Annotated in this window: 55 protein-coding genes (1 of these 55 cut by a window edge); 21 read left to right on the top strand and 34 right to left on the bottom strand. The window is 64.9% G+C overall.

Features of this window, described 5'->3' with window-relative positions; all coding sequences use genetic code 11:
• From BA190_RS14415 to BA190_RS14375, 9 genes are all read right to left on the bottom strand, one after another.
• Positions 1-19 carry the start of an ABC transporter permease gene (locus BA190_RS14415; protein ID WP_068288262.1) on the bottom strand. The gene continues 647 nt to the left of window position 1, outside the view, so 19 of the gene's 666 nt are visible here — the first part of the coding sequence; it begins with the start codon at positions 17-19; the stop codon falls past the left edge of the window.
• Positions 20-132: 113 nt separating this feature from the next.
• Entirely contained in the window at positions 133-921 is a 789-nt protein-coding gene (locus BA190_RS14410) for a transporter substrate-binding domain-containing protein (RefSeq protein WP_068288259.1), read from the bottom strand.
• Positions 922-991: 70 nt separating this feature from the next.
• Positions 992-1,954, bottom strand: a complete 963-nt coding sequence (locus BA190_RS14405; protein ID WP_068288255.1) for an ornithine cyclodeaminase family protein — start codon at positions 1,952-1,954, stop codon at positions 992-994.
• Positions 1,951-2,553, bottom strand: a complete 603-nt coding sequence (locus BA190_RS14400; RefSeq protein WP_068288252.1) for a transcriptional regulator — start codon at positions 2,551-2,553, stop codon at positions 1,951-1,953. The genes BA190_RS14405 and BA190_RS14400 overlap by 4 nt, the downstream gene beginning before the upstream one ends.
• Before the next feature lie 134 nt (positions 2,554-2,687).
• Positions 2,688-3,845 carry a M20 family metallopeptidase gene (locus BA190_RS14395; RefSeq protein ID WP_068288249.1) on the bottom strand — a complete coding sequence of 386 codons (1,158 nt, stop codon included), beginning with the start codon at positions 3,843-3,845 and terminating at the stop codon, positions 2,688-2,690.
• 205 nt (positions 3,846-4,050) lie between these two features.
• The gene (locus tag BA190_RS14390) at positions 4,051-5,052 is read right to left on the bottom strand and encodes an ABC transporter ATP-binding protein (RefSeq protein WP_068288246.1); all 1,002 of its coding nucleotides are present in this window, start codon (positions 5,050-5,052) and stop codon (positions 4,051-4,053) included.
• A 128-nt stretch (positions 5,053-5,180) separates the two neighbouring features.
• Positions 5,181-6,020, bottom strand: coding sequence for a carbohydrate ABC transporter permease (locus tag BA190_RS14385; RefSeq protein ID WP_068288243.1), 840 nt, complete (start codon positions 6,018-6,020; stop codon positions 5,181-5,183).
• A 10-nt stretch (positions 6,021-6,030) separates the two neighbouring features.
• Positions 6,031-6,963: a carbohydrate ABC transporter permease gene (locus BA190_RS14380; protein ID WP_068288240.1), complete on the bottom strand. Its 933-nt coding sequence runs from the start codon at positions 6,961-6,963 to the stop codon at positions 6,031-6,033.
• A 92-nt stretch (positions 6,964-7,055) separates the two neighbouring features.
• On the bottom strand, positions 7,056-8,312 hold the full coding sequence (locus BA190_RS14375) for an ABC transporter substrate-binding protein (RefSeq protein WP_068288231.1): 1,257 nt from the start codon (positions 8,310-8,312) through the stop codon (positions 7,056-7,058).
• A gap of 372 nt (positions 8,313-8,684) precedes the next feature.
• On the opposite strand from BA190_RS14375, the gene BA190_RS14370 reads away from it, so the two are divergent.
• The 5 genes from BA190_RS14370 to BA190_RS14350 all read left to right on the top strand — a co-directional run bounded on the left by BA190_RS14370 (position 8,685) and on the right by BA190_RS14350 (position 13,133).
• Positions 8,685-9,587: an N-acetylglucosamine kinase gene (locus BA190_RS14370; protein ID WP_068288228.1), complete on the top strand. Its 903-nt coding sequence runs from the start codon at positions 8,685-8,687 to the stop codon at positions 9,585-9,587.
• 80 nt (positions 9,588-9,667) lie between these two features.
• A complete protein-coding gene (locus BA190_RS14365) occupies positions 9,668-10,450 on the top strand; it encodes a GntR family transcriptional regulator (RefSeq protein ID WP_068288356.1) in 783 nt (260 codons plus the stop codon).
• A 14-nt stretch (positions 10,451-10,464) separates the two neighbouring features.
• Positions 10,465-11,475, top strand: coding sequence for an SIS domain-containing protein (locus tag BA190_RS14360; protein WP_068288225.1), 1,011 nt, complete (start codon positions 10,465-10,467; stop codon positions 11,473-11,475).
• Complete coding sequence (gene nagA, locus BA190_RS14355; protein ID WP_068288222.1) at positions 11,472-12,644, top strand: N-acetylglucosamine-6-phosphate deacetylase; 1,173 nt, start codon at positions 11,472-11,474, stop codon at positions 12,642-12,644. Before BA190_RS14360 ends, nagA begins: the two co-directional genes overlap by 4 nt.
• A 252-nt stretch (positions 12,645-12,896) precedes the next feature.
• Positions 12,897-13,133, top strand: a complete 237-nt coding sequence (locus BA190_RS14350) for a hypothetical protein (protein WP_068288219.1) — start codon at positions 12,897-12,899, stop codon at positions 13,131-13,133.
• Positions 13,134-13,225: 92 nt separating this feature from the next.
• Here the strand turns inward: BA190_RS14350 and BA190_RS14345 are convergent, their stop codons facing one another.
• Positions 13,226-13,417 carry a hypothetical protein gene (locus BA190_RS14345; protein WP_068288216.1) on the bottom strand — a complete coding sequence of 64 codons (192 nt, stop codon included), beginning with the start codon at positions 13,415-13,417 and terminating at the stop codon, positions 13,226-13,228.
• Positions 13,418-13,512: 95 nt separating this feature from the next.
• Positions 13,513-14,526: a histone deacetylase family protein gene (locus BA190_RS14340; protein WP_068288214.1), complete on the bottom strand. Its 1,014-nt coding sequence runs from the start codon at positions 14,524-14,526 to the stop codon at positions 13,513-13,515.
• Positions 14,527-14,655: 129 nt separating this feature from the next.
• Here BA190_RS14340 and BA190_RS14335 point away from each other — a divergent pair, with 129 nt between their 5' ends.
• The gene (locus tag BA190_RS14335; RefSeq protein WP_068288211.1) at positions 14,656-14,904 is read left to right on the top strand and encodes a hypothetical protein; all 249 of its coding nucleotides are present in this window, start codon (positions 14,656-14,658) and stop codon (positions 14,902-14,904) included.
• Between the two features lie 4 nt (positions 14,905-14,908).
• Here BA190_RS14335 and BA190_RS14330 read toward each other — a convergent pair whose 3' ends face one another.
• Positions 14,909-15,658: an SDR family NAD(P)-dependent oxidoreductase gene (locus tag BA190_RS14330; protein WP_068288209.1), complete on the bottom strand. Its 750-nt coding sequence runs from the start codon at positions 15,656-15,658 to the stop codon at positions 14,909-14,911.
• A 185-nt stretch (positions 15,659-15,843) separates the two neighbouring features.
• Between BA190_RS14330 and rhmD the strand changes: the two genes are divergently transcribed.
• The gene (rhmD, locus tag BA190_RS14325; protein WP_068288207.1) at positions 15,844-17,022 is read left to right on the top strand and encodes an L-rhamnonate dehydratase; all 1,179 of its coding nucleotides are present in this window, start codon (positions 15,844-15,846) and stop codon (positions 17,020-17,022) included.
• 63 nt (positions 17,023-17,085) lie between these two features.
• Positions 17,086-17,772: a GntR family transcriptional regulator gene (locus BA190_RS14320; protein ID WP_068288205.1), complete on the top strand. Its 687-nt coding sequence runs from the start codon at positions 17,086-17,088 to the stop codon at positions 17,770-17,772.
• Here BA190_RS14320 and BA190_RS14315 read toward each other — a convergent pair.
• The 18 genes from BA190_RS14315 to BA190_RS14230 all read right to left on the bottom strand — a co-directional run bounded on the left by BA190_RS14315 (position 17,769) and on the right by BA190_RS14230 (position 38,872).
• A complete protein-coding gene (locus BA190_RS14315; protein WP_068288203.1) occupies positions 17,769-18,536 on the bottom strand; it encodes an SDR family NAD(P)-dependent oxidoreductase in 768 nt (255 codons plus the stop codon). The two genes, BA190_RS14320 and BA190_RS14315, sit on opposite strands and share 4 nt — an antisense overlap.
• Position 18,537: 1 nt before the next feature.
• Positions 18,538-19,578, bottom strand: coding sequence for a histone deacetylase family protein (locus tag BA190_RS14310; RefSeq protein WP_068288201.1), 1,041 nt, complete (start codon positions 19,576-19,578; stop codon positions 18,538-18,540).
• Positions 19,579-19,593: 15 nt separating this feature from the next.
• Positions 19,594-20,361: an SDR family NAD(P)-dependent oxidoreductase gene (locus tag BA190_RS14305; protein WP_068288198.1), complete on the bottom strand. Its 768-nt coding sequence runs from the start codon at positions 20,359-20,361 to the stop codon at positions 19,594-19,596.
• A gap of 1 nt (position 20,362) precedes the next feature.
• Positions 20,363-21,754 carry a glutamine synthetase family protein gene (locus BA190_RS14300; RefSeq protein WP_068288195.1) on the bottom strand — a complete coding sequence of 464 codons (1,392 nt, stop codon included), beginning with the start codon at positions 21,752-21,754 and terminating at the stop codon, positions 20,363-20,365.
• Positions 21,754-23,142, bottom strand: a complete 1,389-nt coding sequence (locus BA190_RS14295) for an aspartate aminotransferase family protein (protein ID WP_068288192.1) — start codon at positions 23,140-23,142, stop codon at positions 21,754-21,756. The genes BA190_RS14300 and BA190_RS14295 overlap by 1 nt, the downstream gene beginning before the upstream one ends.
• A 341-nt stretch (positions 23,143-23,483) precedes the next feature.
• On the bottom strand, positions 23,484-24,806 hold the full coding sequence (locus BA190_RS14290) for an FAD-binding oxidoreductase (protein WP_068288189.1): 1,323 nt from the start codon (positions 24,804-24,806) through the stop codon (positions 23,484-23,486).
• A gap of 12 nt (positions 24,807-24,818) precedes the next feature.
• Positions 24,819-25,709, bottom strand: a complete 891-nt coding sequence (locus BA190_RS14285; protein WP_068288186.1) for an ABC transporter permease — start codon at positions 25,707-25,709, stop codon at positions 24,819-24,821.
• 110 nt (positions 25,710-25,819) lie between these two features.
• A complete protein-coding gene (locus tag BA190_RS14280; RefSeq protein ID WP_068288182.1) occupies positions 25,820-26,770 on the bottom strand; it encodes an ABC transporter permease in 951 nt (316 codons plus the stop codon).
• 222 nt (positions 26,771-26,992) lie between these two features.
• Complete coding sequence (locus BA190_RS14275) at positions 26,993-28,666, bottom strand: peptide ABC transporter substrate-binding protein (RefSeq protein WP_068288179.1); 1,674 nt, start codon at positions 28,664-28,666, stop codon at positions 26,993-26,995.
• 81 nt (positions 28,667-28,747) lie between these two features.
• On the bottom strand, positions 28,748-30,079 hold the full coding sequence (locus tag BA190_RS14270; RefSeq protein ID WP_068288176.1) for an FAD-binding oxidoreductase: 1,332 nt from the start codon (positions 30,077-30,079) through the stop codon (positions 28,748-28,750).
• 1 nt (position 30,080) lies between these two features.
• Positions 30,081-30,779: an SDR family NAD(P)-dependent oxidoreductase gene (locus BA190_RS14265; protein ID WP_068288173.1), complete on the bottom strand. Its 699-nt coding sequence runs from the start codon at positions 30,777-30,779 to the stop codon at positions 30,081-30,083.
• Positions 30,776-31,297: a MarR family winged helix-turn-helix transcriptional regulator gene (locus BA190_RS14260; RefSeq protein ID WP_068288170.1), complete on the bottom strand. Its 522-nt coding sequence runs from the start codon at positions 31,295-31,297 to the stop codon at positions 30,776-30,778. Before BA190_RS14260 ends, BA190_RS14265 begins: the two co-directional genes overlap by 4 nt.
• On the bottom strand, positions 31,294-32,937 hold the full coding sequence (locus BA190_RS14255; RefSeq protein ID WP_068288350.1) for an ABC transporter ATP-binding protein: 1,644 nt from the start codon (positions 32,935-32,937) through the stop codon (positions 31,294-31,296). The genes BA190_RS14260 and BA190_RS14255 overlap by 4 nt, the downstream gene beginning before the upstream one ends.
• A gap of 145 nt (positions 32,938-33,082) precedes the next feature.
• Entirely contained in the window at positions 33,083-34,441 is a 1,359-nt protein-coding gene (locus BA190_RS14250; protein WP_068288167.1) for an MATE family efflux transporter, read from the bottom strand.
• A 96-nt stretch (positions 34,442-34,537) separates the two neighbouring features.
• A complete protein-coding gene (locus BA190_RS14245) occupies positions 34,538-35,851 on the bottom strand; it encodes an MFS transporter (protein WP_068288164.1) in 1,314 nt (437 codons plus the stop codon).
• A 194-nt stretch (positions 35,852-36,045) separates the two neighbouring features.
• A complete protein-coding gene (locus BA190_RS14240) occupies positions 36,046-36,993 on the bottom strand; it encodes a DUF6282 family protein (protein ID WP_068288161.1) in 948 nt (315 codons plus the stop codon).
• A gap of 45 nt (positions 36,994-37,038) precedes the next feature.
• Positions 37,039-37,959, bottom strand: a complete 921-nt coding sequence (locus BA190_RS14235) for a hypothetical protein (RefSeq protein ID WP_068288158.1) — start codon at positions 37,957-37,959, stop codon at positions 37,039-37,041.
• A 130-nt stretch (positions 37,960-38,089) separates the two neighbouring features.
• Entirely contained in the window at positions 38,090-38,872 is a 783-nt protein-coding gene (locus tag BA190_RS14230; protein ID WP_068288154.1) for an IclR family transcriptional regulator, read from the bottom strand.
• Between the two features lie 114 nt (positions 38,873-38,986).
• Here BA190_RS14230 and BA190_RS14225 point away from each other — a divergent pair, with 114 nt between their 5' ends.
• On the top strand, positions 38,987-39,772 hold the full coding sequence (locus tag BA190_RS14225) for an HpcH/HpaI aldolase/citrate lyase family protein (protein WP_068288151.1): 786 nt from the start codon (positions 38,987-38,989) through the stop codon (positions 39,770-39,772).
• Between the two features lie 30 nt (positions 39,773-39,802).
• On the opposite strand, the gene BA190_RS14220 is transcribed toward BA190_RS14225, so the two are convergent.
• Genes BA190_RS14220 through BA190_RS14210 form a run of 3 tightly spaced genes read right to left on the bottom strand, consistent with a single transcriptional unit; the run spans position 39,803 to position 42,764 of the window.
• Complete coding sequence (locus BA190_RS14220) at positions 39,803-40,081, bottom strand: DUF6460 domain-containing protein (RefSeq protein WP_068288148.1); 279 nt, start codon at positions 40,079-40,081, stop codon at positions 39,803-39,805.
• A gap of 2 nt (positions 40,082-40,083) precedes the next feature.
• Positions 40,084-41,754 (bottom strand): cisplatin damage response ATP-dependent DNA ligase, encoded by a 1,671-nt coding sequence (locus tag BA190_RS14215; RefSeq protein ID WP_068288145.1) that lies wholly within the window; start codon positions 41,752-41,754, stop codon positions 40,084-40,086.
• The gene (locus BA190_RS14210; RefSeq protein ID WP_068288348.1) at positions 41,751-42,764 is read right to left on the bottom strand and encodes a ligase-associated DNA damage response exonuclease; all 1,014 of its coding nucleotides are present in this window, start codon (positions 42,762-42,764) and stop codon (positions 41,751-41,753) included. The genes BA190_RS14215 and BA190_RS14210 overlap by 4 nt, the downstream gene beginning before the upstream one ends.
• Before the next feature lie 157 nt (positions 42,765-42,921).
• On the opposite strand from BA190_RS14210, the gene BA190_RS14205 reads away from it, so the two are divergent.
• The 10 genes from BA190_RS14205 (at position 42,922) to pdeM (ending at position 52,040) form a co-directional block, all read left to right on the top strand.
• Positions 42,922-43,992, top strand: a complete 1,071-nt coding sequence (locus BA190_RS14205; protein WP_068288142.1) for a purine nucleoside permease — start codon at positions 42,922-42,924, stop codon at positions 43,990-43,992.
• A gap of 346 nt (positions 43,993-44,338) precedes the next feature.
• On the top strand, positions 44,339-44,614 hold the full coding sequence (locus BA190_RS14200) for a DUF4242 domain-containing protein (protein ID WP_068288139.1): 276 nt from the start codon (positions 44,339-44,341) through the stop codon (positions 44,612-44,614).
• A gap of 53 nt (positions 44,615-44,667) precedes the next feature.
• On the top strand, positions 44,668-45,111 hold the full coding sequence (locus BA190_RS14195; protein ID WP_068288136.1) for a VOC family protein: 444 nt from the start codon (positions 44,668-44,670) through the stop codon (positions 45,109-45,111).
• Positions 45,095-46,168 carry a GlxA family transcriptional regulator gene (locus BA190_RS14190; RefSeq protein ID WP_082979733.1) on the top strand — a complete coding sequence of 358 codons (1,074 nt, stop codon included), beginning with the start codon at positions 45,095-45,097 and terminating at the stop codon, positions 46,166-46,168. The genes BA190_RS14195 and BA190_RS14190 overlap by 17 nt, the downstream gene beginning before the upstream one ends.
• A 128-nt stretch (positions 46,169-46,296) precedes the next feature.
• Positions 46,297-46,638, top strand: coding sequence for a DUF1127 domain-containing protein (locus tag BA190_RS14185; RefSeq protein WP_068288133.1), 342 nt, complete (start codon positions 46,297-46,299; stop codon positions 46,636-46,638).
• A 13-nt stretch (positions 46,639-46,651) separates the two neighbouring features.
• On the top strand, positions 46,652-47,608 hold the full coding sequence (locus tag BA190_RS14180; protein ID WP_156771515.1) for a class I SAM-dependent methyltransferase: 957 nt from the start codon (positions 46,652-46,654) through the stop codon (positions 47,606-47,608).
• A gap of 141 nt (positions 47,609-47,749) precedes the next feature.
• Entirely contained in the window at positions 47,750-48,103 is a 354-nt protein-coding gene (locus BA190_RS14175) for a hypothetical protein (protein ID WP_068288130.1), read from the top strand.
• Positions 48,104-48,174: 71 nt separating this feature from the next.
• Positions 48,175-48,528, top strand: a complete 354-nt coding sequence (locus BA190_RS14170) for a hypothetical protein (protein ID WP_068288126.1) — start codon at positions 48,175-48,177, stop codon at positions 48,526-48,528.
• 172 nt (positions 48,529-48,700) lie between these two features.
• The gene (locus BA190_RS14165) at positions 48,701-51,349 is read left to right on the top strand and encodes a ligase-associated DNA damage response DEXH box helicase (protein WP_082979731.1); all 2,649 of its coding nucleotides are present in this window, start codon (positions 48,701-48,703) and stop codon (positions 51,347-51,349) included.
• Position 51,350: 1 nt separating this feature from the next.
• Positions 51,351-52,040 (top strand): ligase-associated DNA damage response endonuclease PdeM, encoded by a 690-nt coding sequence (gene pdeM / locus BA190_RS14160; RefSeq protein WP_068288123.1) that lies wholly within the window; start codon positions 51,351-51,353, stop codon positions 52,038-52,040.
• A gap of 31 nt (positions 52,041-52,071) precedes the next feature.
• Here the strand turns inward: pdeM and BA190_RS14155 are convergent, their stop codons facing one another.
• Positions 52,072-54,375 (bottom strand): tetratricopeptide repeat protein, encoded by a 2,304-nt coding sequence (locus BA190_RS14155; RefSeq protein ID WP_068288119.1) that lies wholly within the window; start codon positions 54,373-54,375, stop codon positions 52,072-52,074.
• 668 nt (positions 54,376-55,043) lie between these two features.
• Between BA190_RS14155 and BA190_RS14150 the strand changes: the two genes are divergently transcribed.
• Together BA190_RS14150 and BA190_RS14145 are read left to right on the top strand one after the other, a co-directional pair.
• Complete coding sequence (locus tag BA190_RS14150; RefSeq protein WP_245314721.1) at positions 55,044-55,349, top strand: MerR family DNA-binding protein; 306 nt, start codon at positions 55,044-55,046, stop codon at positions 55,347-55,349.
• Positions 55,350-55,940 carry an SCO family protein gene (locus tag BA190_RS14145; RefSeq protein ID WP_068288116.1) on the top strand — a complete coding sequence of 197 codons (591 nt, stop codon included), beginning with the start codon at positions 55,350-55,352 and terminating at the stop codon, positions 55,938-55,940. It abuts the gene before it with no gap.
• The last annotated feature ends 62 nt before the right edge of the window (positions 55,941-56,002 follow it).

Raw genomic sequence — 56,002 nt, 5'->3', positions numbered from 1 at the left:
AGGCTGAAATCACGGACATCGAAGGAATCTCGCACAGGAGCGCGCTGGAGTGCTGGTCCTGCCCCCCCGAAAGGGAGGGCAGCGAGCATCACATCGGCTCGAGGCGGCGCCCAGCGGCGCCGGCGCCGACGCTCATTTCTTCTTGAAGGAGACGTCGTATTTGAACCACTTCTCCGAAAGCTTGGCGACGGTGCCATCGGCGAGCATGGCGTTCACAGCCTCGTCGATCCGCTTCTTCAGATCATCCTTGCCCTTCTTCAGGGCAATGGCCTGGCCTCGGCCGAACTCGGCATAGTCGGCGCTGGTGATCAGCGGACCGGCAATGGTGATGCCGCTGTCCTTGCGGGACGCCATCATGCCTTCCCAGGCCGAGCGCTCCATCAGGCCGGCATCGAGCCGGCCGGCGACGATATCGTCGGCAACCTGCTCGGCCCGGTCATAGAGACGCACGTCGGCATCCTTGAAATGGGCCCGGATCACGGCCTCGTGGGTCGAGCCCGTCTGGGCGCCGATCACCTTGCCGGCCAAGCCCTCTTCCAGAGCCTTGGTGTCCTTGGCCTGGGCGACGGGGCTGCCGGCGGCGACGACAATGTTGTTCGGCGCATCGGCATAGGGGGCCGAGAAATCGACCTGCTTCTCGCGCTCGTCATTGATCGACAGGCCCGAGATGATCAGATCGTATTTGCCGACCTGCAGGCCCGGCAGCAGGCCGTCGAAAGCCTGGTTGGCCCAGCTGCAGTCGGCACCGATGCGCTTGCAGACCTCGTTGCCGATGTCACGATCGAAGCCGACGATCTCATTGGCGGCATCGACGGACTCCCAGGGCGGAAAATCCGCGCTGGAGGCGATGCGCAGGCTCTCCGCCTTCGCAGCCGAAACGCTCAGCAACGCAGCGAGCGAAACCAACAGTACTCTCTTCACGGCAGTCCCCTCTAGAAAAACGAATGGTTGCGGGCATGGCAACAGGCCGCCCAGTCGATGAAAAATCCCCTCACATCACCAGATCGGGCACCCGCTGCAGGGCTGTCCTGGTGATGGCGATGTCCTGGGTGGCAAGACCGGTGAGGTCGACGATGGTGATCGCATCGCTCGAGCTGCGACCCGGCTTCGACCCGTTGAGGATGGCGCCGAGTTCAAGGCAGTCCTCCCGCCGGAACAGGCCGGCCTGGAAGGCTGTGGCAAATTCACCATGGTCGAGGCTCTGGCTCGCCAGGTCGGCCACCAGCAGGTCGGCCCTTGCGATCAAGGCCGGATCCAACTCCTGCTTGCCGGGCGCATCCGCACCCACGGCAGTGACGTGGGTGCCGGGTGTAATCCACTCGCTCGCAACATAGGGCGCGGTCGAGGGCGTGGTGGCGATGATCACGTCGGCCGAGCGGCAGGCCTCCTCCAGATCCGTCGCCAGCGACACCTGGATGGAGGAGCCGGTGAATTCGGCGACGAGTTCCCGGGCCTTCTGGACCGACCGTCCCCAAACCAGAAACTGGACGGGACGCTTGGCCAGCGCAGCGGCGGCGCGGATCTGGAAGCGCGCCTGTGTGCCGGTACCGAGCACGGCAAAGACCTCGCTGTCCTGGCGGCAGAGAGCGAAGGTAGCGACGGCGCCGCCGATGCCGGTGCGCAGATTGGTGAGCCAACCCTCGTCGTTGAGGATAGCGACGGTGGCGCCGGTGACAGCCGATATCGCGATCATCATGCCGCTGCTGGATGGCAGGCCGCGCTTGGGATTGTCGTAGAAACCGGAAGCGATCTTGACCACGAAGATCGGATCGCCGGCGATATAGCCATATTTGATGTGGCAATCGGCATTCTGTGCGGGCAGCCCGAGATAGCCGACCGGCGGCACATTGGCCCGGCCGTCCGCCGTGGCGACATAGGCATCGGTGATGGCTGATATGGCGGCGGCGTCGATCGAAACCAGCTCCTGGAGCTGGGCCAGCGAAAGGCTAATCATTTCTCGTTTCTCAAATATTTGTAGACGGTCGCGCGCCCCATGCCGAGCACGCGCGAAATATAGGCGGCAGCGTTCTTGCCGCTGAACGCGCCGCTGTCGGCAAGCGCGACGACCAGATCCTTGCGGTCAGCATGGGTCATCGAGGAAATCGTGACGTTGCGCCCCTGCGTCCATTGCCGGATGAACTCGTTGATCCGTTCGTGCCAGTCCTCCTTGAACAGGGCATCCGGCCGGTAATGCGGCTCCGGCACGCGCACCAGCGCCGACAGCGTCTGCATCACGGCATGAAAATCGGAGACATTGACGTTGATGCACATCACGCCCAGCGGGGCACCTGCCTCGTCGCGCAGCACGACGGTGATCGACTTGAGAGCCCGGCCATCCCAGTTGACCTTCTCATAGGGGCCGATCACCGGATTCTGGCTGTCGAAATCGACCTCGTGCAGCAGCGAGGGCTCGCCCAGCACGCGCTTGGAGAAATTGCCGGCGATGTAGACGGCCTTGTCGGTGGCAAGCTCGTGCAGGACCACCTCGACATAGGGCTGGAACAGCGCCGCGATGGCGTCGCAGATCGGACGATAGCGGTGAAGGCTGTCCATGGGCATCCGATCCAAGCGTCCATCCCCTATCCGCGACGGTTGGCGGGCTTCTCGATGAAGCCCACCGTGCCATCGCCACCTTGGTTGCACCCTTTATGGCACAAGAACAAAAAAGTCTACAGGAGATTTTATGTCTACAATAATGCCTGTTCCGCCGTAGCCGAAAGCAGGCGGACGCCGGTGCCGATGATGGCGTCGTTGAAATCGTAATCGGGCTGGTGAAGCCGGCCATTCCGCTCCGACGGACCATTGCCGATCCAGGCATAGGCGCCGGGCAAGTGCTCGAGGAAGGCGCCGAAATCGTCGCCCGCCATGGTCGGCACGCCGACATGCAAGGCGGGGCCGCCGGGCAGCGAGCGCGCAGCCCGCCGCATGATCTCGGCTTCGGCCGGCGTGTTGACCACGGGCGGGCTCGGCAGGTCGTCGAAACCGATCTCGACCTCGGTCGCAGCGATCCTGGCCGCAGACTGAGCAACCTCCTCGACCCGCCCCCTCAACAGGGCCAGGATCTCCGGGCGCAGGCCGCGGAAGGTGCCGGCCAAAGTGGCCTCGCGCGAAATCACGTTCTGGGCGAAGCCGCCCTGGAACGAACCGACGGTAACGACGGCCGCCTCGAGCGGGTTGACGGCGCGGCCCACCGCCTGCTGGATACCGGTGACGAAATGGCTGCCGGCCAGGACGGGATCGCCGGTCATGTGCGGCATGGCGGCGTGGCCGCCGGCCGCCTTGAACTTCAGGGTGAATTCCCCCGCCCCGGCCATTACCGGCCCGTCATGGACGATGACCTCGCCGGCGGGCACATCCGGCCAGTTGTGCAGGCCGAAAATATTGCGCGCGGGGAAACGCTCGAGCAGGCCGGCATCCAACATCAGCTGGGCGCCGCCATAGCGCTCCTCTGCCGGCTGGAACACCAGGTAGACCGTTCCCCGGAAATGGCGGGTGAGCGAGAGATAGGACGCCGCCCCCAGAAGCATGGTCATGTGGCCGTCATGGCCGCAGGCATGCATGGCGCCGGGGATCTGCGAGCAATGGTCGAAGGTGTTGTGCTCATCCATGGCGAGGGCATCCATGTCGGCTCGCAGGGCCACGCCGGGCCCTTCCCCGCTCCCCTGGACGACGCCGACCACGCCATAGCCGCCGACGCCGGTATGGACGGGAATTCCCATTTCGGTCAGGCGTTCGGCAACGAAGGCCGAGGTCCAGGCCTCTTCGCGGGAGATCTCCGGATGGCGATGCAGGTCATGCCGCATTGCGACCAGGCGAGGCAGGGCATCTTCGACGATGTCGGTCATTGCAGGATTCATCCGTCAAATGGCAAGCATAGACGAACTAGTCCACAATGAATGTTTTGTCTACATGTGCGGGAGATGACGGCGGGTCCGTATGCCGGTCTTCTCGGCTCCATCGGTGTGTCGATGGAGCGGGACCGGCATCTTTGCCGATGAGCGTCGCGTTTCCAGGAATGCCGGTCTGAAGACCGGCACACCGAACCGCGCCTCAGCCGCGCAGGCGCTTGCCGTTCTCGTCGAAGCGCAAGATCCTCGTCGCATCGGGCGTGGCGTAGATGGTGGCGCCGGGTTCGACCTGATACTCGCCGGAGAGCCGCACGGTGATCGAGCCCGCCTTCTCGGTATCGAGATAGAGATAGGTGTCGGCACCCAGATGCTCGGCATAGACGACAGTGCCCTTCCAGTCGCCGGTCTCCCGGCTGACGGTGACATGCTCGGGCCGCACGCCGATCGTCTTGACGCTCTCGCCAAGGCGCCCGCCATCGACGAAGTTCATCTTGGGCGAGCCGATGAAGCCGGCGACAAAAGTGTTGTCGGGGTCGTTGTAGAGATGCATGGGAGCGCCGACCTGCTCGATATGGCCGGCATTCAGCACCACGATCTTGTCGGCCAGCGTCATGGCCTCGACCTGGTCATGCGTCACATAGATCATCGTCGATTTGAGGCGCTGGTGGAGCTGGGCGATCTCGATGCGGGTGTTGACGCGCAGAGCCGCGTCGAGGTTGGACAGGGGCTCGTCGAACAGGAAGAGCTTGGGCTCGCGCACCACGGCGCGACCGATGGCGACGCGCTGGCGCTGGCCACCGGAGAGTTCGGACGGCCGGCGGTCCAGATAGGGTTCGAGCGCGAGCATGGCCGAGGAAGCCTTGATGCGCTTGTCGATCTCGGCCGCCGCCTCGCCGGCCTGCTTGAGGCCCAGGCCCATATTGTTGCGCACGGTGAGGTGAGGATAGAGCGCATAGCTCTGGAACACCATGGCGATGCCGCGCTTGGCCGGCGGTACGTCGTTGACGCGCTGGCCGTCGATCCTGACGGCGCCGGAGGTGGTGTCCTCGAGCCCGGCGATGATGCGCAGCAGCGTGGACTTGCCGCAGCCCGACGGCCCCACGAAGACGACGAACTCACCGTCCGCAACTTCGAGGTTGATCCCCTTGAGGATATCGACCGAACCGAACGATTTCTTCACATTCTCGATATTCAGCGAACCCATGATACTTCCCCTAGAATTGGCCTGTGGGGCGCATGCGCGCGTCTTCATCCGCTCCGGGCGGACTGTGATGAGATTGCATTGCCGTTTGAGGAGAGCCGGCTGTCTTGAGCCGGCTCAGCACCGGGCCGCTACTTGACGGCGCCCGAAGTGATGCCGCGGATGAGTTGCCGCGAGAAGATCACATAGAGCACCAGCACCGGCAGGATGGCGAGCGAGAGGGCCGCCAGCACGGCATTCCAGTTGGTGACGAACTGCCCGATGAAGACCTGGGTGCCGAGCGTGATGGTCTTGGTCTTTTCGCCCGGTGCCAGGATCAGCGGGAACCACAGATCGTTCCAGATCGGGATCATGGTGAAGACCGCGACGGTGGCCATGGCCGGCCGCACTAGCGGCAGGACGAGGCGGAAGAAGATACGGTACTCCGACAATCCGTCGATGCGGCCGGCATTCTTGAGATCGTCCGAGACCTGCTTCATGAACTCGGACAGGATAAACACCGCCAGCGGCAGGCCCTGCGCCGTATAGACCAGGATGAGGGCCGTCAGCGTGTTGACCAGGCCCGTGGCGACCATGAGCTGCAGGATGGCGACGGTGCCGAGCCTGATCGGGATCATGATGCCCAAAGCCAGATAGAGCCCCATCAGCGTGTTGCCCCTGAAGCGGTACTCGGCCAGTGCGAAGGCCGCCATGCCGCCGAGCAGCAGCACGAAGAACAGGGAGACCACCGTGACGATCATGCTGTTCTGGAAGTAGAGGAAGAAGTCGCCCTGGGCGAGCACGGTCTTGTAGCCGATGGCATCGAAGGTCGCCGGCCCCGGCGGCGTCAGGGGCGAACGGAAGATCGCATCCCTCGACTTGAAGGAGTTGATCAGGATCAGGATCACCGGGAACAGGGCGATCACGGTGTAGGCGATCAGCACCGCGTGGGCGGCGATCGACCGGGCCGGCGAGTGCGTAGCTTTGCTCATGTCGATCTCCTCAGAACTGATACCGCCGCAGCCGCGTCTGGATGGCGAAGAGGTAGACGCACACGCCGGCCAGGATGATGAAGAACATCATGGAGGCGATGGTAGCGCCCATGTTCGGATCGCCGAGCTGCAGCTGGAAGCCGAAGAAGGTGCGGTAGAGGAAGGTACCGAGGATGTCGGTGGCATAGTTCGGCCCGGCCAGCGCGCCCTGCGCCGAATAGATCAGGTCGAAGGCATTGAAGTTGCCGACGAAGGTCAGGATCGAGATGATACCGATCGAAGGCAGGATCAGCGGCAGCTTGATCTTCCAGAACTGGGCGATGCCGGTGATACCGTCCATCTCGGCCGCCTCGATCACCTCGTCGGGGATCGACAGCAGAGCGGCATAGATCAGCATCATCGGAATGCCCACGAACTGCCAGACCGAAACGAGGCCGAGCGTGGTCAGCGCATAGGCTTCCTTGCCGAGCAGCGGCGTGAACCAGCTCTTGAGGCCGATCAGGTCGAGCATCGAGGGCGCCACGCCCCAGAGCGGGGAAAGGATCAGCTTCCACACGAAGCCGACGATCACGAAGGACAGCACGGTCGGAATGAAGATCGCCGTGCGGTAGAAGGCGGCGAAGCGCAGCTTGGGATGGGAGAGCAGTGCCGCCAGCACGACGCCGATCGGGTTCTGCACCACCATATGGATGAGGAAGAACCAGCAATTGTTGCGCAGGGCGTTCCAGAAGCTGGAGGCCCAGCGCGGATCGCCGAACAGCGTGCGGAAATTGTCGAGCCCCGCGAAATGCGACACACCATCGACGGTCCGGAACAGCGAAAGCTGCAGGGTACCGATCAGCGGCAGGATCATCACGAGCGTGTAGATGATGACGGCCGGCGCCAGGAAAACCGGAATGTGCCAGCGGAACACTTTTCTATTTGGTGAATCTTCGAGAGACATTGCAGCAATCCTCGCATGTGCGTTGCTGTTGTCGGAGATGGCGATGAGGGGGAGGATGGCCGCGCCGTCAGCGAGGCGCGGCCGAGCCGATCTTACTTAGCCGGCTTATACCAACTGTCGAGCCCCTTCTGGAGCTTCTCGGCAGCAGCTTGCGGCGTGTCGACGCCGTTGATCACATTGGCGGATTCCACCCAGGTCTCGTTCTCGAGATTGGGCGTGCCGCGCGACAGGATCTTGTAGGTCGAGCGGATGGTCGACTTGCACTTGTTGCGCCAGGACACGAATTCCTGCGCCAGCGGATTTTCGAGCTTCACCTCGCTCTTGGCGAGGCTGAAGAAGCCCGGCAAAGCATTGGCGTAGAGCGTGGCGAATTCAGGCGAAGCGATCCAAGCCAGCAGCTTCTTGGCTGCTTCCGGGTTCTTGCTCTTGGCGTTCAGGCCGAAGCCGATGTCGTTGTGGTCGGATATGTAGCAGGTATCGCCGGCCTTGCGCACCGGCGGCGGGAAAGCGCCCATCTTGAACTGCGCCTGCGCACCGAAGGGGGAGATTTCCCAGGAACCGGCCGGATAGATGGCGGCACGGCCGAGGGTGAACAGGTTCTGGCTGTCGGGATAGGTCTGCGCTTCGAAGCCGTCGCCCAGATAGGACTTCCACTTGGCCAGCGTGACGAAGGGCTCGACCCAATCGGCATCGGTCAGCTTCTGGGCGCCCTTGATCAGCGCCAGACGGCCGTCCTCGCCCTTCCAGTAGTTGGGCCCGATGTTCTGGTAGCCCATGGTGGCGGCTTCCCACAGATCCTTGGTGCCCATCGCCATCGGAACATAGGTGCCGTCCGCCTTGATCTTGTCGAGGGCGGCGAAGAACTCGTCCTCGGTCTGCGGCGGCTTGAGGCCTAGCTTGTCGAAGGCTTCCTTGTTGTAGATGAAGCCGTGGATCACCGAGGCGACCGGCACGCAGAAAGTGGTCTTGCCGTCGTCGGTCTGCCAGGCAGACTTGGACGTGTCGGTGAAATTGTCCATGCCCGGCAGGGTCGACAGATCCGTCAGCTGGCCCTTCTTGTAGAGCTCCAGCGAGGCATCGAAGGGACGGCAGGCAATCACGTCGCCGGCGGTGCCGGCATCGAGCTTGGCGTTGAGCGCGGCATTGTATTCCGGCGGCGCCGACGGGGTGAAGTTCACCTTGATGCCGGGATTGGCCTTCTCGAAGGCAGGGATCAGCTTTTCCTGCCAGATGGCAAGATCGTCATTGCGCCAGCTTTCGATGGTGAGGGTAGCGTCCTCGGCCCAGGCGGCCGTCGCGCTGAGAAAAGTAGTGCCCAGGAATAGGGCCGTCAAAAGTCGCTTCTTCATCCGTCTTCCTCCCTGTACCGGCCACTACCCGGGCCGGCTCTGGTCAACCTTGCGGTATCCAGCTCCACCGGGATGCGCCGCTCATGCAGCCTTTCCCGGCCGGCAACTGGTCTGCTGCCCGGAGACCCGAAGAACCTGCACGCCCGCAGGCCTCCGCTCGGCAGCGCCGGCCTAGGTCCGACCCCGCCTCCCCGATGCGCCGGACAATACCAAATAAATACCACTTGTCTAGTGGTCTCACATAACTTTTCTCTCCAGGTTGTCATATTTCATGTAAATATCTGATTTTGTTTAGTTTAAATTTTTTGCCTAGAATGCCCCTTGACGAGTGGTAGCTTATTGGTATTGTTTTCGTATAGGGAGAAGACTGCAATGATGATCCTTGGCGTCGATGGCGGAGGCACAAGCTGCAGGGCGGCGCTCGCGACAGCCCAAAGCCAGATCATCGGCCGCGCCAAGGCCGGGTCGGCCAATATCCGCACGGATTTGAACGGAGCATGCGAGAGCATCATGGCAGCCGTCGGCCAGGCCTTCGCCACCGCCGGCCAGGATCCGGCCCATATTCCCGACACCCCCGTCGTGCTCGGCCTGGCGGGCGCCAATATCGGAACCTATGCCGCCGAGCTGCGCACTCGCCTGCCCTTTCGCCGCTGCCTGATCGAGTCCGACGTACTCATCGCCCTGGAAGGCGCGATCGGCGCGGGAGACGGCGCCATCGGCATCCTGGGCACGGGCAGCCACTATCTGGCGCGCCAGTCGGGCGAAATCCGCCGCCTCGGCGGCTGGGGCTTCCTGCTCGGCGACCAGGGCAGCGGCGCACGGATCGGGCGCGATCTGCTCGAGGAGACGCTGCTCGCCCATGACGGCACGGCTCCTCTCACGCCTCTGCTGGCCGCCGTGCTGGCGGCACATCACAACGATCCACAGGCGATCGTCGAGTTCACCAAATCCGCCCAGCCGCGTGATTTCGGCACCTTCGCACCGATGATCTTCGACTATCTCGATCGCGGCGACCCGGCGGCGGAGAGGATCGTAGGTCGGGCCGTTTCAGCGGTGGAGGCATCCCTGGACGCGCTTGCGCTTGCCAATGCGACACCCCGTTGCTTATTGGGCGGCCTGGCAACGCTGATCGGACCTCGCCTGCCCCCAAAACACCGGGAGCGGCTCGTGCCTCCTCTGCAGGACGCGCTGGGAGGCGCAGTATCCATGGCTGCCCGACTATTCGGCCTCGAGCGGTCATTGTCGGATGGCAAACCGGGACTGATGCAGCCATGATCGCCAGGCAGTTGAGTTACGCCGAACTCTTGCCCTCCTATAAGGAACAGGCCCGGGAATTCGGCTTGGAAAGGCAAGCCATGAGTGACGCCGTCGACCTCATCTTCCGTTCCCTCGCCGATGCCAAGGGCAGCAATGCGCCGCTCTATCTGCAATTGCGCAAATCGATCGAGGAAGCGGTGCGGGACGGTGTCCTGGCCGCCGGCGATGCGCTCCCTTCCGAACGTGACATCGCCATGAAGGCCGATATTTCGCGCGTCACCGTGCGCAAGGCGCTGCAGAACTTGGTCGAACAGGGGGTGCTGATCCAGCGCCACGGCTCAGGTACCTTCGTGGCGCCGCGGGTTGAACGCGTCGAGCAGTCGCTGTCGCGCCTGACATCCTTCACCGAAGACATGGCACGGCGCGGCAAGCTGGTGCACTCGGTCTGGCTCGAGCGCGGCCTCTATGTACCCTCGCCGCAAGAGACGATGATCCTCGGCCTGACCGCCAACGAGATGGTGGCACGGGTAAATCGCCTGCGCTTTGCCAATGAAGCCGCTGTCGCGATCGAACGCGCCTCGATCGGGGCCTCCCTGCTGCCGAACCCGGAAGCGGTCGGCTCCTCGCTCTACGCCGCCCTTGCCGAGCACGGCAACAAGCCGGTGCGCGCCGTCCAGCGCATCTCGGCCGCCAATCTCGGGCCGGAGGATGCCCAGTTGCTGCGCGTGCCTCCCGGAGCCGCCAGCCTCAACATCGAGCGCGTCTCCTATCTGCCGAGCGGCAAGGTGGTTGAATTCACCCGGTCGATCTACCGGGGCGATACCTATGATTTCGTAGCGGAATTGCGACTGGCCGAGCCCAGCGAAGGAGAAGCACTGTGACAACAGAGACCCATATGCGCCGCGAGGTGCTGGAAATTCCCCAGGCCGTCGCACGCCTGTTCGAACAATCCGCCGCCGAGATGGAACGGGCGGGCACTGCGTTGAAGGCCGTCGATCCGCGCGTCCTCGTCACCGTGGCCCGCGGCTCCTCCGACCATGCCGCCTCCTTTGTCAAATATGCGGTCGAGTTGACCACCGGTGTGCCGGTCGCCTCGCTGGGTCCTTCGATCGCCTCGATCTACCAGGCGCCGCTCAAGCTCGCCGGCGCCGCCAGCCTGTCCATCTCGCAATCGGGCAAGAGCCCCGACATCGTCGCCATGGCGGAAGCGGTGCGCCATAGCGGCGCCGTCGCCATCGCCCTCACCAACACGGCGGGCTCGCCGCTGGCGCTCGCGGCCGATCACGCCATCGATATCGCCGCCGGCACGGAGAAGAGCGTTGCTGCCACCAAGACCTTCGTGAATTCCGCCGTGGCCGGCCTCGGCGTCCTCGCTTATTGGGCCGGCGACAAGGCACTGCTCGCCGCTCTCCAGGATCTGCCCCGCCACCTGGAACAGGCGGTCGCCTGCGACTGGACTGCCCTGGCCGACGCCCTCGACGGCACCTCCTCCGTTTTCGTGCTCGGCCGCGGCCCCGCCCTGGCGATCGCCAACGAGGTGGCGCTAAAGTTCAAGGAAACCTGCTCGGTGCACGCGGAAGCCTATAGCGGCGCCGAAGTCATGCATGGGCCGATGGCGCTGGTCGGGCCCGGCTTCCCCGTGCTGGCCCTCGCCGCACGCGACAAGGCCCAAAGCTCCATCATTGGAACCGCCGACGCACTGGCGGCCAAGGGAGCGGCCGCCTTCATCACCGCCGATGGCGCAAAGCAAGCCGCACGCCTGCCCTTCGCAGCCACCGGCCACCCCTTGACCGACCCGCTGGTGCTGATCGCTTCCTTCTACGCCTTCGTCGAGGCCTTCGCCCGTCGTCGCGGCCTCAATCCCGACGAGCCCCGCAATCTGCGCAAGGTCACGGAGACGGTATGAGCACGCAATCGGCCCTGCTGGCCCCGCGCATCTTCGATGGCGAGGCCTGGCACCAGGATGCCGCCGTGATCGTCGACGGCGTGCGCATCGAGGCGATCGTGCCCCGCAGCGCCATGCCGGCGGGAATCGCGGTCGAGACGATCGAGGCGGGCTTCATCGCCCCCGGCTTCATCGACCTCCAGGTCAATGGCGGCGGCGGCGTGATGCTGAACGACCGCCGAGACGCCGAGACCATCGCCACCATCTGCGCGGCTCACGCGCAGTTCGGCACCACGGCGCTGCTGGCGACCCTGATCACCGACACGCCCGATATCACCACCGAGGCCCTCGAGGCCGGCGCGGAGGCCCAGCGACGGAAGGTGCCGGGTTTCCTCGGCCTGCATATCGAGGGGCCGCATCTGGCCGTCTCGCGCAAGGGCGCGCATGATCCGCAATTGATCCGCCCGATGGAGGAGACCGATCTCGCCAGGCTGGTCGCCGCCAGAAGCCAGGTTCCCGTCCTGCTCACGACGGTCGCGACGGAATCGGTGACGCCGGCCCAGATCCGCCGCCTCGCGGAGGCAGGGCTGATCGTCAGCATCGGCCATAGCGATGCCGAATATGGGGACGTGGTCGCGGCGGCGGAGGCCGGCGCCTCCATGGCCACGCATCTGTTCAACGCCATGAGCCAGATCAAGAATCGCGAACCGGGGCTTGCCGGCACGGCGATCGCTCTTGGTGGTCTCTCCGCCGGGCTGGTGGCCGACGGCATCCATGTCGACCCCATCACGATCGACATCGCATTGCGGGCCAAGCGGCACCCCGGCCGGATCTTCCTGGTCACCGACGCCATGGCCACGATCGGCACGGATATGCGGCAGTTCACGCTCAATGGCCGCGTGATCAAACGCGAAAACGGCCGCCTGACCCTCGATGACGGCACTCTCGCAGGCGCCGACCTCGACATGATTTCGGCCGTGCGTTTCATGCATGAGCGGATCGGCCTCGATCTCGGCGAAGCCCTGCGCATGGCCTCGCTTTACCCGGCCATGGCCGTGGGCATGGACCTGCGGTATGGCCGCCTGGCCCGAGGGAGCCGATCCGACATGGTTGTGCTGACGGATGATCTGGCGATAACCTCGGTCTGGATCGGCGGATCTGCAGCTTTCCGATCAAGAATTCCACGTTGATACAATAGAGAATAGACTCATACTCACACGCTTCCTGGCAAAAATTGCCCAGGAGGCGTTTCCATTTCTATATTACAGTCGGACTCTATCACGGCAACCGGGTCACATATTTTTTATGCCTTTGCGTCAGCATGATGTCTCTGCTTGTCATTGGCCCAAAAAAATTCTCAGATGATATATTTCGTATCACGCCCATGTCACAGCCTTTCGTCATAGGGAAGGCAATTATTGGACTTGGCATTGGATGGTTGAATGAGCGATCCTTCGGACCCGCTCGGAAGTGGAGACGGCTCGGTCGTCACGCCGCTTCTTACGAAATTTCGCGGCCTGACTGCACCGGAACATCGGCAATTTGCCGTAGCCGAATTCGAATTTGCGGATGGGGCCATTATCCGCATCCCGATTGCCAGCGATGCCGTGGCCTCCTTCAACGATGCCTTGGTGGTATGGATGTCGAAGGGCAATGCGGCCGGTGCCATCGTGCATTGAGCTGTCATGCCGAAAAGCCGGCAGACTTTCGCTTGAGAGAAAGCATCGAGGCGAGAAGTTCAAGCAGACCGTTTATAGCGGCGAAGGCGACTTCAGCCATGCAGATGCCGCCTGCCCCATTTACGCTCGGACAGCTCGGCATTGCAGCGTTCCTGTTTCCTGTGCCAGAGATAGCCTGACAGGATGACCGCGCCGATGGCAATATCGGCGGCGAGAACCTTGAACAGGGCCGGCATCCAGAGGGCTGCCAGCAAGGCACTGGCATCGACAGCGAGACTGGTCATCGGAACAACTCCCTCAATCGTCCCAAACCAGTCTCGAACCTACGCCCCGACCCCGGCATTTTGATGTCGTAACCCATGCATGCTGGAAAAATGCCTTACAGCCCGCCGAGGAAGCTGGCGAGATTGTCGCCGAGGGCGTCGCAGACATAGCCGCCCTCCTGCACGATCGCCATCGGCAGCCCGAGGCTGGCGATACGGGCGGCGATACGGGCGAAACCCTTGGTGGTCACCGTCAATTCCTGGAAGGGGTCGCCCTCGAAAGCGTCGAGGCCGAGCGCCACCACCAGCGCGCCCGGTGCGAAAGCGGCGATACGGTCCAGGGCCACGTCGAGGGCAGCGAGGAAGCCCTCGTCCCCCGTCTTGCGCGGCAGGGGCAGATTGAGGTTGTAGCCCAGCCCCTCGCCTTCGCCCCGCTCGTCCGCATGCCCCCAGAAGAAGGGGTAGAAGCGAATGGGGTCGGCATGGACGGAAACCGTGAAGATGTCGGGGCGGCCATAGAACATGCCCTGGGTGCCGTTGCCGTGGTGCAGGTCGACATCGAGAATGGCGACGCGGTCATGGCGGCTGCGCAAGGCCTGGGCGGCGATGCCGCTGTTGTTGAAGAAGCAGAATCCGCCGGCAAGGTCGGCGAAGGCGTGATGGCCCGGCGGACGGCAAAGCGCATAGGCGGCGCGTTCGCCGCCGAGCACCAAGCCGGCGGCATGATAGGCGGTGTGGGCGCTGGCCAGGGCCGCCTCATAGGTTCCGGCCGAGATCGGACAGGCCGTGTCGGCCATGTGATAGCCCGCCTGTCCGACGGCGGAGGCGGGATAGGCGCCATTGCGGCGATCGGGATGGATGTTGGGGATCACCTCGGCCGAAGCGCCATCGATCTCCCGCCAGCGCGCATGGATATGGCGCAGGAAATGGATGTAGTCGGGCTTGTGCACGGCCGCGACAGGCGCCAACCCGGCATCATCGGGAGCGACCTGCGTCAGCCCTGCTCCAAGGGCCGCCTGCAGCAGGATGTCACAGCGGCGCGGCACTTCCGGATTGGGCCGCTGCGTACCACTCGACAGGAAGAAGGTCGGGTCGTGGCGCCTCTGGGTTTCGCTGAATACGACCTTCATGTCCGCTGTTCCTCCGTCGGCTGCGACTCGATCCGCTCCCTGTTTAGCCGATCTGGCTGTGACCGGCGAAACTGCCACACGGATCAACCGGTGCGAAAAATAGACGCTCTTTTCCCAAGGACTTCCATCATGCGTCCGAGTACCGGTTTCCTAGCACTGTTGGCTCTCGGCTGCGCCACGCTGGTCTTTCTCGAGACGCAGGGACATTATCTGGCGCGTCTGATCGACAGCCGGTTTCCCTGCCAACAGAATCCCGCCAATTCCGCACCCTGCTATGTGACGACGAGCCTCACCGTCATCCTAGCGGCCTCCGCCATCGGACTGGCGGCGCTCGCCGTGGTGCTGGTGCGGGCGCTGATGGCCCGCCGTTCCTCTTGAACGATCAATAGGTGGCGCGGCCGCCCGAAATGTCGAACACGGCGCCGGTGGTGAAGGAGCATTCCTCGCTGGCGAGCCAGGTAATGATGGCGGCCAGTTCCTCCACGGTGCCGAAGCGGCCCATCGGGATCTTCGACAGCATGTAGTCGATATGGGCCTGGCTGACCTGCTGCAAGATCGGCGTGTCGACCGTCGCCGGCGTGATGGCGTTGACGGTGATGCCCTCCTTCGAGAGTTCCTTGCCCAGCGACTTGGTCAGGCCGATTACCGCTGCCTTCGACGAGGAATAGGCCGAAGCCGTGGGATTGCCTTCCTTGCCAGCGATGGAGGCGACATTCACGATGCGGCCATAGCCATACTTCTGCATCAGCGGCGCAACGAAGCGGTTGCAATAGAACAGGCCGTTGACGTTGATGTCGTAGACCCGCTTCCACTCCTCGATCGGATAGTTGACCAGCAATTCGTTCTTGCCGGCCACGCCGGCGGAGCAGACCAGCACGTCGATGCGGCCGAGCTGGCTTTCGGCCTGCAGCGCCGCCTTTTCCACGGCAGCAGCGTCGGTGATGTCGATGGCAATGCCATGGGCCCGTGGCCCCAAGGCCTGGCGAACCGTCTCGATGCGGGCAGCATCCACGTCCCAGATCGAGACCGAGCCGCCTTCGGCCACGATGCGCTCAGCCGTCTTGAGGCCGATGCCGGAGGCTCCGCCGGTGATGATGGCGCCGCGGCCCTCGAAGCGAATGATCGTGGTCATGCCGGTCCTTCCCTGCCTTCCAAATGCCGGCCGTCCCGCCGGCGCCTCCGCGTTTTCCGGGGCATCCGGGTGATATCGGATTATTTGTCTGACAACAAGAGAGTGCGTTTTCAAGAATTTGTAAACTTGACTGACAAGTTTCTTGCGTCACTATTCGACGCAACCCAACGCAGGAAGGACGAGGCATGGCATCTCCCCGCATCAAGCAGGTCAGGACCTATCTGGTCCGCAGCGAGGGTGGTGGCGACTATTTCAGCCAGAAGCAGGGGCATTGGCTCATCGACACGCTGATTGCCAATCCGATGTCGGGCTATGCCGACTACAAGGCCTCGCGCACCAGCTGGGGCGTCAACGTCATGGGCTCGATCGTGGTGGAGATCGAGACGGAAAGCGGCCATGTCGGGCTCGCCACGGGCTTTGGCGGCGAGCCCGCCTGCTGGCTGATCCAGCACCATTTCCGCCGCTTCCTCGATGGTGCCGACCCGCGCGACCTCAATCGCCTCTGGGACCAGATGTTCCGGGCTTCGATGTATTACGGCCGCAAGGGCCTGCCGCTCGCCACCATCTCCGTGGTGGATCTCGCGCTGTGGGATCTCATCGGCAAGATGCGCGAGGAGCCGGTCTACAAGCTGATCGGCGGACGCACCAAGGAGGAGATCCGCTTCTATTGCACCGGTCCGCGGCCGGAAGCGGCCCGCCGGCTCGGCTTCTGGGGCGGCAAGGTGCCCCTGCCCCACGGCCCGGCCGACGGCATCGACGGCCTGCGCGCCAATGTCGCCTTCCTCGCCGCGCATCGCGAAACCGTCGGTCCCGACTATCCGCTGATGGTGGATTGCTACATGGCGCTCGACGTGCCCTACGCGATCGAGCTCGCCACCGCCTGCAAGGATCTCGACATCTATTGGTGGGAAGAAGTGCTGCATCCCGACGATGTCGACGGCTATGCGTTGCTCAAGAGAGCTTTGCCGGCAACCAAATGGACGACGGGCGAGCATGAATATTCGCGCTACGGCTTTCGCAAGCTGATCGAAGGCCGCCACATCGACATCTTGCAGCCCGATGTGATGTGGGTCGGTGGCCTCACCGAATTGCTGCGGATCTCCGCCCATGCGAGCGCCTACGACATTCCGGTGGTGCCGCATGGCAGTGGCCCGTTCAGCTACCATTTCGTGATGTCGCAGCCCCATTCGCCCTATTGCGAATATGTCGCCAACAGTGCCGACGGCCAGGACGTATTGCCGGTTTTCGGGCCCCTCTTCAGCAACGAGCCGGTGCCGAAGAACGGACGCCTCGACGTTCCCGATACCCCGGGCTTCGGCCTCACCCGCAATCCCGCGGCGGTGCTGGTCGAGGCCGGGATATAGCAGGGCACGCCCTGCCCTGCTTCGGCGCTTGCTCTCGGCACGCCAATGTGATCACAGTCGGGGATGAGCACCGATAGTCTCGCTGCCGTCGAACCGGCCGACACCGCGACCAATCCACTGCACCAGCAGGTCTACAGGACGCTGCGCGAGCAGTTGATCATCGGTAATTTTCCTCCCGGCAAGAGCATGAGCCTGCGCGGCATCAGCGACATGCTGGGCGTGGGCGTGATGCCCTGCCGCGAGGCGATCCGCCGCCTGGCGGCGGAGAACGCCCTGGAAGTCCAGCAGAACAGGCGGGTCTGCGTGCCCCATCTGACCGTGGCCCGCTTTGAGGAGCTGATGAGCGCGCGTCTCGCCCTCGAGCCGCTCTGCGCCCGGCGTGCCCTGCCTTTTGTCGATGGCAACAGGCTGGAACGCATGATCGCCCATGACGAGACGATGAACCGGAACTACAAGACCGGTAGCGCCGACATCTACATGCTGGCCAATTACAACTTCCACTTCGAGCTCTATCGCGCCGGCAATTCGGACGTACTGGTCCCCCTGCTCGAAAGCGTCTGGGTGCAGTTCGGCCCCTTCATGCGCACCATCTATGACGTGGTCGAAGGCGCCGAGATCATCGACAAGCACAAGATGGCGATCGAGGCGATCCGCCGGAACGATGCGGATTCGCTGCGCACCGCCATCGAGGCCGACATTCTCGACGGCATGTACCTGCTGCGGCACACCCTCGGCCTGGGCGCGAACTAGGCCTTGCGCTCCTGCAGGATGTTGCCACCATCCACCACCAGCACGGAACCGTTGACGTAGCTGGCGCCGTCAGAGGCCAGGAAGGCCACTGCGGCGGCGACCTCGTCGGGGGTTCCGGCACGCCCCGGTGGCGTGGCGCGGGCGGCGACACGCTCCTCCTCGGTGGAGGAACCCGTCTCGATCCAGCCCGGCGCCACCGCGTTGACGGTAACACCATCCCCGGCCACTTCCAGGGCAAGGGCGTGGGTCAGCCCCACCATGCCGGCCTTTGCCGCCGAATAGGCCGCCTCGCCCGGATTGGAGACATAGGGGCCGGTGACCGAGGCGACATTGACGATGCGCCCATGCCGCCCGGCGATCATGGCCGGCAGGAAGGCCCGCGTCACCAGGAAGGCGGTCTTCAGGCTGACATCGATGCCGCGGCTCCATTCGGCCTCGTCGAGATCGACGAAGCGCTTCTGCAGCGCGGGCTGCAGCACGCTGCCCATGCCGGCATTGTTGACGAGGATGTCGACGTCACCCGCCGCCGACCGCAATCGGCGCACCGCGTCGGGCTGCGTCAGATCGGCAACCGCTGCCCAGGCTTCGATGCCTTCGGCCTCCAGCTCCGCCGCACGACGATAGATGCGATCGGTCGAGGCCGTGATCGCCACCGACAGGCCGGCCCGCCCGAAGGCCCTGGCAATGGCGAATCCGATCCCGTCGGGAGAGCCGGCCCCCGTTACCAGGACCGAGCGCGAGCGGACGAAAGGTCCCGATGCCATCTCAGCCTCCAGCCTGTTCGAAGCCGGTAAGGACGTTGACGGCGTTGACCCCGAGCGCCCCGACGGCATAGCCGCCTTCCATCACGAACAGGGTCGGCAGGCTCAGCGCCGCGATCCGCGCGCCGATCTCGCTGAAATGCGGGCTGTCGAGCTTGAATTGCGAGATCGGGTCGTCCTTGTAGGTGTCGACCCCGAGCGAAACCACGAGAGCCTGCGCATCGAAGGCCACGATCCTGCGGCAGGCATGCTCGAAGGCGGCGGACCATTCCGGCCACTGCGTGCCTGAAGGCAGGGGATAGTTGAGGTTGAAGCCTTCGCCCGCGCCTTCGCCGCGCTCGCGGGCATAACCGAGATGGAAGGGAAATTCGAAATCGGGATCGCCATGCATGGAAGCGACCAACACGTCAGCCCTGTCGTAGAAGATCTCCTGCGTGCCGTTGCCGTGGTGATAGTCGACGTCGAGCACCGCCACGCGGGAACGGCCGGCATCGCGGAAACGCTGCACGGCGATGGCGGCATTGTTGAGGTAGCAATAGCCGCCGAAGAAATCGCGGCCCGCATGATGGCCGGGCGGGCGGCATAGCGAGAAGGCCGTGCGCTCGCCGCCGAGCACGGCATCAGCGCCGGCCAGCGCCGTGTCGGCGGCACGCTTGGCCGCCCGCCAGGTGGTGGCGGTGATCGAGCCGGCCATGTCGAAGGAATAATAGGAAAGACGGGCATCAAGGCCACTCGGCGCCTTGTCGATCGGCGGCATGGAACGGTGGCGCCAGCTATAGGGCCAGACCTCGCCGTCGCGGCCAGCCGCCCGCCATTCCTCATACACGCCCTTGAGGAAATCGACATAATCAGGCGTATGGATGCGCGTGATCGGCGCGATCTCGTAATCCTGCGGGGTCAGCACCGGGCCGAGCCCCACTTCCTTGACCCGTGCCAGGATGATCTCAGCCCGTTCCGGCTTTTCGAAGGTCTCGACGATCTTGCCGAAGGAAAGCTCCATGCCGCTGTGATGGAGATGGTGATCGGCGGTGTAGAAGGTCTTCATGCCAAAAGCTCGGGTTCAATAGCCTGCGGTGATACCGAAATCGATGGAAAGGGCCGCGCCGGTGATCGGTGCGGCGCCGGGCTGGCAGAGATAATGGATGAGGCCGGCAATCTCTTCGGCTTTGATGAAACGGGCGTTCTCGCCCTGCGGGTAGTTGCCGAGCAGCCGGCGCTTATAGGCGTCGGGATCGCCGTCGCCATAGGTCGCGGCCTGGTATTCGATCATCGGCGTGGCGACGTCGCCGGGGCAGATCGCATTGACGCGGACGCCCTGCGGCGCGAGTTCGAGCGCCAGCGCCTTGCTGAGCAGCACCAGCCCGCCCTTGGAGGCGCAATAGACGGCCGCCCCGTTGTTGCCGACAAGCCCGGCATCGGAAGCGATGTTGACGATCACCCCGCGAGAGGCAGCGAGATGGGGAATGGCCGCCGAGATCAGGAAGAAGGCGCCCTTGAGGTTGACGTCGAGCACCCGGTCCCAATCCTCCTCGCCGACCTCCGTGGCGGGGCCTTCCAGCCAGACACCGGCGGCGTTGACGAGCACATCGAGACCATCGGCCTCGCTCGCCTTCGCCACCACCTCGCGGCAGGCCTGGGCCGAGCGGATGTCGAGCGGCAAAGCGAGCACCTCGGCACCGGCCTCCTCTACCCTTGCCCGGGCCTCTTCGAGACGCGCGCCCGGAAGATCCGCCAGGACCACGCGCGCGCCGTCCTGGGCAAAGCGTAGCGCGGTCGCCAGACCCATGCCGCCGGCACCACCGGCAATCAGAACGGTCCGCCTGGCCATCTCAGACGACCTCCCCGTAAAGCTGCAGCTCCAATGCGGTGATATCGGCGGCAAAACGCCGGTATTCCGCCCGCTTGAGCGCCAGCAGCACGTGGTGAAGGCGCTTGCCCAGGGCCTCCTTCAGGAAGGTCGAGCCGGCCGCCGCCTCGATGGCGCTGCGCCAATCGGCCGGCAGGGCATCATCGGCCGCGCTGGCATAGGCGGTAGCCGGCGGGCCCGGATCGCGCTGAGCGGCAAGGCCCCGGCGGATGCCCGCCAGCACGACGGCCCCGACCAGATAGGGATTGGCGTCGACGCCGGCAGCGCGCTGCTCCAGATGCCGCCCCTCCGGCGAACCGGCGGGAACGCGCACGGCGACGGCCCGGTTGTTGACGCCCCAGCTCGGCGCCGTCGGCGCATAGCTCTGCGCCGCGAAGCGCCGCCAGGAATTGAGGTGGGGCGCGAAGACCAGCATGCTCTCCGTCATGGTCTCCAGCAGGCCGGCAATGGCATGGCGCAGGGCCGGCGCGAGTTCGCCGTCGCGGTCGGCGAAGAGATTGGCGCCATCGCGGCCTGACAGGCTGGCATGGGCGTGCATGCCCGAGCCGGCGCGGCCGGCAAAGGGCTTGGCCATGAAACAGGCCTTCATGCCGTGGCGCACGGCAAGGGCGCGCAGCAGGCGCTTCAGCATGATGAGGTCGTCGCCAGCGCGCAGCGCGTCCTCGCGATGGCGCAGGGTCAACTCGAACTGGCCCGGCGCATATTCGGAGATCAGCGTCTGCACCGGCAGGGCCTGCGCCTCGGCGGCGCGGTAGACCGCATCGACGAAGGGCTCGAGGCGATCAAGCTCATCGACGGAATAGACATGGATGCCGCTCAGACGCTCGCCGGTCAGAGGCATGCGGATCGGCTGCGGGCGACCGGCGGCATCCGCCTCGCGGTCGAGCAAATAGAATTCGAGTTCGAAGGCGGCGACCGGCTGCCTGCCGTCGGCCTGCAGAAGGGTCTGCTGGGCGGCCAGGGCATGGCGAGGATCGGCGGCCATCGGCGAGCCGTCGAGCTCGAACAGCGACAGTCTGACCTCCCCGCGCGGCGGCGAGGTCCAGGGCAGCGTCACCAGCGAGCCCGCGATCGGCCAGGCACGGCGGTCTGCATCGCCATCCGACCAGACCAGGCCGGTTTCCTCGACATCCTCGCCGGTGACGTCGAGGCCGAGAATGGAGCCGGGCAGATGCCGTCCGCCGCGGAACAGGGGCAGGAGTTCCTCGCGCCTGATGATCTTGCCGCGGGCAATGCCGTTGATGTCGATCAGGACCAGATCGAAGGCGCCGATCTCGGGATGATCGGCCAGGAACGCTTCGGCTTCGGCGATATCGGCCGCCTGGGCCGGCCGTGTCGATGGGGTACCGGCCATCACGCGGCCTCCGCGGCCTGGGTGAAGCGGGCGAGGATCTCGCCATAGGTGGCGACCAGTGCCCGGGCCTCCGTCTCCGCCAGGGCCGGACTGACCAGGATCATGTTGTGGAAGGGCGTGAGCAGGAAGCCGCGATTGAGCAGGGAAAGGTGCAGGCCTTCCTCGATGGTGCCGGAAGCGGCTTCCCGGGCTTCCGCCGCATTGCGCACCGGCTCGCGGCTGAACACCACTTCCAGCCGGGCGCCGACGCGGGTGACGTGCCAGGGCAGCCCCTGCGCCGCTATCGCCTTGATAAGGCCTGTCTCGATGATGTCGGTGCGCGCAGCCATGGTGGCATAGGTCTCTGATGTCATCACCCTTTCCAGGCTGGCCCTAAGGCAGGCGAGCTGCAGGGCGCTGCCGGACAGGGTGGTGCCGATGCCGGAATGGCCGTGGCTGTCGCGCGCACGCCGCGCCCGGTCGAGCCCCTCGGCCACCGCGGCGCTCATGCCCCATACGCTCACCGGCACGCCGCCGCCGATGGGCTTGCCCATCACCATCAGGTCCGGCTCCAGGCCGTGCAGCATGGTGTAGCCGCCGAGGCCGGTGGAAATCGTATGGGTTTCGTCGATCAGCAGCAGCGTGCCATATTCGCGCGTCAGCCGCCGTAGCGTGTCGTGGAAGCCAGGCGCCGGCAGGATCATGCCGCAATTGGTCATCACCGGCTCGGCCAGCACGCAGGCGACTTCCCCGGATGCCAAGGCGCTGCGTAGCGCCTCCTCGTCATTGAAGGGAATGGCGATGGTGGTCTCGCCGAGATCGACCACCTGGCCGAGCAGGCTCGCCCGCGAGAAGGTGCGGCCGTTGACGAGATCGACCAGCGTGTCGTCGACGGCGCCATGGTAGCAGCCGTCGAACACCAGGATCTTGCGCCGGCCGGTCACGGCCCGCGCCACGCGGATGGCGAAGCGGTTGGCATCGCTCGCCGTGGCGCCGATCTGCCAATGCGGCAGGCCGAAGCGGGCGGCCAGTAGCTCGCCGACGATCTCGGCGTCGGCGGATGGCAGCATCGTCGTCAGGCCGCGGTGACCAACGGCGCGGAGCACCTCCAGGATCGGCTCGGGTCCATGGCCGAACATGGCGCCGGTATCGCCGAGGCAGAGGTCGACCACCGCATTGCCGTCGATGTCGGTGAGATGCACGCCGCTCGCCTGCTCGATCACCATTGGGAAGGGCATGGGCCAGTCGAGCATCCAGTGCATCGGCACATTGTCGAAGAGGCCCTTGCCCTTGCGCTCCGCCATCGCCCGCGCCTTGGGACGGCGCTCGGCATAGAGCTGCCGTTCCGCCGGCAGCAGGGTCTTCACCCGCGCCTCGATGGCTGCATTGTCGATCGGCGTGCTGGACACGAGGAACCTCCGCTGCGTGAATTGTGGCACCGCTCGTCGCCAAGCGACGTCGCGCGCCATTGTGATCACAATCAGCAGAATGGAGGTTATATTGTCAACTGATATCCGGACAGATTCATAAATTGTGATCACGTTGTGATTGCGTGATCGATGCCCTTCTTTTGCCGAGGGACGACAAAGCCCGGCCAGCAGGCCAAGCGGTCATCGGCAAATTACGACGGATGGTATCAACAGCGGTGGGTTTTGACTGCCCTCCATGCCACCTCCGTCATCCCCGGCGCCACCGCAGGTGGCGCCGGGGATGACGGATCAGGCCAGCGGCGGGAGCGCTTTTTCTCCGCTCAGGCGTGCGGCGGCAGGGGAACGCCGTCCATGCGGGTCTTCAGCCAGTCGCGCGCCCGATAGTAGCGCAGCGTGAGCTGGGGCCCGAAGCTCATATAGAACGGCGCCTTGTGCAGGGGCTCGACCTTGAGCGAAAGCTCCTGCTCCGGCACGTCGAGCGCCCATTCCGACAGGATACCGCCGAGCATGCTGCCGGTGGGTACGCCGCGCCCCGACAGGCCGGTGAGAGCGACGATGCCGGGCGCCAGGCCATAGAGCCGGGGAATGGTCCTGGCCTGCATGTCGAGTTCGCCGAACCAGAAATACTCCCAGCGGATCTCCTGCCGGATCTGCGGATGCAGCCATTTCAGGCGGTCGCTCATCACCTGGTGGGTATAGGCGAGGTCGCGCCCGCGCCGCCCCATCGGGAACATGGAGGCGACGATGCGGCCCTCGGCATTGTATTTGTAGACATAGATGTCGCCGCGGCCGTCATGCATGGTGGTGTTCTCGGGCAGGACGGAGCGGCGCTCCTCCTCGCTGAGCGGCTGCGTCGCCGCCACGAAGACGCGCATGATCTTGAAGCTCTGGTCGAGCTTGGGCCAGCCCTCGACCGTATAGGCGCCGGTGGTGAAGATCACCTTGTCGGCCACCACACTGCCCTCAGCGGTATGAGCCACCCAGCGCGAGCCCTCGCGGGTGACGCCGGTCACCTTCGATCCCGTATGCAGCACGCCGCCTTCCTGCTGCACCGCGCGCGCCAAACCACGCGCATAGCCGAGCGGGTTGAGATGGCCCGCCTCGCCATGGAACCAACCGCCATGGAAGCGCGGGCTGCCGGTGATCGCCTCCACTTCCGCCTTGTCGACGAAACGGGTGCGGGCGCCGACGGCGTTGTATTGCTCGACCTTATGCTTGATGGCGTCGATGGCACCCGGGCGGGCGGCCGCCTGGACATAGCCATTCTGCTGCCATTCGCACTGGATCTGGTAGCGCTCGATCATGGCGCTGACGCGGGCATTGGCCTGGGTCTGCCGGGCGATCAGCCTTTCGGCCCAGGGCTCGCCGAGCAGCCTGCGCAACTCGGGCAGGCTGAAATGGGTGAAGGTTGGCGTGCAGTGCCCGGCATTGCGGCCGGATCCACCGAAACCGGCCTCCTCGGCTTCCAGCAGCACCACGCTGACGCCCTTGCGCACCAGTTCGAGCGCGGTCGTCAGGCCGGTATAGCCAGCGCCGACGATGCAGACATCGGCCTGCACGCGCCCGGCCAGGGGAACGGTCTGCGGCGCGGGAGCAGCCGTCGCATACCAGAGCGTCGCGTCGAAGGGAGAGAATTTCGACATGACCAGGCCCCCTCAGTTCAGGTCGCTTCGGGCATCGAGCGCGTCGCGCAGCCCGTCGCCGATGAAGTTGAAGCTGGTGACGGCGAGCGTGATCGCCACGCCCGGCACGATGGCAAGCCAGGGAGCATTGGCGAGATATTGCTGGGCGCCGTTCAGCATGTTGCCCCAGCTCGGCAGCGGCGGCTGGATGCCATAGCCCAGGAAGCTCACATAGGCCTCGAGCAGGATGGCGCGGGCTACCGTCAGCGTCGCCGCCACGATGATCGGCCCGATGACGTTGGGCAGCAATTCGCGGAACATGATCCAGCTGTTCGACAGCCCCACCATGCGCGCCGCCAGCACGAAATCACGCTCGCGCAGCGAGCGCACTTCCGCCTCCACGATGCGCGCCACCTCCATCCAGCTGGTGACGGCGATGATCACCGTGATCATCAGCGGGCTCGGCTTGATGAAGGCCGCCAGCGTGAGCAAGAGGAAGATGCTCGGGAAGGACAGGAAGGCATCGACGAAGCGCATGAGGGCCGAGCCGGCCAAGCCGCCATAATAGCCGGCAGTGACGCCGATCACCGTGCCGAGCGCCGTGCTCAGCAGCATGGCGAAGAAACCGACCAGCAGCGAGATGCGCCCGGCCATGAACAGGCGGGCGGCAAGGTCGCGGCCGAGCGGATCGGTGCCGAAAATGTGGTAGCCGGTGAAGGGCGGCGCGAAGCGGGCCCTCAGATCGATGAAGAGCTCGTCATAGGGCAGCAGGCGCGGGCCGAGGATACAGGCCAGCGTCAGGAGGATGATCATCGCCAGGCCGACCATGGCGAGCCGGTGCCGACAGAAGCGCCGCACCGTGCGGTTGCGCCACCAGCGCGGCTTGGGCGAGGGCGATGCGGGGGAAAGGGTCGCTGAAGCCATCTTTTTCTCCCAGGAGCAAAGCGCGTTTCGCGACAACGCTTCTTTGCTCTAACTCTTTGTTTCGACGCGTCTTTGCGATTCTTGGCGATGCCGCCAAATCGCAAAGCGCTCTAGCCAAGCCGAATGCGGGGATCGACGAAGGCGACGAGCAGATCGGCGATCAGATTGCCGATGAGCACCAGGATCGCCGAGAACATCAAAAGCCCCATGATCACCGGATAGTCGCTGTAGCCCAGGCTATCGAGGAACAGCCGGCCCATGCCCGGCCAGGTGAAGACGGTCTCCGTCACCAGCGCCCCGCTCAGGATGGTGGGTATCTGCAGGCCAGCCAGGGTGATCATCGGCAGCAAGGCATTGCCGATCACATGCTTGACCAGCACGCGGCGCGGCTTCAGCCCCTTAGCCTTGGCCGTGCGCACGAAATCCTGGTTGATCACGTCGAGCGTGGCCGTGCGCATGTAGCGGCTCCACACTGCCACATTCACCAGGGCCAGCACGATGCTGGGCATGATGAGATGGATGGCATAGTCGGCGAAGCTGCCGTCACCCACCGTGAACATATTGCCCGCCGGCAGCCATTTCAGCTTCAGCGAAAAGAGATAGATCGCCACCAGGCCGAACCAGAAGGTGGGAATGGAAAGCGCCACCATCGCCCCCACCGTCGCCAGCGTGTCGAACAGTGAATAGCGGCGCGTGGCGCCCATCACGCCGATCCAGGTACCGAGGATGATGGAGATCAGGGTTGAAAAGCCCATCAGCAGCAGCGTGGCGAAGAGATGCCCGCCGATGATGGCGAGCACAGGCTGGCCGTCGCGATAGGACCGGCCCCAATCGCCCTGCACCAGGCGCCAGAACCAGTCGAGATACTGGATCGGCAACGGGCGGTTCAGACCCATCTGCTCAGCGATGCGATCGAGCGCCTCCTTGGTCATGCCCGGCGTGAGCGTATATTGCGAAAGCGGTCCGCCGGGCGCCAGATTGAGCACCGCGAAGCCGATGACCGAGACCAGCAGCAGCAGGATGAGGCTCTGCCACAGCCGGCCAGCGAGATAGCGCAGCATGGGATCGTCTCCACAAGAGCAAAGCGCGTTCAGGATCGAACGCTTTTTGCTCTATCTCTTTGGTTCCAAGCCAATCGAACGGATTGGCTGGAGCGTCTTTGCGATTCCAGGCCAGCCCCGCTCATCGCAAAACGCTCCGGGCCGGCCTTGTCGGCCGGCTGTCGGCGGGGTGGCGGGCCTGCGTGCCGCTCAGATCGGCAGACAGGCCCGTTTCCGAGGGGCCTATTTGGCCCAATGCCAGGTGTTGACGTTCCAGCTGTCGATACGGTTATTGATGTTGGGCAAGAAGCCTTCCACGCCCTTCTTGCGCCCGCGCACGGTGGCGTATTGATACATCGGCAGGAAAGGCAGATCGGTGCGCATGATCTCCTGGATCTTGAAATAGAGCTTGCGGCGCTCCTCCGGCACGAAGAGGTTGCCGGCCTCCTTCAGAAGCCTGTCCACTTCGGGATTGGCATATTGCCAGGTGTTCTGGCCGTTGCCGCCCTTGGCCCCGATCGAGGTGGACATGAAATAGTCGGAGGTGTCGGGGTCGGGGCCGGTCAGGAAGTTCAGCCCGACGACGACGCTGTCGAATTTCGACATCATCCAATAGTCGCCCCACATCACAGCCGGCGGCAGGTTGGAGATCGTCATCTCCACGCCGATATCCTTGAAGGATTGCTGCATGAATTGCTGCACCTGCTCGCGCAGATGGTTGCCGGCCGTGGTCGAGTTGCTGAAGGACAGGCGCACGCCGTCCTTGGCGCGGATGCCGTCGGCGCCGGGCGCCCAGCCCGCCTCGTCGAGCACCTTCTTGGCCTTTTCGGGATCGTATTCCTGCTTGGGCAGGTCCGGATTGTAATAAAAGGACTGCTGCGGCATGTAGGATTCGGTCGGCGTCGGCAGGCCGTAATAGAGCGCTTCGATGATCGTCTTCTTGTCCAGCGCATGATAGAGCGCCTTGCGGACGGCCGGGTCCTTGAACTGCGGGCGCTCCATGTTGAAGGCGACCGACTCGATGGTCGCCGTCGGCACCACGGTGACGATCTTGCCCTCGAGCGTCTTGGCCTCCTCATAGTGGTCGGCCGTGATCCATTGCAGGCCGACGAGGTCGACGTCCCCGGTCTTGAACTGGGTGTACATCACCGTCATGTCGGGGATGTATTTGTAGACGACGCGCTCCAGATAAGGGCCTTCGCCGAAATAATCCTCGTTGGCGGCAAGCTCGATATAGTCGCCGGCGACGCGCTTGCTCCACTTGAAGGGCCCGGTGCCGACGGGCGCATTGTTGAAGGGCGCGGTGTTCTTGTCGGCCACTTCGCCCAGGATGTGCTTGGGCACGATGAAGGTGGAGGCCAGGATCGAGGGATAGGGCGCAAAGGGTTTTTCCAGGCGCCAGGTGATCTCGGTCGGCGACACCACCTTGATGTCGCGCACATGTTCATGGCCGGTGCGCCGCCAGCTGCGGAAATTCGGATCGACCATCAATTCCAGCGTGAACTTGACGTCCTCGGCCGTGAAGGGCTTGCCGTCATGCCACTTGACGCCGTCGCGCAGCTTGACCTTCCAATTGAGGCCGTCGGCGGAAATGCCGCCATTCTCCACGCTCGGTACCTCGACGGCGAGGGATGGCGTGAACTTGCCGTCCGGATCGACGTCGAACAGCGGATTGAACACGCTGTAATGGATGCCCTCGTCCACCTCGATGTGGAGCAGGTGCGGATTGAAGACGGTCGGCTCCTGCGAGAAGCTGATGACCATCTGGCCCGACGGTTTGTCCTTGCCGGCCGCCAGGGCCTCCTCCCGCCCGAGCAGGGCCGGCATCAGCAGCGCCGAGGCGCCGGTCGCGGCCATCAGGCCTAGGGCCTGGCGGCGATTGGGATGGGGGAACTGGTTCCGCTCTTGTTTCGACATGATGAGTTCCTCTGGAGAGTGACGATATTTTTATTGTTGTTGCAGTCGATTGCCGGTCCGAGATCTCCCGGGCCGGCAGGCTCAGAACCCGCTGATCAGCTCGATCTTCGATCCGTCCGAGAAGCGGGAGAAACGGAAATTGGCCGGGTCGACCAGGGGCTGCCGACCCGTGACGAGGTCCGCCATCAGCTTGCCGGCGGCCGGGCCGATGCCGAAGCCATGGCCGGAGAAGCCGGTGGCGATATGGAAGCCGGGAATGGTTTCGACGGGCGAGATCACCGGCACGGCATCCGGCGTAACGTCGATATAGCCGGCCCAGCGCTGGGCGATCTCCGCCTTAGCGAAGACGGGAAAGGCCTTGGTGAGATTGGCCAGGGCGACATCGGTCAATTCCTTCGCCGGCTCGGGATCGAGCACGCGGCAGCGTTCGAAGGGGCTGACCTCGTCCATCGCCCATTGCTTGGGCACCCGGGCTTCCTCGAAGAAGCGGCCGCCCATTCTCAGATTGAGCGAACGCCATTCCTTGCGCAGCGCCGGCAGGAAATCGAAGAAGAAGCGGAAGCTGTTGGGCACGATGTCGACGACGTTCTCGTGCCCGGAGGCGATGGTGTAGCCGCCATCGGCGCGCTTGCGCACGGCAAAGCCGTTGGACCAGATCGCCGGCCCCGGCCCGCCTTCGAGCGGCTTGGTGCGCAGGACGGAATTCTTTACCTTCAACTGTGGCAGGCGAATGCCGAAACGGCCGGAGAACAGGCTCGACCAGGCACCTCCGGCCAGGACGACGGCACTGCAGGCGATCGGTCCGCGTTCGGTGACGACGCCGCTGATCGCCCCGCCCGACGTCTCAATGCCGCGCACGGCACATTCGGTCAGGATGGAAGCCCCCTTGCGCCGGGCCGCCTCCGCGATCAGCGGCGCGGCGCGCTGGGGCTCGGCCCGCCCGTCCTCGGCAGTAAACAGCGCCCCCTTGATGTCCATGGTCGTGCCCGGAAACATCCGCTTGTACTCGGTGCCCGAGATCATGCGCGAGTCGAGCTGGTAGCCGTCGAGATTGCGGTTCCAGCGCTCGTGGTCGGCATATTCCTTGTCGTTCTCACAAGTGAACATGATGCCAGCGCGGGTATAGCCGGTGTCGCCCTCGACCCGCTGGTCGAGCGTCTTCCAGATCCTCAGCGCCTCGGCCATCAGCGGCACTTCGCGTGGGTCGCGGCGCGAAATGCGCACCCAACCCCAGTTGCGGCTCGACTGTTCCTGGCCGATGCCGCCCTTCTCGCAGAGCGCGACCTTGAGGCCCCGTTCGGCCAGTTCGAGCGCCGTCGAGGTGCCGATGATGCCGCCGCCGATGACGACGACATCGACCTTGGCGGGCAGCGTCGCATCGCCTTGAACGGGAATGACAGTGGGGCCGGGCATGTCAGTAGGACTCTTCGAGCTGGCAGTTGATGGTGAATTCGGCGACGCTGGCCTCGTTGGGCAGGTCGATCAGCATGGCGATGATGCTGGCGAGGTCGTGCGGCGAGGTCATCTTCTCGGCGGCACGGTCGGTCAGGCCGAGGGCCATGTCGGTGGCGACGAAGCCGGGGCAGATCGCGGTGGCGCGGATGCCGCGCTCGAAGCCCTCGTGGCGGATGCCGTGGGCCAGCGCAACGGCCGCATATTTCGAGATGGAATAGAGCCCGGCCCGCGAGGACTTGACCCGCTTGCCCGACAGCGAGGCGATGACGATCACCCGCCCGCTGCCGCTTTCGGAGAGCGCCTGCCAGGCAGCCTTGGCCAGGCGCCGCGGCGCCTTGACGTTCACGGCCAGCATCGCGTCGAGATCCTCGTCCTCGGCCTCGATGACGTTCTTGGGGATCATGATGCCGGCATTGGCGACGATTGCATCGATGCGCCCGAAGCGCTTCAGGGCCTCCGCGCTCCAGGCCGCCTCCGCCTGGGGATCGGCGGCGTCATAGGCCTGCAGATGCACGCGGTCCGGATCTGCCCAGGCGGGTTGCTCCGGTCGCCGCATGCCCAATGAAAGCCGCCATCCCCGGCTGGCGAGTTCGGCCGCCACCGCCTGGCCGATGCCCCGATTGGCGCCCGAGATCAGGGCCACCCTCTGCTCGCTCATGCCACCTGTCCTTCCTTATCGGCACTGTTGTGAGGCGGCATGCCCACGAAACGGCAATAGGCCCGCTTCAGGATGTCCATGACCAGTCTCTGCTCATGATCGGGAATGAAGTCGAAGAAGCGCTTCGACTGCTCCGTCGCCAATACGCGCACCTTGGCGGCCAGCTCCGCGCCATCAGGCGTGATGTAGAGTTCGTGTGCCCGGCTGTCGTCGGATGAGATCCGGCGGGTGAGCAGCCCCTGCTCGATCATGTGGTCGACCAGCCGCCCCATCGCGGAGCGGTCCTTCATCACCAGATGGGCGATCACCGAGGGGCGGATGCCGGGATGGCTGTCGACCAGCAGCAGCGTGGTGACCTTGCCGGTGCCCTTGGCCACTTCGAGGCCGTCGAGCCATTCGTCGAGATCGCGCGATACGGCCAGGCTGATCACCCGGATATAGAAGCTGAGCGTATCCTCGAGCACATCGAGATCGATATGCGCGGGCAGCGTCGGCGGCTTGGCCCGTTTTGCCTTCATGCGGCAGGCTCCCATTCGCTGCCTGGAATGGCCGCCACCAGGCGCTTGGTGTAGTCATTCTGCGGTTTCCTGAAGACCCGCGCCGGTGGCCCGGACTCGACGATCCGGCCCTTGAACATCACCGCGACCTCGTCGCAGATCTGGCTGGCGACGCGCAGGTCATGGGTGATGAAGATCATCGCCAGATGCATCTCCTTCTGGATGCGGGCCAGCAATTGCAGGATCTGGGCCTGGATCGAGACGTCGAGCGCGGAGACCGCCTCGTCGGCAATCAGCAGGACGGGGTCGAACATCAGCGCCCGGGCAATGCCGATGCGCTGGCGCTGGCCGCCGGAGAATTCGTGGGGAAAGCGGTCATAGGCGCCGGCATCGAGGCCGACGCGGCCGAGCAGGCCAACCGCCTTCTCCTTGGCCTTGCCGGCGGCCATGCCCTGCGCGATGGGCCCGACGGTGAGAATGCGCCCGATGGTATGGCGGGGATTGAGCGAGGCGTAAGGATCCTGGAAGATCATCTGGATGCGCGGGCGCAGCGGCCGGAACTCGTCCTCGCGCAAGGGCGCGATATCCCGCCCCTCGAACAGGATGCGGCCGCCGTCGCTGCCCATCAGCTTCATCAGCACCCGCCCCAGCGAGGACTTGCCGGAGCCTGATTCCCCGACCAGCCCCAGCGTGCAGCCCTGCCGGATGGAGAAACTCACATCGTCGACGGCAAGTACCGGCGTGCCCTTGGCGAAGAAGCGCCCTTGCCCCTGATAGATCTTGCTGATCCCCTCGGCCTCCAGGATGACGGGAGGCAGTGCGGAGGGGATGGCATCATCGGCCGCCATGCGCGGCACGGCCGCGATCAGCGTCCTGGTATAGGGGTGCTGCGGGTCGCGCAGGACCCGGGCCGCCGTGCCCTGCTCCACCAGCCGGCCCTTTTCCATCACCACGACGCGGTCGGCGATCTCGGCCACCACGCCGAAATCATGGGTGATGAACATCACGCTCATGCCCTTGCGGCGCTGGATCTTGCGGATGAGCTCGAGGATCTGGGCCTGGGTGGTGACGTCGAGCGCCGTAGTCGGCTCGTCGGCGATCAGCACGTCCGGGTCGAGGGCCAAAGCAATAGCGATCATCACGCGCTGGCGCTGGCCGCCCGAGAGGCGGAAGGGATATTGGTGGCGGATGGTGGCGGGGTTGGGCAAGCCGACTTCGCCGAGCAGCTCGACGACCTTTTGCTGCCGCGTGGCCGGCGTGCCCACGCCATGGGCCTCCATCGCCTCGGCGATCTGGTCGCCGATGGTCATCAGCGGATTGAGGGCGGAGAGCGGATCCTGGAAGATGATCGAGACGGCCCGTCCGCGCAGGTCGCGCAACTGTTCCTCCCGGGTCCCCAGCAGGTCCATGCCCTTGAACAGGATGCGCCCGCCCGTCACCGTCAGCGATGACGACAGCAGCCCCATGATCGTGTTGGCGGTGACGGATTTGCCCGAGCCGGACTCCCCGATGATGCAAAGGATCTCGCCGGCCTTGAGCTCGAAGGAAATGTCCTCGACGGCATAGGGCCGTTCCATGTTGCGCGGCAGGCTGACGGTGAGTTTCTCGACCGACAGGATGGTGGCGCCCGGGGCTTTCGGCTCGGCGTCGGAGACCAGCATCGTGACCATCCTTCCCAATCATCCGGCGGAGCACCCGCGCCCTGCCCTCGATATAGTGGACGATTACAACTAATTTTGCCGGCGAGGCCAAGCGAAAATTTCAGGCAGCGAAGGTATCGCGTTGCCGCAATCCGGTGCAGCCCGCTCAGGCGGCCTTGGTTTGGATGCCGGAAAAGGAACCGGGCAGCAGACGGAAATAGGCCACCCCCTGCCCGGCGCCCCGCGCCACCAGGAAGCCGATCAAGGCGAGCCACAGCCCGTGATTGCCGAGGGGCTGCAGCAGCCACCACAGCCCGAAATAGCAGGCGAGCGCCACCGCCATCAGGTTACGCATGGCTGCGTTCCAGGTGGCGCCGACATAGACGCCGTCGAAGGTGAAGGCGAGCGCACCGGCTATGGGCGTGACCGCGGCATAGGGCAGGAACTGCCGGGCCAATTCGCGAACCGAGGCGCTGGTGGTCATGAAATCGATGAAGGCCCCGCCCGCCGCAAACAGGACGGCCGACATGCCGACCGCCAGCCCCAGGCTCCAGATCACCGAATAGCGCACGGCCTTTTCGAAGGACGGCCGGTTGTTGGCGCCGATCGAGCGCCCGCTGAGCTGTTCGGCCGCGGTGGCAATGCCGTCGAGGAAATAGCCGCCGACCAGGAAGAAATTGTTGAGGATGGCGTTGGCGGCCAGCGTCACGTCGCCAGCGAGCGCACCCTGGCGCCCGAAGAAGACGAAGGCAGCCAGCAAGGCGAAAGTGCGCAGCATGATGTCGCGGTTGATGGCGATCATGCGCACGAATTTGGCCTTGTCGAAGACGAGGGATCGCGGCACGCCCAGATTCCCGCCGAAATGGGCTGTAACCACGGCCAGTCCGGCGACCACGCCGGCCGTCTCCGCCAGGGTGGTGGCCCAGGCCGTGCCGGCGACGCCCCAGCCCATTCCCAGCGTGAACAGGATGCAGAGCAGGATGTTGACGATGTTGATGCCGATCTGCAGGAACAGGCCGGTGGTGGTGCGTCCCAGGCCGATCAGCCAGCCGAGCACGGCATAATTGGCAAAGGCAAAGGGTGCCGACCAGATGCGAATGCCGAAATAGACTTCGGCCGCGTGGGTCACCTCGGGCGAGGCGCCAAGCAGCGGGAAGGCAACCGCCGCAATCGCGCGCTGCAATGCCACCATGGCGAGGCCCAGCACGGCTGCCATCACCAGAGCCCGCAGGAACACCGCCCGCTGTTCCAGCCTGTCGTCGGCGCCGACGGCCTGCGCCGTCAAGCCGGCGGTTCCCATGCGCAGGAAGCCGAAGCCCCAGAACAGGAAATCGAACAGGAGGGCGTTGAGCGCCACCGCCCCGAGCAGGGCCTCGCTGCCGATCTGGCCGATCACGGCGGTGTCGACCAGCCCGAGCAGCGGCGTGGACAGATGCGCCAGCGTCATCGGCGCGGCAATGCCGATGACGATGCGGTGGCTGACGGGAACGGGACGGATGGGGGTATCGATCGAAGCGGCGGGCATGGGCGGTAATTTTCCTCACGCCTTGGTAGCCCCAATCAAGAGTCATTCCAAGGTGCCCGCCCCAATGTCCACCCCAGCCGGTTTTACTCGTTCCGATCAGGCGCCTCTTCCGGGAGCAGGCTGTGCGAGGTGAAGCGTCCCCTGCCCCGTATTGTCCTTCTCCGCCTCCTCAGTGAGTTCGCGGCCCCGCGTTTCCGGCAGCAGGGCGATGGCGAGGAGCACGAAGAAATAGGCGCTGACCGCCGTGACGGCCATGGCGTCGCGCAGCAGCAGGTGGCCGCTTGCGGTCATCAGGCCGATCACCGTCGGGAAGAACGCGCCGGCGGCCCGGCCGAAATTATAGGCAAAGCCCTGCCCATTGCCCCGGATAGCGTTGGGGAATAATTCGGTGAAATAGGGCCCGAGCGCGCTGTAGATGCCCAAAGCCGCAAAGCCGAGCACGAAATCGAGCGCGAACATCACCGCGCCGGCTCCCGGCAGATAGAGGAACGCCGGAATGAAGATCCAGTTCAGCAAGGCAAAGAGCAGGAAATTGCGGCGGCGGCCAATGGCATCGCACAGATAGGCGGCGACGATATAGCCGACGAAGGAGCCCACGGTGAGGACGAACATGTGATAGCCCACGCCCACGGTGGAGATTTCCCGCACCGTCTTCAGGAAGGTCGGCAGCCAGATCACCATGGAAAAGCCGCCGGCCTGCACGCCGAAGGCCAGGAGCGAGGTCAGGCAGGTGGTGCGCAGATAGCGCCGATGGAAGATCATCAAGGGGCTGACGGGCGCCTCCCCGGCCTTCACCCTCTTCTCCCGGGCCGCCAGGAAGACCGCCGGCTCGGGCACGCCGCGCAAGGCGAGCAGGACCAGGATGGCCGGCGCCGCGCCGAGCCAGAACATCCAGCGCCAGGCCTGCGTATCCGGCAGGGTCGCGAACAGGATGGAGGAGAGGATCGCGGCAATGGCATAGCCGATCGCATAGGCGCTCTGCACGGTGCCGACCGCCTTGCCGCGATATTCGGAACGGATGATCTCGCCCATCAGCACCGAGCCGGCAGCCCATTCGCCACCGAAGCCGATGCCGGACAGGATGCGGGCGGCGAGCAGTTGCTCGAAGGAATTGCAGAAGCCGCTCAGTACGGTGAACAGCGAAAACCAGAGGATGGCGAGCTTCATGACGCGCACGCGCCCGATGCGGTCGCTCAGGATGCCGGCCGCCCAGCCGCCGATGGCGGAGGAGATCAGGGCCGAGGTTCCGAGAAAGCCGGCCTGCGCATTCGTCATGCCCCACACAGCAATCAGGGTGGGAATGAGAAAGCTGTAGAGCTGGGTGTCGAGCGCATCGACGGCCCAGCCGCCAAAACAGGCATAGAGCGTCTTGCGTTCGGTACGATCGAGACTGGTGAACCAGGCGAACATGTATTCCTCCCTGCTTCCGGCCTTATATTGGAGGCTGCGCGTCCAACCGTCCTGGCAGAAGCGAGCAATGGGGCCGGTTATGTCGATAGGCCTTGAACCGGCGCCGCGTGAGCACCGGATATGCGTCTGCATTCGGCGGCCCGAAAGTGCCGCCGAAACTCATTGCAAAACTCAAACTGGCGCCAGGCGTGCGCTCAGGCCGGCTGGGAAACGAGTTCCTCCAGCCCGAGCACATGCGCCGTGTTGGTCGAGACCATCCGCCGGATCGCCTCGTCGGAATAACCGAGCTCCAGGCACAGGCGAACGCCGCGCCGGAAGCCCTCCAACGGACTGAACACGCCGACCTGCCCGAGGTCCGAACACAGGATGGTGCGGTCGACACCGGCCGCTTCGATCTGCTGGCGCAGGTCCTCCGCCGAGCGCGTCTTGAACTTGGATCCTTCCAGGAACATGCAAAGCGAATGCTCCACATAGGCGCCCATGGCGGCGATCTCCTTCACGTCATCCAGGCTCGCACCGACGATGTCCTCCGGATGGGTGAAGATCAGGCGCTCGACGCCCCGGCGCCGCGCTTCCTCGAACAGGATCCAGGTTTCGCTGACATGCAGGTGGCCGCTGGCGAGCGCCATGCAGTTGCGAGCGATGACGTCGAGGACTTCCTTGACATCGTCGAGCACCTGCCTGTTGGCATCGAGGACCGGAACCGCCCGGGCCGGCCGCATCTTCTGGGTCGATGCCGGATGCGACCAGGAGGAGGTCTTCTCCCATTCGAGATGGTTCTCGGCGGCCAGTGTCGGCATCCAGACGATCTTGCCGCCCATCGCTGCCGTATGCTCGACGGCATGGGGATTGATGCCCCCCACCACATTGTTGAGCACGATGCCTGAAAAGACCTTGGTGGTCAGTTCCGGATGGTGGCGGGAAATCAGAGCTGCCGTCGCCACGCCGGCATAGTCGTGGTCCTTGGTGACCACCGCCGCAAAGCCTGCCTCCGACATCTGGCGGGCCAGCTCCAGGTGGTCGAGGCCGCGCGGCGCGATCGAGGGACCGCTATGGACATGGGGATCGATCGCCCCCTTGAGCAGCGCGTCGATGCGCCGGGTATCCCCGGTCGATCCGGTATCGATGGTGAGTGCGTCCATGGTACTGCCTCCTTGTCCTGCCTGCTCGACTGCGTGATCGGTGCGTCAGAACGGGGTCCCGGCACCTTCGGCCGGCATCGGATAGTCGGCGGCGTTCAGCACCCAGCCGGGCTTCAGCGAGAAATCCAGGCGCGGCGGGCAGAAGATGTCGACGAGCTGGTTCACCCCGGCGAGCATGCCGCGGGAGGTGTGGATCGCCGGCGGCGGGATCACCATCACCGAAGGCGCTTCGCAATATTCGTGCTGGTCGTCGCGCCAGGCGTTGAGATCCGTGGTCCAGGGCCAGCGCAGGTGGTGGGTGAAGGCGCCCTCCAGCGCGAGGGAGACCTGTTCGAAATCATCGTGATGATGCGGCGAGAGCTTGGTGACGTCGCGCGGCCCGTGCTGCGGCGGCAGGACGTTGACCATCATGGTCGAGCCGCGCCAGATGCGCCCGAACCGCCCCGGCTCGTCCGGCACGTCAAGCGAATATACATGAAGCCGGGACCCGCCCGTGGCTTCCGGCCAGGGCTGGAACGCCGCGACATTGGGGTGCGGCGTGTCATAGGATGCCGCGTTCGCGCAGCGGGCCACGAGATCCCCGGCCCTGGCGGTGAACAGGCGCACGACCGGCCCCGATCCCACGATCCGGATCGTGCTCGGGCCGGGCGGGATGAAGGCGATGGAATAGCCCGGCACGAGCTGCTTGCCATCGGCGGTCTCGACCTCGGCGCTCACGCCGGCATCGGGCAGCAACAGCACATATTCGTCGGGCTGGGCGGAACGGGTGAAACAGGCGCCATCCCGCGCTTCGCTGTAGGCGACTACGCAATGCTGGCTGCGAATGTACCAGCTGCGGCCATTCGCATCGTCCTCCTGGGGCGTGGTCTCATAGAACTTGCCGCAATCGGCGCCGGCGAACGCGGTCGCCACCGACCCGGCCTGGACTGACGCCAAAGTCGAGCGCGGATCCGAAGCATCATACATGGCAACCTCCCAGCGGCCCGGCGCGGCCTGCACCAAATCTGCCGCTTTATTTTTGTTTCACTAGTTGAAACATTGTTCTATTTATTTTTGAAGCAAAGTCCTCCCTTGTCAAGAGGGCCGCCAACGGCCGTCAATCGAGCACGTAGCCCAGCGCTTCGGAAACCTGCCTTGCCGCCCTGACCGTCCGCTCGATCTGCTCGGTGGTGGGCGCCTCGGTGATGAACTGCACGGAATCGACGATCGCCAGCGTCCCGACCAGGGACCCCGCGGCATCGAAGACCGGTGCTGCCAGTGCATTCAGGCCGATCAGGATCTCGTTCGGCGCGATCGCCCAACCGGCCTGGCGCACGCGCTCGATCTCCTTGCGCAAACCGCCGGGCGTGACGATCGTCGCCTGCGTGCGACGCTCCAGGCGCATGCCGAGCACGGTGGCCCGCAAGGCGTCGTTGCCGAAGGCAAGAGCGATCTTGCCCTGGGCCGAACAGTGAAACTCGAGCAGGGATCCCGGCCGGACACCGATCTCGACGGTGGATTTGCCCGGAACGGTGGTGAGCACGCGCACCCCATCCGCCTCAAGCTGGGCGATCACCGCGGAATGGCCGAGACTGTCGCGCAATTCCCGCAGGGCCCGGGCGCTGGCCGAGACGATGTCGCGCCCCGCCCCCACGGCCTGCCCCAGCTTGATCAGGCGACTGCCGAGCTGGTAGCGCTCCGTCTCCGGCAGCTGGACGATATAGCCATGCTGCACCAGCGTCTGCAGATAGCGCCAGATCCGGCTCTTGGTGGTCTCCAGGGCGACGGCCATGGCGGACACGCCCATGGGCCGCCCCTCCTCCGCCAGCAGCTCCAGGATGCGCATGGCCAGAACCACCGCCTGCACGCCATCACCGCCCGGGCCGCTGACACGAGGCATTCTTCTTTCCTTCACGAGCAAGGGCAAGCCCGGCCATTGACACGGACGCCCTTTGGGTTGAACCTAATTATAGAAACAATGTTTCAACTAACGAAACAAGAGAAAATCATCGCCATGCACGATAACGTCCCCGCACGCCCGGCTGAAGCCTTCCGTCAGCGCCTGCTGTCGCGAAAGACCCTGCTCGGATCGTTCCTCAAGACGCCCACCGTCCACGCGACCGAAATCCTCGGCGATCTCGGTTTCGACTTCGTTGTCGTGGATGAGGAACATGCCCCCTTCGACCGCGGCCAGACCGAACTGATCTTGCTGGCCGCACGCGCGGCGGGTACCGCCGCGATCGTCCGCGTACCCGAGATCGCCCGCATCCTCGGCGCCCTCGACGATGGAGCGGCGGGCGTCCTGGTCCCGCACATTTCCTCCGCAACCAGGGCGCGAGAAGCCGCCGCGGCCTGTCGCTATCGCGGTGGCCGGCGGGGCTTTTCCAATTCGCCGCGCGCCGGGCGCTATGGCGGCCTCGGCATCTGGCCACATGTCGACCGGCAGGATGCGCATGTCAGCCTGATCGCGATGATCGAGGACCCGGAAGCGCTGGCGGAGATCGATGCCATCCTGGCAACCGAGGGCCTCGACGCCGTCTTCATCGGACGGGGTGATCTCACAGTAGCCCTGCAGGCCGAGAGCACCGACGCGCCGCCTGTCCAGGCCGCCGTCGAGACGATCTGCACCGCGGCCGAACGGGCGGGCAAGCCCGTCTGCATGATGGTATCCAGCGCGGCCGAAGCAAAGCGCTACCATGCCCTGGGCGCCTCCGCCTTCATCATGGCTTCGGACCAGGCCTTCATGCGCAAGGCAGCGGCCGAAAGCCTGGGTAGCTTTGCCAAGGAATTCGCCGCGTAACGGCACCTGGCAGCAAGAACCTGCTCCGCTCTATTTGCGCCCGCCCGAGGGCGCGGATTTCAGCAAGCGCAGCACGATCCAGACCGGCACAACGATCACCGCCCCGAGCAGGAAATAGCCGAACAGGTCCTTGACCATGCCGAACCCCTGCGCCGAAAGGCGCTCGAGAAAGTGCCGAAGCCTGGCGAGGAGTTCCCAGGGCGTCAGGTCGAGCCAGGCCAGCACGAGGCCGACAGCTACGGAAACCACCACCAGCTTGATGATCGTGCCCATTACCGAGCCGCCCATGAACTTCTCCAGCCCAGCCATGCCTATTCTCCTGTCGTATCCGCCCCTATTTCGGGCGTGACGGCCGCGCGGTCAAGCAGGGCGGTGAGGCTTTCCAGCCTGTCCGCCTCGCCGGGCGGCTTGTCCCAGCGCAGGCGCGCCAGCCGAGGAAAGCGCATGGCGACGCCGGATTTATGGCGGCTGGAACGCGCCAGGCCCTCGAAGGCGACTTCCACCACCAGGCCTTTCTCGGCGGTGTGGACAACTTCGCGCACCGGGCCGAAACGGTTCACCGTGTTGTTGCGGACAAAACGGTCGATGTCGCGCAATTCCTCGTCAGTGAAGCCGAAATAGGCCTTGCCCACCGGCACCAGCTCCTCGCCCTTCCACACGCCGAACGTATAGTCGGAATAGAAGGAGGAGCGCTTGCCATGGCCGCGCTGGGCATACATCAGCACGGCGTCGATGCGGAACGGCTCGCGCTTCCATTTGAACCACAGGCCCTTCGGGCGGCCCGGCACGTAAAGGCTGTCGCGCCGCTTCAGCATCAATCCCTCGACGGCTTCCGCATCAGCACCGGCTCCGGCACCGCCCGGATTCTCGCGGGCCAGCGCCAAAGCCTCCGGCCCGGTGAAGACCACGAGCGGCGAGAGGTCGAGGCGTGGCGAAGCAAGGCGCGCCACGAAGGCCTCCAGCCGGGCGCGCCTTTCGATGAAGGGGCGGTCCCGCAGGTCCTCGTCCCCTTCGGCCAGCAGGTCATAGGCCCTGATGTGGGCGGGATAGTCGGCAATGAGCTTTGCCGTCACGCTCTTGCGGTTGAGCCGCTGCTGCAGGGCATTGAAATTCTCGATGCGGCCTTCGCCGTCCTCGCCGAGACGCCGCACCAGCAATTCGCCGTCGATGGCCCCTTCGAAATCGAGGGCCTCGACGAGATCGGGAAAAGCCGGTGCGATATCCTCGCCGGTGCGCGAATAAAGGCGCAGCAAGGGGCCGTTCGCGGTGTGCACCCCGACCGCCTGGACGCGAATGCCGTCCCATTTCCATTCCGCCACATGACTGTCCGGCAGGATGGCCGCGAGGTCGCCCTCTTCCAGGGCATGGGCCAGCATCACCGGCCGGAACGGGGCAGGATTGCCGCTTTCCGGCCGCTCGCCCTTGCCCTCGGCCCAGGCGAACAGGCTCTCATAGGGCGGCTGCAGGCCGGGCCAGGCGAGTTCAATATCATCAGGAGACAGGGAGCCCAGTGCTGCAACGGCGCTCTTGGCGAGACGCGCGGAAGCACCGATCCTGAGCGCACCCGTGATCAGCTTGAGGAAGGCCCAGCGCCCGGTTTCATCAAGCGCGTCGAGATGGCGGGCGATCAGGGCCGGCATCTCCGAGCGGCCTGCCTGGCTCAGGGCCTCCACCACCTCGGACAGGCTGGGCGCATGGTTCATGCCCGGCCGGGCCGGCCACATCAGCGCGATGGTTTCGGAAAGGTCGCCGACATAGTCGTAGGACAGCGCGAAGAGCTCGGGATCGGCGCGTTCACCGATCAATTCGCGCAGCAGGGCGGGCTTGGCATTGCGGAAGGACAGCGCCCCAGTGATCGCCGCCAGCGCATAGCCGCGGTCCGGATCGGGAGTCTCGCGGAAATAGCTGGTCAGCAGGCGCAGCTTGGCATTGCGGCCCGGCTCATAGGCAAGGCGGTCGAGCAATTCTGCGAAGCGGTTCATGCCTCCTCCGCCTCCTCGTCGCCATAGCCGATCATGTGCAAAGGCTGGGCCTTCAGCCCGTGGCTGCGGGCCCAATGCACCAGCGCATCCTCCTGGCCATGGGTGACCCACAGTTCCGAGCAGCCCGTTTCCAGGATCGAGCGTTGCAAATCGGGCCAATCGGCATGGTCGGAGATCACCAGCGGCAGTTCGGCACCACTCTGGCGCGCCCGTGCCCGGATGCGCATCCAGCCCGAGGCGTACACGCTGAGGGGATCCGGCATCTTGCGTGACCAGACTTCCTGGGCCGCGCTGGGCGGGCAGAGCACGATGGCACCGGCCAGCTCGGCCGGCTTGACGTCGCGCACCAGCTGCAGCGCCCCGAGCTCGATGCCGAAATCCTGGTAGAGCCGCGTCACCTTCTCCATGGCACCGTGCAGATAGATCGGCGCCTGATGACCGGCCTGGCGGGCCATGGCGATGATGCGCTGCGCCTTGCCGAGGGAATAGGCGCCGACGAGATGGGCCCGCTCGGGAAACAGGGCCAGCGAATCCATGAGCTTGCCGATCTCATGCCCGGGATCGGGATGGTGGAACACCGGCAGGGCGAAGGTGGCTTCCGAGATGAAGACGTCGCAGGGCACCGGCTCGAAGGGCAGGCAGGTCGGATCGGCCTGGCGTTTGTAGTCGCCCGAGGCGACGATGCGCAGTCCCCCAGCCTCGAAGGCGATCTGCGCCGAGCCCAGGACGTGGCCGGCGGGATGGAAGGTCACATCGACGCCACCGAGACCGAGCTTCCGGCCCAGGATGGCGGTCTGGCGCGCCTCGCAAAAATCCTCGCCATAACGCGCCGCCATGATCGCCAGCGTCTCGGCGGTGGCGAGCACCTGGCGATGGCCGGCGCGGGCATGATCGGAATGGGCATGGGTGATCAGGGCCCGCTCGACCGGCCTCACAGGATCGACATGGACATCCGCCAGCGGGCAGTACAGCCCCGACGGCGTCGGAATCAGCAAGTCCGAAGGCCGCATGGCGAGAACATAGGGTGAAACCGGCATGGGGCCAAGGTGTTGCCGGCAACCCTGTTTCGGGCAGCCTCGATCTTTGCGGGGTATTGGCGACGGGGACAGGATGACATCGCCGCATCCATGCGATACCGGAAGAAGCGACCCTGGAGATCAAATCCCGATGCTGTTCAACCGGAAGCCGACGCTGACCAATGCCCGATCACGGGTATCATCCAACAGCACACATCTTGTCGGCGCCGGCCTTGCGGCAGCTCTCGCCCTCATCGGCAGCGCCCATGCCAGCGCCGCCGAGCGGATCGCCCCCAAGGTGATGGTGATCACCATGTTCGGGGAAGAAGCCAAACCCTGGCTGGAGGCCCGCAAGCTGACCACGAAGATCAAGGTCCCCGGCCTGTCGAAGGAGTACCCTGACGTCGCTTGCGATACGGAGGGCCTATGCGTGATGACGACCGCCATGGGCTATGCCAACGCGGCCAGCTCGACGGCAGCCCTCGTCCTCGGCGACAAGTTCGATCTGAAACAGACCTATTTCCTGATCGACGGCATCGCCGGCGTCGATCCCAAGGATGGCACGCTGGGATCGGCGCTGTGGGCACGCTATGTCATCGATGGCGGGCTGCGCCACGACATCGACCCGCGCCAGATCCCCTCCGACTGGCCTGACGGCATGCTGCCGCTCGGCGCCGCCAAGCCGAGCGACAAGGCAGGCTGGAGCGCCGGCACCGAGGTCTATGCGCTCAATGCCAAACTGGCGGAAAAGGCCTTCGAACTGACCCGTTCCGTCGAACTCGCTGATGGCAAGGAGGCCGGGGACTATCGCGCTCGCTACCAGGACGAGGCCGCCCGCGCCAAGCCGGCGGTGAAGCTGTGCGATACCGTCTCGATCGACACCTATTGGCACGGATCGAAGATCGGCGATGCCATGGAACGCTGGGCCAGGCATGCCACGGACGGCAAGGCAAACTATTGCACCACCCAGATGGAAGACAATGCCACGCTGACCGCCCTCAAGCGGGGCGCCGATGCCGGCCTGCTCGATTTCGAGCGTATCGCGGTGCTGCGCACCGCTTCCAATTTCGATCGCGAGGCACCCGGCCAGAGCGCGGCGGAATCGCTCTCGGCCAAATCCGGCGGCTTCGGCCCCTCCGTCGCCAACGCCTATCGCGTCGGCTCGGCCTTTGCCGATACCGTCATCAAGGATTGGCCGACTTGGTCTGCCGGGATCAAATAAGCGCTTCGCCGGAATAGTCCGCTTCATTGGATCACTCTCGCGCGGCCCTGCGAACAGGGCCGTCGAGGGCTGTTGCACTTTTGCCTGAGACACTGAGCGTAGAAGTCCAAAGAGGCTGTAACGGCCTCGGCACGCCGGCTGCACTCCGCATGGGCCCGCCCGATTGGCGCGATTGGTGGGGACTTCGTCGCCCGTGTCCCATGCCGGCCGGCTAGGATGCGCAGGCCTGAGGACGGCTTGCTCGATTGTCACGATCACCATCCGACATTGTCGAAACTGCCGCCTGTCCTGCCGATGGGAACCGGACGATCCTTGCCTTCCTCAAGAAACCTGAAGGAGCGAAGAGATGAAGCGCTATGTGATCGAACGCGACATTCCCGGGGTGGGTGGCCTGAACCGGGACCAATTGAAGGACGTCGCCCGCACCTCGAACGCCGCCCTGGCCAAGCTCGAAGGTCGGGCCCAATGGCTGCAGTCCTATGTGGTCGATGACAAGACCTTCTGCATCTACCTGGCCGAAGACGAGGACGCTGTCCGCGAACATGCAAAGCTCAGTGGCTTTCCGGCGACCAGGATCACCGAGGTTCGCAGCGTGGTCGAGCCGATGACTGCCAATTCCTGACACCGGGGCGCCGCCTTGGTCGGGCGGCGCCCGTTCCCGGTTGGAGCAGGCCGATGCGAAAGCCGCGATTTCCAGAACCCGACGGCCCGCGCCCTGGCTTCCTGCGCTGGGTCGATCTCGCAGCGACGAATATTGCGAGCGCCGAGGTGTTCTATGCCGGCATGTTCGGCTGGAGACGGAATGAAGAAGCGATGAATGGCGGTCAATTTACCCGATTCAGTGTGTCCGGCATGGATTTCGGCTCCGTCTACCAGCTCAGCCATGCCCATCGTGCACGGGGCGTCCCCTCGCATTGGACGCCCTATTTCGAGGTGGACGATCTCGAGAAAGCCCTCGCACGCGCCGTCTCTCTCGGTGGCGAGGTGATCGTCCGCGCCGCCGACGCGCCAGGGCTGGCGCGGATCGCCCTCATCTTCGATTCGGTCGGCGCACTGGTCGGATTGTGGGAGCCGCTCGACGCAGGCTTCACGGAGGGCCCTGATGCCGACGCAGGCTGAAGCCTCGAGCGATCCGGCATCGGCCAAGCCGGGGGTCAAGCCGATCGAGGTCACGGTCGTGCTGCTGGATGGCGGCTATGCCTCGACCGCCATTGGCCCGCTCGAGGTTTTTCACTCGGCCGGCTCTCTGTGGAATTGGCTTCACGGCGAGACCCCGAGGCCGCCATTCCGGGTGCGGACCGTCTCCATCGACGGCCAGGGCGTGACCAGCCTGTGCGCCCTGGGCCTGGTGCCGACACTGTCGATCGATGACATCGAGCACGCGGACATCGTCATCGTGCCGGCCTCCGGCTGGGACATCCAGGATCGCTTCATCGGCAATGAGGCCTTCCTCGCCTGGCTGCGCAAATGGCATGGGCGCGGCGCCTATATCGCCGGCATATGCACGGGAGTCATCTTCCTGGCCGAGGCCGGGCTGCTCGATGGCCGGATCGCAACCACGCATTGGGGCGTTGCCGACATGCTGCGGCAGCGCTACCCGCAGGTTCATTGGCAGACCGAGCAATTCGTCACCGAGGACGGCCATATCCTGTGCAGCGGCGGCGTCTACGCCTCGATCGACCTCAGTCTTTATCTGGTGGAGAAGTTCTGCGGCCATGAGATCGCCCTGCAATGCGCCAAGTCCCTTCTCGTCAGCATGCCGCGCGGCCGCCAATCCGGTTATGCCGTGCTTCCCCTTTCGCGCCCGCATGCGGATGGCAGGGTTCGCGAGGCGGAGGAATATCTGCGCACGCATTTCGACGAGGACGTGTCGATCGATACGCTGGCGGGGCGCAGCGGCATGAGTCCGCGCAACTTCATTCGCCGCTTCAAGGCTGCGACCGGTTCCCTGCCCGGCGCCTATCTCCAGAAGCTGCGCATGTCGGCGGCAAAGGATCTGCTCGAAGCCGGGGCGACATCCATCCAGGCGGTCTGCGCCAAGACGGGTTATGCCGACATCGTGTTTTTCAGGAATCTGTTCAAGCGTCACACCGGCATGACGCCGGCAGAGTATCGACGGCGCTTCGCACATATGAATTTCGACCGTAGCGAATTGGTCGCCGGCCGCAGGGCCTGAGCGTTTTGCGACTAGACGTAATCACCTCGAATCACAAAGACGCGTCGAAACAAAGAGTTAGAGCAAACAAGCGGTCGGGCTTGAACGCGTTTTGCTCCAGACATCCTCAACCTCATTGGAGGCCCCGCATGGGCGCTCAACCAGCAGCCCTGAGATGGCTTGCGTCCAGGGTCCGCGCGGCTGCCCGCCTTGGCGCTGCCGCGATCGCCCGCTATCGTGAACAAATCCGCCATACCCGCATGCTGTTGGCGATGAACGACCGTGGTCTCCGGGACATTGGCCTGTTCCGAGTCGGCGAAAGGTTCCATATGGAGCGCTCCGCCGATTGCTGCCATCATCTCGGGGGCTCCCTGCCACCCCCAGCGGAAGAAAACCCGCCCAGGATCTGGCGGAACACGCATGGCACGCCCCCCGATCAGGCGCCGATGGACCTGGGTGACGACGGCAATATGATCGGGGCCGCGGATTGAGGCGCCACTGACCGTGACGTCTATTTTCTTGCCGCAGGTCCTGGCCTATAGGCGTGCCATGCTCAAAGCCCGCTCCTCCGGCAATGCCCTAGCCGACCGCCGCTTCGCCTATGCCATGGAATACAAGGCGGGAGGCGATCCTGCTTCGGCCGCCGAATTGGTAACGCAGGCCCTCCATGAAGCTCCGGATTGGGCTGCCGGCTGGCTCGCCCTCGGCGATCTCAACGAGATGCTCGGACGCCGGGACGAAGCCATCGACACCTATCGCCAGGCACTCCGCCTCGACCCGGCCGATGAAGCCGGCGCTGGTGCACGCCTGGCCCGGCTCGGCGAGATGCCGCCCGACGGCGCCATGACGCCGGCCCACATCGCCGCCTTGTTCGACGAATACGCGCCGCGCTTCGAGCGTTCCCTCGTCGCCGATCTCTCCTATCGCGGGCCTGCCCTGTTGCGCATGGCCCTGGACGGCATCGGCCGGAGCAAACCGTTCGAACGCGCCCTCGATCTGGGCTGCGGCACCGGCCTTGTGGGCGAGGCCTTTCGCACCCTTTGCCAGGATATCGTCGGCGTCGACCTGTCCGGTGCCATGCTCGCCAAGGCGCGGGCCAAGCAGGTCTATCGGCAGCTGGAGCAGGCGGAGATCGCCGATTTTCTCTTCCGACAGGCCGCTGATAGCGCCGACCTGATCCTGTCAGCGGACGTCTTCATCTATCTCGGTGATCTCGAGACCATCTTTCGTCAGGCCGCGCGCGTGCTGGTGCGTGGCGGCCTGTTCGTCTTTACGGTCCAGAGCCACAGCGGGCCCGCCGCCTTCATCCTGAATCACGATTTGCGGTACGCCCATTCACGCGAGGGCCTTGCAGGCTGGGCGGCGGCGGCCGGTCTGCACCTGCGCCATCTCGATCACGCCTCGCCCCGCACCGACCGGGGAGTGCCGGTGCCGGGCCTTGTCGCCGTGCTCGAGCGATAGCCGGGCCTGGGGGCAAAAGACCACGGCGCTGCTCCCGGTACGCCGCACGCCTTGGCAAAATGACTTCCCAAACGTAAGGATGGCCTGGGGGACTTGGCTGCTTGCCAGCCAGAGGAGAGTCATGCGCTTGAAGGGGGCATCATGTTTTCAAAAATTTCCACAGTCGTCCTGGCTGGTCTCGCCTGCGCGAGCTGCGCCACCAGCGACGGATTGCAGACCCTGACGCGCACGGCCGACCAGACGCCGCGCGGCCGGGTCATCAAGAACACCACCCGCATCACCAACGGCATCCTGGCCGGCAATTTGATGGTGTCGAATTTCTACTACTGGAATCGCCCGCAACCGGTAACGGCGCCGATCCTGCGCGACATGGACATCCGCGCCCGCCGCGCTGGCTGCCTCGACGGCAATGCCCCGACGCGCAGCAGCGTCAGCGCCCGCTGGGGTACCTATACCTCGGCCTATCGCATCATCGGCCATTACGACTGCGATTGAACGCCCTGGCGGTGCAAGACGCCCCGCGAACAGCCTTCAACCAAGACACAGCCTTTCCCGGAGGAAAGACCATGTACGCGAAACTTCTCATCGTGGCTGCCGCGGGCCTCGGTCTTGCCAGTTGCGCCACCCGCAGCGACCTGAACCTGATCACCCGCACCTCGCAGGACACAGCACGGGGCGAAGTGGTCAAGCGCATCTCGCGCATCGACGGCGGCGCTTTTGCCGGCGGCCTCATGGTCTCCAATTTCTATTACTGGCGCCGGGCGCAGCCGATCACCCCGGCCATCCTGCGGGATTTCGATGCACGCGCCCGCCGTGAAGGCTGTGCCGGAGGCCTGCCGCCGATCCGCCGCAGTCTCACGGGGCGATGGGGCAATTATGTCTCGGCCTATACCATCATGGCGATCTATGATTGCCGCTAAAGCGTTTTGCGATTTGGCGCTATTGCCGACGATCGCAAAGACGCGTCAAAAACAAGGAGCTAAAGCAAAAAGGCGTTTTCGCGAAAACGCGCTTTGCTTTGGACACTTCAGCTCGACAGTGGACATCTGACCGCGGCACGCCAATATCTCCGCAGGCATTGGCGATAGCGGCATGAATGAGCAAAGCGGGAGGCGGGAGAACGGAGATCCAATCTCCACAGCCCCGCTCCCAACACTTCCGGCGATCTTCGCAAACTGGTTCGCTGCGCGCGGCTGGACACCGCGGCCGCATCAGCTCCAGCTCGTCGAGAAGGCGCGCAATGGGCATTCGGCCCTGCTGATCGCTCCTACCGGTGCCGGCAAGACCCTGGCGGGCTTCCTGCCGAGCCTGATCGACCTGGAGCACCGCCGGGCGAATGCGCCCGCCAGTCTCCACACCCTCTATATCTCGCCGCTGAAGGCGCTGGCCGTCGACGTCGCCCGCAACCTGGAACGCCCGGCCGGCGAGATGGGCCTGCCCATCCGCATCGAAACCCGCACGGGAGACACGCCCCAGGCCAAGCGCCAGCGCCAGAAGCGCGACCCGCCCGACATATTGCTCACCACGCCCGAGCAGCTCGCTCTGCTGCTGGCGAGCCGGGAGGCCACCGACCTGTTCGGCGGTCTCAAGCGGGTGGTGCTGGACGAACTCCATTCCATCGTCACCTCCAAGCGCGGCGACCTGCTTGCCCTCGGCCTGGCGCGTCTGCGGCATTTCGTGCCGGATCTCGAAGTCGTCGGCCTCTCCGCCACGGTGCGAGACCCGGATGAACTCCGGCGCTGGATCGTTCCCCAATCCCCGGGTCACCCGGCCATGGCCGACCTGGTGATCGCCGAGGGTGGCGCGGCGCCGGTGCTCGACATCCTCGAAACCGCCGAGCGGCTGCCTTGGGCGGGGCATACAGCCCGCCACGCCATGGCCGAGCTCTACGCCCTGATCAAGGCTCACAAGACCACGCTCGTCTTCGTCAATACCCGCATGCAGGCCGAGTTCGTGTTCCAGGAACTGTGGCGGGTGAACGAGGAGAATCTGGCCATCGCGCTCCATCACGGCTCGCTGGAAGTCGGCCAGCGCCGCCGGGTCGAGGAAGCCATGGCGGCCGGGCGGCTCAAGGCCGTGGTCTGTACCTCCACGCTCGACCTCGGCATCGATTGGGGCGACGTCGATCTCGTCATCAATGTCGGCGCGCCCAAGGGGGCTTCCCGCCTGCTGCAGCGCATCGGCCGCGCCAATCATCGCCTGGACGAACCCTCGCAGGCGATCCTGGTACCGACCAACCGTTTCGAAGTGCTGGAATGCAAGGCCGCCGTCGATGCGGCAAAAGCGGGCGAGCAGGACACGCCGATCGCCCGCACCGGCGCCCTCGACGTGCTGGCCCAGCACATGCTCGGCGTCGCCTGCGGGGCGCCTTTCGACGCCGATGCGCTCTATCGGGAAATCACCTCTGCCGAGACCTATGCCGGGCTCGACCGCCCGACCTTTGACGACGTGCTCGCCTTCGTGGCGACCGGCGGCTACGCCCTGAAGACCTATGACCGCTTCGCCAAGATCCGGCAGGGCAAGGACGGCCTCTGGCGCGTCGCCAATCCCATGGTGGCGCAGGCTTATCGGCTCAATGTCGGCACCATCGTCGAGGAAGCACTGCTCAAGGTGCGCCTCTCAAACAGAGGTCCGCGCGAGCCCACGCGCATGGCCGCCGACAAGCCGACGCCCTATCTGCCCTGGTTCATGGATCCCAAGGCCTCCGGCCCGCCCAAGCGCAAGCCGGGCGAGACGGCAGCCCGGCGCGGCTTCGGCCGCGTGCTGGGCGAGGTCGAGGAATATTTCGCCGAGGGACTTTCCATCGGCGACACCTTCCTGTTCGCCGGGGAGATCCTGCGCTTCGAGGGTATCCAGGAAGAGGATGTGCTGGTCACCCGCGCTCCGCCCGGCCGCGATCCGAAGATCCCTTCTTTCGCCGGCGGCAAGTTTCCGCTTTCCACCCATCTCGCCAGCCGCGTGCGCTCCATACTGGCCGATCCAGAGAACTGGGCCGGCCTGCCCGACCAGGTTGCCGATTGGCTGCGCCTGCAGCGCGACGTCTCCCGGATGCCGCCGGCCGGCGACCTCCTGGTCGAGACCTTTCCGCGCGGCAACCGCCATTACCTCGTCTGCTATCCCTTCGAGGGCCGCCTCGCCCACCAGACGCTCGGCATGCTGCTGACCCGCCGGCTGGAACGGGCCAAGCTCAAGCCGATGGGCTTCGTCGCCAACGACTACGCGCTCGCGGTCTGGGGCGTCTCGGACATGCACCGCGCCGCCATGGACCAGCTCTTCGACCAGGACATGCTGGGCGACGATCTCGAGGAATGGCTGGCGGAATCGGCCCTGATGAAGCGCATGTTCCGCACCTGCGCCATCATCTCCGGCCTGATCGAGCGCCGCGCCCCCGGCAAGGAGAAGACCGGACGCCAGATCTCGGTGTCGACCGACCTCGTCTATGACGTGCTGCGCCAGCACGAACCCCACCACATCCTGATGCGCGCCGCCTGGGAGGATGCGCGCACCGGCCTGCTCGATCTCCAGCGCCTTTCCAGCATGCTCTCGCGCATCAGGGGCCGAATCATCCATAAGAGGCTGGATCGCATCTCGCCCTTGGCGGTGCCGATCATGCTGGAGATCGGCCGGGAGCCGGTCTATGGCGAGGCGACGGACAGCGTCCTCGCCGAGGCAGCGGATGATTTGATCGCGGAGGCCATGGTTGGACGGCAGGATCGACCCGACGATAGAGAAAGCGCCTGAGATGATCCGGCGGGATGAAGCCGTGCTGGCCGTCGCAGGCGTCGAATTTCTTGCCACCGCCGACGGTGCGCTGGTCTGGCTCGAGGAAAGCCTGGTCGTCGTTTCGGACCTGCATCTGGAAAAGGGTTCCTCCTTCGCCGAACGCCGCGTACTTCTGCCGCCCTATGATACCGCCGAGACCTTGAAGCGCCTGGCGCGGCTCCTGTCCCGCTTCGGCGCGAAGCGACTGGTCTTCCTCGGCGACAGTTTCCACGACCGCCGTGCCGATGCCCGCCTCGCCCCCGGCGATCGCGAGGCGCTGCAGCGCTGCATCCATGGGCGCGAGATATTCTGGATCGCCGGCAACCACGATCCGGATCCGCCGACGGGCCTTGGCGGCACCGCAACGCCGGAGCTCGCCATCGGCTCCGTGCTGTTCCGCCACGAGCCATCGGCCAAGGCTGAACCCGGCGAGATCGCCGGCCATCTGCACCCGGTCGCCAGGGTGGCAACACGCGGGCGCTCGCTAAGGCGGCGCTGCTTCGCCGGTGACGGCAAGCGCGCCATCCTGCCGGCCTTCGGCGCCTATGCCGGTGGGCTGAACGTGCGCGACGCCGCCTTTGCCCCCCTGTTTCCCGATGGTTTCACCGCGCATCTGATGGGCGACGAGCGCGTCTTCGCCTTCCCGAGAGCGCGGTGCCTGGGCGGATGAGGGGCGACAAGCCTTCTCCTCACGGCTCCCCTCAGCAAGGATGCCGTCCGGCCTTGCCTCCCTCGACCGACGCGCGCTGCGAGGGCGTCAGGCGCGTCTCGATTTCCGCCAGCTTTTCCAGCGCGTCCGCATCGCCGGCCGCCGCGGCGAGGGCAAGGAAGCGATAGGACACGGCAAGATCGCGCGGCGTGCCGAGGCCGCGCGCCGCCAGCAGGCCGTAATTATACTGGCTGGCGACATGGCCTTTCTCGGCGGCCTGGTGGAACCAGCGAGCCGCCTGTTCGTAGTCTGGAGCGCCCATGACGGCGCCATTGGCATAGAGCACGGCCAGGTTGTACATCGCGTTCACGGAACCATGCTCGGCCGCGCGCTGATACCACAGCCCCGCCAGCACGGCATCCTGGCCGACTCCCCTGCCCTTGTCATAGGCCAGCCCCAGCAGGAACAAGGCCGGCGTATAGCCCATCTGGGCCGCCTGGCGATAAAGCCCGGCCGCCTTGGCGAGATCCTGGGTGGAGGCGTCAGGCCGATCGAGCCGGCGTGCCTCCTCGAACCAGGCCAGGGCCTGGCCGGCCTGCTCGGGCTTGGGTATGGCTATCTCCGGCCGCATCTGAGGCATTGCCGACGTGCTCAGGCGCGTCATGGGTCGGCTGCTGGGTGCCGCGCTGGCCTTGCCGCCCTGCAGCGCGCCCAGCATCATGGTCACGGCCGCCAGACCCAGCAGAATCGGGCGCTTGTGCCGTTTGTAGAATGGTTCACCTCCGGTCACGGGATCGTTCTCCTCGCGCGTGATGGCCCCCTCGGCCTCGTTTGCGGCACGCGCCGCCCGCCGCGCCGCGGCGATGAAGGCGCTGCGCGTTCCGCCCGGTGGCGACGGACCGCCTGCCCCGAGTGCGGAAACCTGGCTGGGACGGCCGGTATTGTGCGGCGTGTCCGTGAAGGAACTGCGGGGCCCGTCACCCGCAAGGGATCGCGGCAGGTCATCCGACCAGGCAATGTCGTCGGGTCGCTCGCGGCCGAACAAGGGCGGGACCTCCGATAGATCGGGCGGTCCGGCGACGACCGCTCCGCCCCGGCTCCTGACCACCTCCTCGACGGAGGCAAGGCGATTGCCGAGCTGGTGCAGCAGCGATTGCAAGGCGTCGAGAGCCTTGCGGGTGTCCCGGACATCGTCCTGCTGATACTGGCGCAGCTCACGATAGATCCGCTGCAATTCCTCCGGCAAGGCGGCCAGCGCCGATCCGGCCAATGCCTCGCCGAAAGCCTCCCGCAGTTGCGCAGCGCCAGGCCCGCCGCCGGCGAGCCCCTCGATGCTGCCGGCCATGGCTGCGATCTGCCGCTCCAGGGCGGAGAAAGCCGCCTCGTCGACGACACGCCCATCCAGGCCTTCGAGCCTGGCCATCAACCCGGTGAAGGAGGCATTGGTCGAGGACTGCGCCTCGTCCACGGCCTGGCGCAGGGCATCGATCTTCTCATGAAGCTGATGTGTGCCCTCGGGCTGGCGGACGAGATCGCCAAGGCGGGCGCGAATATCGGCCGTCTCGCGCTGGAGTGTGGCCAGCACGGCCGGATCCTGGGCCTGGCGTGCCAACAGATCGAGTTTCTTGTCGAGGCGCGCAAACTGCTCCGGGGAGCGGATGTCGGCCACGTGCCGGCTGAGATCCGCCATCTCCGCACGCAGACCGGCGAGATCCTCCTGGCCGGATGCGGCGGGGGGATGGCTGCGCCTGAGTTCGGCGACCTCCCGCGTCAGCGCCGCAATCTGCTCGCTCAGATCGTCGCGAGGCGCAGGCGGAACCGATGGTGCGGATGCAACCGAACCGATCTTGTCGGCCATGCCGGCGATGCGCTGCTCCAGATCCCGCGCCAGGTCATCGAGAGCATCGACTTCGCCGACCGGCGCCGCAGGGGCGGGTCGGGACGCAAAACCATCCACGAGGGCATCGACCAGGGCAGCCATCTGCACCTCGCCCTGCTCCTGCCTGTGGATAAGTTGCTCGATCAGCCCCGCCATTCTGGCTTCACTTGCGCGGATGTGGCGCGCGAGCACCGCCGCACTGACTTCTACCGTCTGGATCTTTCGTTTCGGATCATCGGAACTGCTACCGACATACCTCTCACGGGTCGCGGCCAGCTTTCGAGCAATCGCCGCCAAGGGTGATTCCGGCAGGTCGCTCTGCGTCTCGAAAAGCGACGGCTCATGCAATTTCTGCTCGGCAACGGTGGATTTGAGCCATTGTGCAAGCGTCATGCCCGAGCGGCGTGCCAGGACGGCGGCAGCCTCGCGCGTCTGGGAATCGACGCCCTCGACACTCCATGACGCTGCTTGGTTCATTTGGCTTCCCGTACCGGCGAACGGCCTGATTCTCACGCCTCTCCCTGCCTCCGCCCCGGAAAACCGGGTCGGGAACATGTGGAGAGGGCGGCACGCAGTGCCCGCAACAGCAGGTTTCGCGCAACAGGGTAAATATCCTGTTAACCCTCACTGCCCTAGCGCTCTTCCCGGTAGCAACAACATTGTAGAGCATCCAAAGCGCTTTTTTTACTAAAAACCTTGCTACCCAAACTGCAGAGCAGACGGGAAAGTGAGATACCTTGCAGGAACCAACATTAGACTTTGCAACAAGGCCAGAATTCTGTTGATGCTCGTGTTGTTCGAAACGCTCAACGCGCCCTAATTTAATACGTTACCCTTGAAAGGAAGCAGAGCGAGGGCTATGATCTCCCTGCTGGAGATTTGGGCGTTCGCTTGGTAATATATTAATTGCTGACGCCCCCCGGATTTCGTATTATGGTACCTGTTGCAACGAATGAGTAGCGGCGCTGCTAGCCTGTAACGGGCGCGAGAGAGAGACCATGTCAAAGTTGGAAGCCAGGTCGGCAACAAACACAAAAGGCCAACCGGTGACGGTATTCGTAGCAGAGACAGAAAACGCTACGAATAGTACGACCACCTATACAATAGGTGACCTTGCGCGAGAATTTGGCGTTACTTTGAGGACCTTGCGCTTCTACGAGGACAAGGGCCTCCTCAATCCTACGCGCGACAACCTGACTCGGCTCTATAGTGCACGTGATCGGGAGCATCTGCAACTTATCCTTAAGGGTAAGCGGCTGGGTTTTACCCTGGTAGAAATCGGCGAGATGATTGCGCATCACGGTGAGGGCAAGACGGCGAGTCTCGACATCAGCGCCAGCACCGTCCGCGAGCAGATCGAGCATCTGGAACGTCAGCGCCGCGAGATCGATGAAGCCCTGGTCGAATTGCGCCGCAGCTATGAGGGATTGGCCAACGCCCTGCCGCGCTAAGTGGCCGTATTCCCACGTCGAAAATACCTGATCGGCAGCGCGGCGTTCCTTGTGTTTGCCGGCCTTGGTCTATGGGCCCTCTTCCTTTTCATGCACAAGCCCATCGGCCTGATTGACAGGCCGTTCAAGCTGACGGACGCTGAAGGCCGCGTCTTTGACTCCAAGGAATTGCAGGGCAAGCCGAGCTTGGTCTATTTCGGCTTCACCCACTGCCCCGACATCTGCCCGACGACCTTGTTCCTGCTCGCGCAGGTGCTGAAGAAACTCGGGCCAGGCGCCTCGCGGATCAACGCCCTCTTCATCACCGTCGATCCCGACCGGGACACGCCCGAGCAATTGAAGACCAGCCTCGCCGCCTATGACCCTCACCTGCGCGGCCTGACCGGCGACCCCGCACAACTTGCCTCGATACGCGACATCTACGGCATAGATGCAAATATCTTGCCTGGGACAGGCAAGAACTACAATATTGACCATACCGACACTGTATTCATACTCGACAAGGAAGGTCGCGTACAATCGAGCTTCGACCTGCACGCCTCGTCAGACGAAGTAGTCGCTCTTCTGGAAACTGTCATGCAGGCTCGATAAAGTGCGAGATCGAGGATTGGCCTTGCACCCGGGAACGGATCGAGCATTCCCTGCCAGGGCTG

The organism is Labrys sp. WJW, assembly GCF_001676615.1.
Classification (GTDB): Bacteria; Pseudomonadota; Alphaproteobacteria; order Rhizobiales; family Labraceae; genus Labrys; species Labrys sedimenti.
This window is presented reverse-complemented; position numbering and strand designations above follow the sequence as displayed.

What these genes read in the sequence shown, in the direction of transcription:
- BA190_RS14380 (WP_068288240.1), bottom strand. Translation starts at nt 6,963, where the DNA reads ATGTCTCTCGAAGATTCACCAAATAGAAAAGTGTTCCGCTGGCACATT.
- BA190_RS14235 (WP_068288158.1), bottom strand. Translation starts at nt 37,959, where the DNA reads ATGTATGATGCTTCGGATCCGCGCTCGACTTTGGCGTCAGTCCAGGCC.
- BA190_RS14245 (WP_068288164.1), bottom strand. Translation starts at nt 35,851, where the DNA reads ATGTTCGCCTGGTTCACCAGTCTCGATCGTACCGAACGCAAGACGCTC.
- BA190_RS14210 (WP_068288348.1), bottom strand. Translation starts at nt 42,764, where the DNA reads ATGCGGCCTTCGGACTTGCTGATTCCGACGCCGTCGGGGCTGTACTGC.
- BA190_RS14320 (WP_068288205.1), top strand. Translation starts at nt 17,086, where the DNA reads ATGAGCACCGATAGTCTCGCTGCCGTCGAACCGGCCGACACCGCGACC.
- BA190_RS14360 (WP_068288225.1), top strand. Translation starts at nt 10,465, where the DNA reads ATGCGCCGCGAGGTGCTGGAAATTCCCCAGGCCGTCGCACGCCTGTTC.
- BA190_RS14285 (WP_068288186.1), bottom strand. Translation starts at nt 25,709, where the DNA reads ATGGCTTCAGCGACCCTTTCCCCCGCATCGCCCTCGCCCAAGCCGCGC.
- BA190_RS14265 (WP_068288173.1), bottom strand. Translation starts at nt 30,779, where the DNA reads ATGAGCGAGCAGAGGGTGGCCCTGATCTCGGGCGCCAATCGGGGCATC.
- BA190_RS14170 (WP_068288126.1), top strand. Translation starts at nt 48,175, where the DNA reads ATGTACGCGAAACTTCTCATCGTGGCTGCCGCGGGCCTCGGTCTTGCC.
- nagA (WP_068288222.1), top strand. Translation starts at nt 11,472, where the DNA reads ATGAGCACGCAATCGGCCCTGCTGGCCCCGCGCATCTTCGATGGCGAG.
- BA190_RS14220 (WP_068288148.1), bottom strand. Translation starts at nt 40,081, where the DNA reads ATGGCTGGGCTGGAGAAGTTCATGGGCGGCTCGGTAATGGGCACGATC.
- BA190_RS14290 (WP_068288189.1), bottom strand. Translation starts at nt 24,806, where the DNA reads ATGTCGAAATTCTCTCCCTTCGACGCGACGCTCTGGTATGCGACGGCT.
- BA190_RS14330 (WP_068288209.1), bottom strand. Translation starts at nt 15,658, where the DNA reads ATGACCACGATCATTCGCTTCGAGGGCCGCGGCGCCATCATCACCGGC.
- BA190_RS14340 (WP_068288214.1), bottom strand. Translation starts at nt 14,526, where the DNA reads ATGAAGGTCGTATTCAGCGAAACCCAGAGGCGCCACGACCCGACCTTC.
- BA190_RS14375 (WP_068288231.1), bottom strand. Translation starts at nt 8,312, where the DNA reads ATGAAGAAGCGACTTTTGACGGCCCTATTCCTGGGCACTACTTTTCTC.
- BA190_RS14190 (WP_082979733.1), top strand. Translation starts at nt 45,095, where the DNA reads ATGCCGACGCAGGCTGAAGCCTCGAGCGATCCGGCATCGGCCAAGCCG.
- BA190_RS14250 (WP_068288167.1), bottom strand. Translation starts at nt 34,441, where the DNA reads ATGCCCGCCGCTTCGATCGATACCCCCATCCGTCCCGTTCCCGTCAGC.
- BA190_RS14390 (WP_068288246.1), bottom strand. Translation starts at nt 5,052, where the DNA reads ATGGGTTCGCTGAATATCGAGAATGTGAAGAAATCGTTCGGTTCGGTC.
- BA190_RS14240 (WP_068288161.1), bottom strand. Translation starts at nt 36,993, where the DNA reads ATGGACGCACTCACCATCGATACCGGATCGACCGGGGATACCCGGCGC.
- BA190_RS14365 (WP_068288356.1), top strand. Translation starts at nt 9,668, where the DNA reads ATGAGTGACGCCGTCGACCTCATCTTCCGTTCCCTCGCCGATGCCAAG.
- BA190_RS14165 (WP_082979731.1), top strand. Translation starts at nt 48,701, where the DNA reads ATGAATGAGCAAAGCGGGAGGCGGGAGAACGGAGATCCAATCTCCACA.
- BA190_RS14315 (WP_068288203.1), bottom strand. Translation starts at nt 18,536, where the DNA reads ATGGCATCGGGACCTTTCGTCCGCTCGCGCTCGGTCCTGGTAACGGGG.
- BA190_RS14200 (WP_068288139.1), top strand. Translation starts at nt 44,339, where the DNA reads ATGAAGCGCTATGTGATCGAACGCGACATTCCCGGGGTGGGTGGCCTG.
- BA190_RS14310 (WP_068288201.1), bottom strand. Translation starts at nt 19,578, where the DNA reads ATGAAGACCTTCTACACCGCCGATCACCATCTCCATCACAGCGGCATG.
- BA190_RS14305 (WP_068288198.1), bottom strand. Translation starts at nt 20,361, where the DNA reads ATGGCCAGGCGGACCGTTCTGATTGCCGGTGGTGCCGGCGGCATGGGT.
- BA190_RS14345 (WP_068288216.1), bottom strand. Translation starts at nt 13,417, where the DNA reads ATGACCAGTCTCGCTGTCGATGCCAGTGCCTTGCTGGCAGCCCTCTGG.
- BA190_RS14215 (WP_068288145.1), bottom strand. Translation starts at nt 41,754, where the DNA reads ATGAACCGCTTCGCAGAATTGCTCGACCGCCTTGCCTATGAGCCGGGC.
- BA190_RS14195 (WP_068288136.1), top strand. Translation starts at nt 44,668, where the DNA reads ATGCGAAAGCCGCGATTTCCAGAACCCGACGGCCCGCGCCCTGGCTTC.
- BA190_RS14255 (WP_068288350.1), bottom strand. Translation starts at nt 32,937, where the DNA reads ATGCTGGTCTCCGACGCCGAGCCGAAAGCCCCGGGCGCCACCATCCTG.
- BA190_RS14185 (WP_068288133.1), top strand. Translation starts at nt 46,297, where the DNA reads ATGGGCGCTCAACCAGCAGCCCTGAGATGGCTTGCGTCCAGGGTCCGC.
- BA190_RS14350 (WP_068288219.1), top strand. Translation starts at nt 12,897, where the DNA reads ATGAGCGATCCTTCGGACCCGCTCGGAAGTGGAGACGGCTCGGTCGTC.
- BA190_RS14275 (WP_068288179.1), bottom strand. Translation starts at nt 28,666, where the DNA reads ATGTCGAAACAAGAGCGGAACCAGTTCCCCCATCCCAATCGCCGCCAG.
- BA190_RS14280 (WP_068288182.1), bottom strand. Translation starts at nt 26,770, where the DNA reads ATGCTGCGCTATCTCGCTGGCCGGCTGTGGCAGAGCCTCATCCTGCTG.
- BA190_RS14405 (WP_068288255.1), bottom strand. Translation starts at nt 1,954, where the DNA reads ATGATTAGCCTTTCGCTGGCCCAGCTCCAGGAGCTGGTTTCGATCGAC.
- BA190_RS14225 (WP_068288151.1), top strand. Translation starts at nt 38,987, where the DNA reads ATGCACGATAACGTCCCCGCACGCCCGGCTGAAGCCTTCCGTCAGCGC.
- BA190_RS14400 (WP_068288252.1), bottom strand. Translation starts at nt 2,553, where the DNA reads ATGGACAGCCTTCACCGCTATCGTCCGATCTGCGACGCCATCGCGGCG.
- BA190_RS14385 (WP_068288243.1), bottom strand. Translation starts at nt 6,020, where the DNA reads ATGAGCAAAGCTACGCACTCGCCGGCCCGGTCGATCGCCGCCCACGCG.
- BA190_RS14270 (WP_068288176.1), bottom strand. Translation starts at nt 30,079, where the DNA reads ATGCCCGGCCCCACTGTCATTCCCGTTCAAGGCGATGCGACGCTGCCC.
- BA190_RS14230 (WP_068288154.1), bottom strand. Translation starts at nt 38,872, where the DNA reads ATGCCTCGTGTCAGCGGCCCGGGCGGTGATGGCGTGCAGGCGGTGGTT.
- BA190_RS14260 (WP_068288170.1), bottom strand. Translation starts at nt 31,297, where the DNA reads ATGAAGGCAAAACGGGCCAAGCCGCCGACGCTGCCCGCGCATATCGAT.
- pdeM (WP_068288123.1), top strand. Translation starts at nt 51,351, where the DNA reads ATGATCCGGCGGGATGAAGCCGTGCTGGCCGTCGCAGGCGTCGAATTT.
- BA190_RS14395 (WP_068288249.1), bottom strand. Translation starts at nt 3,845, where the DNA reads ATGACCGACATCGTCGAAGATGCCCTGCCTCGCCTGGTCGCAATGCGG.
- BA190_RS14335 (WP_068288211.1), top strand. Translation starts at nt 14,656, where the DNA reads ATGCGTCCGAGTACCGGTTTCCTAGCACTGTTGGCTCTCGGCTGCGCC.
- BA190_RS14175 (WP_068288130.1), top strand. Translation starts at nt 47,750, where the DNA reads ATGTTTTCAAAAATTTCCACAGTCGTCCTGGCTGGTCTCGCCTGCGCG.
- rhmD (WP_068288207.1), top strand. Translation starts at nt 15,844, where the DNA reads ATGGCATCTCCCCGCATCAAGCAGGTCAGGACCTATCTGGTCCGCAGC.
- BA190_RS14300 (WP_068288195.1), bottom strand. Translation starts at nt 21,754, where the DNA reads ATGGCCGGTACCCCATCGACACGGCCGGCCCAGGCGGCCGATATCGCC.
- BA190_RS14370 (WP_068288228.1), top strand. Translation starts at nt 8,685, where the DNA reads ATGATGATCCTTGGCGTCGATGGCGGAGGCACAAGCTGCAGGGCGGCG.
- BA190_RS14205 (WP_068288142.1), top strand. Translation starts at nt 42,922, where the DNA reads ATGCTGTTCAACCGGAAGCCGACGCTGACCAATGCCCGATCACGGGTA.
- BA190_RS14155 (WP_068288119.1), bottom strand. Translation starts at nt 54,375, where the DNA reads ATGAACCAAGCAGCGTCATGGAGTGTCGAGGGCGTCGATTCCCAGACG.